The sequence below is a fragment of the Devosia nitrariae genome (assembly GCF_030160115.1).
GTDB lineage: Bacteria > Pseudomonadota > Alphaproteobacteria > Rhizobiales > Devosiaceae > Devosia > Devosia nitrariae.
This window is the reverse complement of the sequence record NZ_BSNS01000002.1, coordinates 56784-112052: the sequence shown is the minus strand read 5'-3', so window position 1 is coordinate 112052 and position 55269 is coordinate 56784. Positions and strand designations below refer to the sequence as shown.

Below are 55269 nucleotides of genomic sequence, written 5' to 3'. Positions count from 1 at the left end.
CTGGGAAAGGGCCGGCCTTACGGAAAATCCGGCAAACGGGGTCACCAGCGCGGCGGCGCCCGCCGCTTTCAGGAGTGTGCGACGATCGATCATTCTGGCCTCCTCGGTTGGAGCGCTTTCAGCAAAAGTGGATGCCACGTTTGCGGTTCGAAAACGCGATAATTCAACAGCCCAGAGCTCGCGTTCCGATTCATTCGGACGGAAGAGCTCCGGAGGCGGTCAAGCTAATCCGGCACTGTCACGCTGGGGTGACATCGACGTGACAGAGGGATTACTTCAGCGGCCCCTTGAAGACGAAGAACGCGCCGAGCGCGATGAACCCAAAGCCGATGCCGTGGTTGAGGGTGAACTTCTCGCCGAGATAAAAGACGGCAAAGAGAACGAAGACCGAGAGGGAGACGACCTCCTGGATGGTCTTGAGCTCCGCTCCGCTATAGGTGCCGTAACCGATGCGGTTGGCCGGCACCGCCAGCCAGTATTCGACAAAGGCGATCCCCCAGCTGACCAGCACCACGGCCCAAAGTGCCGCATGCGGGAACTTCAGGTGCCCGTACCAGGCGAAGGTCATGAAGACGTTGGAGGCGACGAGCAGGCCGATCGGCGCGAAGGTCGGGACGTTTAAGCCCAATTTTGCACTGGCGAATCACAGGATGGGAGCTGACGCGGAGCTGACCGTCTCTTTGCATTTCTGGCAAGGGAGGACGCGAGGTCTGGAGCGTTTTCAGCAAAAGTGGGCACCGCTTTTGCGGTTCGAAAACGCGACCATCCAGCAACTACCGCACGAAATCCGTCTTCTGCTCGAGCGCGTAGATGGTATCGGTCAGCTCGTCCATCCGCTCCATCAGGATCGCCTGCGAGTCGTAAAGCCCGCGATTGTAGAAATAGGGGCCGATCCGTTCGGCAAAGAAGCGCATCAGCATCTCGGCCGGAATGTCGCCGATCGTCTGGTCCAGCTCCTCGCGGAAATAGTCCTGGATCTCGCCGACCATCGCCTTGGTCTCCTCTCGCGAGAATTCAATCTTCTTCATCGGCTTGATCCTCCACTTGGCGAATTGCCCACAGCATTGACCGGCTCGCTTGCGCGTGCAACATCTGCGGTGTGATGGTTCCTCGGACCCGGCGGGCGAGAGGATCAAAAGGGAACACGGTGAGGCGTACCCATCAGGGACCGATTCCGTGGCTGCCCCCGCAACTGTAAGCGATGCGTCCGCCTCTATTGCCACTGGCCGTGTGCTGGGAAGGTGAGGCAGACATTGCGGACACCGCGTCCGCAGACGTCGCCAGCCAGGAGACCTGCCAGCACGTCGAGCCGGGCCTTGTCGGTCCAATTTGTTCGCGCACGGAGGGTGTCGCCACAATGAATACCACTACCACCACCGCCCAGTCGGGCTTTCAGTCCCTTTCCCTGTCCCAGCGCATCGTCGCAGGGTGCCTGGCCTTGATGCTCGGTCTCGTGCTGCTCGCAGGCACCGGCTTTGCCGGCGACTATCGCCTGCATAACGGCGCCCACGACACCCGCCACGCCATGGGCTTTCCCTGCCACTAGGGCAGGCGGCGCGTGATCGGCAAGGCGAGCATCGCTTTTGGCGTTCGGTCTCGCATCCGGAAACCGGGAAACTGAAACTATGTTCCGCAATCTGTTTCTTGCCGCGGTCCTCGCGGCTCTTTGCGCTGGCCTCGTCATGTCGGCGATCCAGCACTTTCGTGTTACGCCCCTGATCCTCTATGCGGAGACGTTCGAGGGCGAAGGTCACACGCACGGGCAAGGTCACGTCCACGAGGACGGCACCGAGCATACCCATGAAATCACCGAAGGCGATGGTGGCGCCGTCGTCGAGGAGTGGACCCCGCAGGACGGCTTTGAGCGCACCGCCTATACTGTCCTCGCCAACCTTCTCGCCGCCGCCGGCTTCGCCCTGGTGCTGGGCGCCGTCTCGATGTTGGCCAGCATTCCGATCACCTTCGCCAACGGTGTTCTCTGGGGCATTGCCGGCTTCTTCGTCTTCTCGCTGGCGCCGGCCTTCGGGCTTGCGCCCGAGTTGCCGGGCATGCCCGCCGGCGATCTCTTTGCCCGCCAGGTCTGGTGGGTCGGCACCGCCCTTGCCACCGGCGCCGCCGCGCTCCTCCTCGTCAAGACCCGCGCGCCTTGGGCGATCCTAGCCGCGGTCATCCTCGTCGTGCTGCCGCACGTCCTCGGCGCGCCGGCCGTGCCCGACGAGCCTTCAACCGTTCCCGCGCACCTTGCCACCCAGTTCGCCGCCGCGACCCTCGGCACAACGGCAGTGTTCTGGATCATCCTCGGCGCCGTCTTCGGCGGCCTCAACGATCAGTTCTCGCGGAGCCTCTCATGAGCACCAAGATCCCCACGACCGTCATTACCGGCTTCCTCGGCGCCGGCAAGACGACGCTCGTGCGCCATATGCTCTCCCACGCCAAGGGCAAGCGCATCGCCTTGATCATCAATGAGTTCGGCGACATCGGCGTCGACAAGTCGATCCTCGCCGGCTGCGGCGACGAGACCTGCCGCGAGGAGGATATGATCGAGCTCGCCAACGGCTGCATCTGCTGTACCGTTGCCGACGACTTCATCCCCACCATGCAGGCGCTGCTCGAGCGCGAGGATCGGCCCGACCACATCGTCATCGAAACCTCGGGTCTCGCCTTGCCGCAGCCCTTGATCCGCGCCTTCAACTGGCCGCAGATCAAGGCGCAGGTGACCGTCGACGGCGTGGTGACCGTCGTCGATGCCGCCGCTCTTGCCGAAGGGCGTTTCGCCTCCGATGAGGCGGCCGTCGATGCCCAGCGACAGGCGGACGACATGCTCGACCACGAGACCCCCCTGGGCGAGCTGTTCGAGGACCAACTCGTCGCCGCCGATCTCGTCGTCCTCAACAAGACCGATCTCGTCGGCGTCGAAGCACTCGGCCAGGTCGAGAACCGCGTGCGCGCCGAGATGCGTCCGGGCACGGGTATCGTGCGCGCCGCCAACGGCCATGTCGACGTCGCCGCACTTCTCGGGCTCGGCGTCGGCTCCGAGGACGATCTCGAAGGCCGCGAGAGCCACCACGAGCTCGAGCATGACGGGGAAGGCCATGAACACGACGATTTCGACTCGTTCTCGCTGCGCATGCCCAGGATAGCCGGCAAGGATGCCCTGCTGAAAACCATCGAGGAGACGATCCGTACCCACGACGTGCTGCGCCTCAAGGGCTTCGCTGCCATCGACGGGGCTCCGGCGCGCCTCGCCATCCAGGCCGTCGGCCCGCGCCTCACCGCCTATTTCGACCGCCCCTGGGCGGACGGCGAGACTCGTGAGACGGCCCTCGTCGTCATCGGCGAAAGCCCCCTCGACCGGGCGGCGATCACCGCGAGTCTCGAACGGGCGGCGATCGCCGCGGCTGCATAGGGGGAGGGGAGCCAACAGAAGCGGGCGTCGCCGAACCGCAACCCGCCCTTGCTAGGCTTGTATCCGGCGCCGGCTGGCGGCGCCGGTCCTTAACGAGGGGAACACGCAATGGCGCGCACGACCGTCAGTTTCACCACCTGCAACCTCTACAATCTCAACGAGCCCGGCCTGCCCATGTATGGGGCCGCCGGCTGGACGCAGGACCAGTACGAGGCCAAGATCGCCTGGCTCGGCACGGCGCTGAGGCGCATGCATGCCGACGTCTACGGTTTTCAGGAGCTCTGGCACGCAGATTCGCTACAGGCTGCCATCGCGCGGGCGGGCTTGGAGGATACCCACACCGTCCTTGCCCCGGCGGGTCATTCCGGCCAAAGCATCGTCTGTGCCGGCGCGGTACGCAGTGACATGCTCGCCGGCGAGCCGGAATGGATCACCGCCTTTCCCGCCGATTTCGTGCTGCAGAGCCGGGGCGACGATCCGCAGACACCCCAGATCTCCGTCGGCATCACCAGCTTCTCACGCCCTGTGCTGCATTTTGAAATCGAAACCCGCCCGCAGCATCCGCATATCCACGTCTATGTGTGTCACCTGAAATCGAAGCGCCCGACGGACATCTTCCGGGAAGGCTGGTACGTCAGGAACATCCATCAGCGTCATGCCGAGGGGCTGGGCGCGGCGATCTCGACCATCCGTCGCACGGCAGAGGCCGCGGCCCTGCGCATGATCCTCGTCGAGCGCTTGCGCGGGACCGATCAGCCGGCGGTCATACTCGGCGACGTCAACGACGGCACGCTCTCCAATACCGTCAACATCCTCACAGGCCAACCCAACTACCTACTGGGCCTCTCGACCGGCGGCACCGATGCCGGCCTCTATTCCGGCCAGACGCTGCAGCAATACCGCAGCACCCGCGACGTCTATTACACGCACATCTATCAGAACGAGCGTGAATCGCTCGACCATATCCTCGTCAGCCAGGAATTCTACGACAACAGCAGGAAGCGGATCTGGGCCTTCGACGGGCTGGAGATTCTCACCGACCATCTCAACTTCGAGGACCACAAGTCCGCGGGCACCACGGATCACGGCATCGTCCGGGCCAATTTCGAATATCGGCCCGCGCGCACGCCGCAGGACAACTAGAGCGGGATGCGAAAAAAGCCTGTCCCGGACTTGATCCGGGATGGGAAACGGTTTTCGCGAAAAATCCCGCGACAACAAAAAGGTGGAGCGCGCGATTTCGCGCTCTAGGATCTTATGCACTTACTTTCCGCCCAGGCGGGCGCACTGCAGCAGGAGGGCGAGGCCATCGATCTCGCCCAGACCCCGGGCGAGATCGTCTACGCCTCCTCGGCCGACAGCGAGCTGATGATGCTGGCCGCTGCCGCCGACCGTTCGGGCGAAGGGGGCCTGCGCCTCGCCAACCTCATGCGGCTCTCGCATAACCTGTCGGTCGACCTCTGGATCGAGAACACCGTGCGCTACGCCCGCACCGTTGTCCTGCGCCTGACCGGCGGCATCTCCTATTTCCAGTACGGCGTCGACGAACTCATCGCCCGTTGCGGGCAGGCCGACACAGCCCTCGCGCTGATCTCGGGCGATGCCGATCCCGACCCCATCCTCATCGAGCGTTCGACCGTTTCGGCCGAGACTTGGTCGCGCCTCCATGGCCTCATCGTCGCCGGCGGCCCCGACAACGCCGATCGGCTGCTTGCCGCCATGAAACACCTCGCCGCCGGCGAGGACGTCGCAGGGATCGGCATTGAGCCCTTCCCCCGCTTCGGCCTCTGGTACCCGGGCCTCGGCATGACCAATGCGGATGCTCTGGACGTTCGCCACAATGCGCCTCCCTCCCTGTTGAGGGGAGGGGAGCCGAACTACGCCCCCATCCTCTTTTATCGGGCCGCTCTCGAAGGCGCGGGCACCGCCACTGTCGAAGCCCTCATCGCCGCCCTTGAAGCGCGCGGTCTCCGCCCCGTCCCACTCGTCGTCTCTTCCCTCAAGGAGGGTGCGTGTGTGCGCATGGTGCAAGCCGCCTTCGAGCGCTTCCCGCCCGCCGTCATCCTCAACCTCACCGGCTTTGCCGTCGGCATCGAGGCCATCGAGCCCAAGGCCAATCCGTTCGCCGGCGCCGACGCGCCCGTTCTCCAACTCCTGCAAAACGGCCGTCCTCGCCAGGCCTGGCTCGACGACAAGGCGGGTCTCACGCTCAGGGATCTCGCCATGCAGGTGGTCCTGCCCGAGGTCGACGGGCGCTCCGGCATGATACTCGTCGGCCACAAGCATGACGGCGTCTGGCATGACCGCACCCAATGCCCTCTTTCCGCCTACGCCCCGGACGCAGAGGGCATCACCTGCGCCGCCACCCTCGCCGCCAACTGGGCGCGCCTGCGCGCCGCGACCCGCACCGAGCGCCGCATCGGCATCGTGCTTGCAAACTATCCCCTGCGCGACGGCCGCCTCGCCAACGGCGTCGGCTACGACGCACCGCAGTCGACCATCGAGATTTTGAAGGCGCTGCAGCGCGCAGGGTATGACCTCGAACCCTCCCACTCCCCGGATGTCATCCCGACGAAGGCCGGGACCCATCCTGAGATGTCGCAACACGCCGCAAGGTCTACCGACGCGCCACCGATCACCTCTCCCTCAGCGGGAGAGGTCGGCGCGCAGCGCCGGGTGAGGGGGCCTTCGCTAATCCCAGAAGACGGCAACGCGCTGATCAAGCAGCTCCAAGCCGGACCCACTAACGCCGATCCGCAACGCGGTGAGGGTATCCGCTTCCCGCTCGCCCGCTACCGCGAACTCTTCGCCACCTTGCCGGACAAGATCCAATCCGACGTCACCGCCCGCTGGGGCGCTCCGGACGGCGATCCTTTCGTGCGCGATGATGCTTTCCACCTGCCGGCGCTGACCTTCGGCAACGTCGCCATCCTCCTGCAGCCCGCCCGCGGCTATGAGCGCGACGACGCGGCCAACTACCACGATCCGGACCTCGTGCCGCCCCACGCCTATATCGCCGCCTACCTCTGGCTTCGCCACGCCTTCGGTGCCCACGCCCTCATCCACAACGGCAAGCACGGCAACCTTGAATGGTTGCCGGGCAAGTCGGTCGCACTCGATGAAGAGAGCTATCCCGACGCCCTCTGGGGCCAGCTTCCGCACCTCTATCCCTTCATCGTCAACGATCCGGGCGAGGGCATGCAGGCCAAGCGCCGCACCGGTGCCGTCGTCGTCGACCATCTCGTGCCGCCACTGACCCGCGCCGAAACCTACGGTCCCCTAAAGGACCTCGAGGCCTTGCTCGACGAATACTATGCCGCCGCGGGCATGGACCGGCGCCGCCTCGCCGACCTCAAGCGCCGCATCCTCGATTTCACCCGCGACGCGCGGCTCGACGAGGACATCGGCCTTTCTTCCGATCCCGATGCCGCCCTTGTCGAGATCGACGACTTCCTCTGTGACCTCAAGGAAGCGCAGATCCGCGACGGCCTGCACATCCTTGGCCGATCGCCGCAGGGTCATATGGAGCGCGACCTGATCGTCGCTCTCGCCCGCACGCCACGCGGCAGCGACAGCGCCGGCGAAGCCAGCCTCATCCGCGCCCTCGCCGACGACGTCAAGCTCGGTTTCGACCCGTTGACCGCAAAGCTCGGCGACCAGTGGAGGGGGCCGCCACTACCGTTCATCGGCGAACAACCAGCAAGCCTTCGCACTGTCGGGCAGGTCGTCGAAGCCTTGGAAACCCTTGCCGCCGAGCTCGTGGAGGGGCGTGCGCCCGATCCGGACTGGAGCGCAACCGCGGCCGTGCTCGACACCATAGAAACGGTCATCCGACCTCGCCTTGCTGTCTCCGGGTCCAACGAGATCGAAGCCTTGCTCCGAGGTCTCGACGGCAAGTTCGTCAACCCCGGCCCCTCCGGTGCCCCCTCGCGCGGGCGCCTCGACGTGCTGCCGACGGGCCGCAACTTCTACTCCGTCGACAACCGTGCCGTACCCACCCACGCAGCCTGGGAACTCGGCCGCAAATCGGCCGAGAACCTTATTCTGCGCCACTTCCAGGACCACGGCGTCTATCTCACATCCCTCGCGCTTTCCGTCTGGGGCACGGCCAACATGCGCACCGGCGGCGACGATATCGCCCAAGCCCTGGCCCTCATCGGCGCCAAGCCGAAATGGGATCCGACGTCGCTGCGCCTCTCCGGTTATGAAATCATCCCGTTGGCAAGGCTCGGCCGCCCCCGTGTCGACGTCACTCTGCGGATCTCCGGCTTCTTCCGCGACGCCTTCCCGGCCCAGATCGCCCTTTTCGACAAGGCCGCCCGCGCCGTCGGCGCCCTCGACGAACCCGAGGACCAGAACCCGATCGCCGCCCGCATGCGCGCCGAAGCGCTGGGTCTGATGAAGGAGGGCAAGACCGAGGCGGAGGCTGCGCTCCTCGCCGGTCACAGGATTTTCGGCTCGAAGCCGGGGGCCTATGGCGCCGGTCTCCAGGGCCTCATCGACTCCGGCAAGTGGCGCACGAAAGCCGATCTCTCCGAGGCCTTCCTCAACTGGGGTCAATACGCCTACGGCGCCCACGCCGATGGCACACCAGAGCGCGAGCTGTTCAAGGCGCGCCTTTCGCGGATCGAGGCGGTCGTCCACAACCAGGACAATCGCGAGCACGATATCCTGGATTCCGACGACTATTACCAGTTCGAGGGCGGGCTTGTGGCGGCGGCCGAAACCCTGACCGGCCGCTTACCGGCCGCCTACCACAGCGACCATTCCCGTCCTGAGCGCCCGCTCACCCGCACGCTCGAGGAAGAGGTCGCCCGCGTCATGCGCGCCCGCGTCGTCAATCCCAAATGGATCGCTGGCATGATGCGCCACGGCTACAAGGGCGCCTTCGAGATCATCGCCACCGTCGACTACATGTTCGCCTTCGCTGCCACCACCGGCGCGGTCAAGCCCCACCACTTTGACCTCGCCTTCGAGGCGTTCGTCGAAAACGAAACGGTGCGCGGTTTCCTCGAGGCGAACAACCGTTTCGGCTACGACGAACTGATCGCCAGGTTCAATGAGGCCCGCGAGCGCGGCCTCTGGACGCCGCGCTCCAATTCGGCCTATGCCCTTCTGGCGGGGGAAGCGGCAGATCCTGAACGTCGACCACCCCAACCGGCTCGACCTCGACGCCACTGACCTGCCGCCTGAAGCGGCGGCGCGTATCATCATCGACCATGCGGAGCGTCTCAGATGACCGACCGTACGCCCAAGAAGACCGACCTCATGAGCGAGGCCGAGCGCGATGTCTATCACGCTGAGAAGATGAAGAAGAAGAAGGCGGCGCGCGACAAGATCCTTGCCACCAAGACCGAGGAGCGAGGCTTGCTCATCGTCCACACCGGCAAGGGCAAGGGCAAGTCGACGGCAGCGTTCGGCATGGTCTTCCGCGCCATCGGCCATGGCTTCAACGTCGGCGTCGTGCAGTTCGTCAAGGGCAAATGGGGCACGGGCGAGCGCGATGTGCTTGAGAAATTCCCCGATCAGGTGACCATCATGGCCATGGGGGAGGGTTTTACCTGGGACGTCGCCGATCGCCAGCGCGACCTCGCTGCTGCCCGCGCCGCCTGGGAAACAGCCAAGGCGATGATCGCCGACCCGCGCTACCGGATGGTCCTGCTCGACGAACTGAACATCTGCCTGCGCTACGACTACCTGCCGATCGAAGAGGTGGTCGAAACCCTGAGGAACAAGCCGCGCGACACCCATGTGATCGTCACCGGCCGCAACGCCAAGGACGAGCTGATTGAGATCGCCGATCTCGTCACCGAAATGACCGAAATCAAGCACCCTTTCCGCGCCGGCGTGAGGGCACAGGCAGGGATCGAGTTCTAGGATGAAGGTTGCGCTGGTTGCGCTCGAGGATATCGGCGAGGCGCTGCTGCTGCGCGCCCTGCTCGAAAATCTTGGCGCCGACGTGCATCTGCGGCCTGTCGGCAAGCCGTCCGATTTTCCCAATGCCTTCGATGCCTTCGGGAGTAGTGCCGACTTCGCTCTTGTCAGCGGTCATGGCGACCAGGGCGGTCTCGTCTTTCCCGAAATGGCGCCCGGCGTCGATTCCCTGGTCCTGCCCAACGACCGGCTCGATGCCGCGCTGATGGCGGAGCACGTCCGCTCGGTGCCACCGATCGTCGTCTCAACCGCCTGCAACACCGGCACCGATGCTTTTGCGCAGGCTTTCCGCTCCGCCGGCGCACACACCTTTATCGCGCCCGCCGACTATCCGGAAGGCGCGGCAGTGCCGATCCTGTTGGGATTGGCTTTCCACCGCGTATTCGGCGGCCAAGATTGGTCGTCGGCCGTTGAAGCGGCCAATACAATGTTCGAGGAAGGCGACCGCTTCAGGATTTGGTCCTAGCACCCCGTCGCCCGGAACATGTCCTCGAGCTGGGGGAGCCTGTCCTTTATCTCGCCGGCATGGACCACGGAATACTGCACGGTCATCACCGCGTAGCTCGTCCCGTCGCAGAGCAGGATCATGCGGGCATCCAGCATTCGCTGGCCGAGGACGCCCGAAAAATTGGCCCAGCGCGGTGTCACCGTCTGCGCCGCGATGGTCCAGCCGTCCTCTTCGGCATATCCAATGCGCGCGGCGACCTCTGCCTCGAAATCCGCTTCCAGGAAATGGCTGCCCCAGACGGTAAGCACCTGCCCCTTTGCGCTCTGGTCGAACACCTGCCCGTCGCCGTTGTCGCTTTCGCCCTGGCCGGTAAAGCCCGGCGGAATGCCGGCGACGTAGCCGAAGCGCACGTTCTCGTAGCGTCCCCGGCCGAGCTCGCGCGCAAAAACGGGCGGGATCAGGCTGAAAACGGCGACGGTGAGCACAAGAAGAATCCGCATGTCGGCAAGTGTGCGTTGAGCGGCCGGATTCGGCAAGGTCTCAGCCCTGTTTGCCTTGATAGGGCCCGCCGACCTCGCCCCATCCCCATCTTGGCATGGGCTCGTCGAGCGCAGGCGTCGCGCCGGGCCGGGAATTGAGCACGGCCATCCGCGTGCCCCATTCGAGATAGCCGACCAGTACCGAGGCGAATTCGGGATCGTCCGGCAGGCCGAGCTCGGTATAAGTATCGAGCAGCAGGTTGATCCAGCGTCGCCGCTGCGCCTCGCTCAAATTGCGGCTGAGGTGGTGGCGGATCATTTCGGGATGGCCGCCATGGCGCTCCGAGTAGAGCTTGGGCCCGCCCATGACTTCGGCGAGAAAAGCCGCCACATGCGCCGGATGATCGGGGCTCATGCGCGCAAAGACCGGCCCCAGCACGTCGTCGGCTCGCACCTTGTCGTAGAACGCTGCGGTCAAGCGTTCGAGCGCCGCGATTCCGCCCACCCAGTCGTAAAGGCTTGGTACAGTCATGCTGCTGATCCTCCGGTCCACTGGAGATGACGCGATGCAGGCGCGATTTCAAGGAGTTACGAAGTGGTAAGCGGTCCCGAACCAGACGCGAAGATGCTGCACTGCCCGGCGCTGGTGACGATCCGGCTGATCGCCGGCAAATGGAAAACGCGCATCCTCTGGGCCCTGCGGCCGGGTCCGGTGGCCTTCAACGCACTGCAGCGGCAACTGCCCGGAATCTCGGCCAAGATGCTCATCGAACATCTGCGCCAGCTCGAGACCGATGGTCTTGTCATCCGCACCGGCGCGCGCCGAGGCAAGGTCGAGACGGTGACCTACGCCTATTCGGACTACGGCCGCACGCTGATTCCTGTGCTCGATAGGCTCGGCGACTGGGGCCTCGCGCACGAAGAACGGAACTAGACCACCACAATCCCCGAGTGCTTGGCCTTCTCCTCGGGTTCAACATGGATGGTGATCTGTGCCGGCTCCACCGCTTCGCGCAGCTTGGCTTCGATACCGTCGCAGATGGTATGCGCGTCCGAGACGCTCATGGTGCCGGGCACCACGAGATGGAAGTCGATGAACGTCATCCTGCCCGCCTGCCGGGTGCGGATGTCGTGCGCTTCGATGGCGCCTTCGGCATTGCTGGAGATCACCTCGCGGATCACCTGCTGCGTGTCGGTCGGTACGGCGACATCCATCAGCCCGCCCACGCTGTCCCGGATGACCGTCCAGCCCGACCAGAGGATGTTGAGGGCCACCAGCCCCGCCAGCACCGCATCGAATACCGCCCAGCCGGTGAGATAGACGAGCACCAACCCGGCAACGACGCCGAGCGTGGAGAGCACGTCGGTAAAGAGGTGTTTGCCGTCCGCTTCGAGCGCCGGGGACATGGCCTGGCGTCCATGCCGGATGAGCACGTATGCCCAGACCGCGTTGATCGCCGTCGCCACCATGCTGACCGTTAGCCCTTCGACCGGCGCTTGCGGCAGGGCGGGCTCGAGGTAGCCAAGCCAAGCCTCCCGGAAGATCAGCAGCGCCGCGATGATGATCATCACGCCAAGGATGACCGCCGAGAAGTACTCGGCCTTGTGATAGCCATAGGGTAGGGCCGCATCGGCCGGCTTGGCCGCCAACACCACAGCCGCCAACGCTATCAGCGCCGTCACCACGTTGACGATCGATTCGAGGGCGTCCGAATAGAGCGCGATCGAACCGGTTATTTGCCAGGCGAGACCCTTGAGGCCAAGCACGATCAGCGCGACGACAAGGCTTGTCGCCGAAATGGCGATCGTGCGCCGGGTCGAGATGTCTGCCATGCTGCGGCCGCTCCTTGAGGCATCCAAGCCCAGCGGCATAGACCGGGGGTCGACGTTCGGCAAGTTCTTGTTCTGACATTGATTTTCAGAAGCATTCTTGTTAGCCGGTCATGCCCGTCCAAGCCCTTGATTGGCCATGCTGTTCCTCCGCACGCCCGGCTTTCCGGCCAAAGGCGGTCGCTGTTTTTGCAATGCGAAAACGAGGCCTGAGCTCCTGTTCTGGTTCCATCAGGAGGGGAAGTGCTCTAGAAGATCGCCAGCGCAGCGTTCCATATGAGGAACTGAAACAGAGTTCGGTGCGGCCGACCCAAGCCGGGGGCCAAGTCCGGAGCTGCTACGGTTTTCGCGGACCTGCCTCTTGTCGTTCGTCACGAAGAGGCGCCTGTCATGCAGGTTCTTGTCCCCCTTGAGGGAGTGTACGCCGGGCTCGTCGCCGGCATTGCCTGCCGGCGTGGCGCGCCCGCTGCGGAGCTCATCGCCCTCATCGAAGCCGCCCTCGCCGAGGCCGGCCATCCTTCATCCGATCTGACCCTGCTGGCAACACTCGAGGCCAAGGCTGGGGAAGCGGCTATCCTCGCGGCGGCGCGACATTTTCGCGTGCCGGTACGCGCGTTTCCGGCCAATGACCTCACGCGTTTCGCCGCGCAGGTTCCGACCCCGTCGGCAGCGGTGGCGCGTCACACGGGTCTTGAAAGTGTCGCCGAAGCGGCGGTGCTGGCCTGCGGCGAACTGGTGCTCGCCAAGCGCAAATCCGCGCAAGCCACCTGTGCGCTGGGGCGCCATACCGGAGAGCGGCGATGACGGCGCGCCTATCCGATCTCGAGCGTTGCGAGCGCCTCTTTGACGTTCGCGACTTCGACGGCCGGCCCATAGACGGGCCGCTCGATCATGATCACCACGATGTTCAGTTGCCGGGCAGCCTCGAGCTTGGCCGCCGTCTGCTCGCCGCCCGAATTCTTGCTGACGAGGTGGGTGATGCGCTCCTGCCGCAACAGCGCCAATTCGTCCTCGAGCGCGTGGGGCGGGCGAGCCAACAGCAGTCGGGCATGCGGGGGCAGGGGATGCTGCGGCGGCTCGATCAGCCGGACGAGAAACGTGCAGTCGTCGCGTTCGAGGAAGAGCTCGAGCCCGGCATGGCCGGTTGTGAGCAATACCCTGGCCTGGTGCGGCAGGCTCGACGCGGCCTCGGCGAGCGTTGCAACGATCGTCCATCGCGCGCCTGCCGGCGGCTTCCATGCCGGACGCAGCAAGCGCACCAGCGGCACGCCGGAGCTGCGCGCTGCCAGAGAGGCATGGGCCGAGATCGTGCCGGCGTAAGGATGAGTGGCATCGACGATCGCCTCGACATGCGCCGCTCGAAGGTAGGCTTCGAGCCCGGCAATCCCGCCAAACCCGCCGATCCTCACATTGCCCTGCGGGAGTTTGGGGTCCTGCGTGCGTCCGGCGAGGGACGTAACCACCTCATGGCCCATCCCCACCAGCCGATCGGCCAGCTCCCGCGCCTCGCCGGTTCCGCCAAGAATGAGGATACGCATCGGGTTGGCCCTGTTTTCGTTCTGGCAGCCCCTGGTCCGTTTAACCCCCTCCTGACCTACCCCACAAGGGGAGCGGCTGGAAACGAGTTGGCGCGACACCTGGAGGGCGGCACCTCCCGTCTTCAAGGGGAGGTGAATGGCAATGCTTGACCGCCTCAAGTCCCTCTTCCGTCGCCGCGCCGGTTTCGCGGCGCTCGATGCCGCGCAGTTCCCCCGCTTCGAGGCCGGAGCCGTCTGGCTGGTCGGCGCGGGCCCCGGCGCGCCGGGATTGCTCTCGCTCCTCGGCTACCATGCGTTGCAGCAAGCCGACGTCGTCGTCCACGACGCGCTCGTCTCGCCGCGGCTTTTGGCCATGGCCGGTCCACGCGCCGAGATCGTCTTTGCCGGCAAGCGTGGCGGCAGGCCAAGTCCACAGCAGGCCGATATCAGCTTGAAGCTCGTCGATCTCGCCCGGCGCGGCCACCGCGTCCTGCGCCTCAAGGGCGGGGACCCGTTCATGTTCGGCCGCGGCGGAGAGGAGGCGTTGGCGCTTGCCGAGGCCGGCATCTCGTTCCGCATCGTGCCGGGTATTTCTTCCGGCCTCGGCGGCCTTGCCTATGCCGGGATCCCGGTGACGCACCGCGACGCCAACCAGACTGTGATTTTCCTCACCGGCCACGACGAGACGGGCGGTTTGCCGCAGGTCGTCGACTGGACTGCAATCGCCAAGGCCGCTCCTGTCATCGTCATGTTCATGGCCGTCAGGCACCTGCCGAACATCGCCGGCAAACTTCTTGCCGCCGGCCGCGATCCCGCCGACCGGCTGGCAGTCGTCTCCAATGGCACGCTGCCGGATCAATCCGTGGTCGAAACGACACTTGGCGCGGCTGGCAGCCTCGCCGATCTGGAAACGCCCGCCATCGTCGTCGTCGGCCCCGTCTCGGCCTATCGCCCCTTGCTCGACTGGTACGCGCCGGACCTGCGGGAGAATGGCATTGGCTGAACCGGGCGGCCTTCTCGTCGCAGCCCCGCGCTCGGGCTCGGGCAAGACCGTGGTGACCCTCGGTCTTCTCGCGGCCCTCAAGGCGCGCGGTCTCGCCGTGGCGCCGGCCAAGTCCGGACCGGACTATATCGATACGGCAATCCTGGAACGCGCGGCCGGCCGTGCGGCCGTCAATCTCGACCCCTGGGCCATGGCGCCGAGCCGCCTCAAGAGCCTCGCCGCCAGCCATACGGCCGACGCCGACCTGCTGCTGGTCGAGGGTGTCATGGGGCTTTTCGACGGCGCCGCCGATGGCACCGGCTCGACCGGCGACCTGGCAGCCGCCCTCGGCCTGCCCCTCGTCCTTGTCGTCGATGCCGAACGGCAGGGCCAGTCTATTGCCGCGCTCGTTTCCGGCTTTGCCAACTGGCGCGCCGACATACGTGTTGCCGGCGTCATCCTCAACCGCGTGGCGAGCACGCGCCACGAGCGCATGCTTGTCGCCGCCCTCTCGGAGACAGGGATCACCTGCCTCGGCGTCATTCCGCGCGATTCCGGCCTCGCCCTTCCCGAACGGCACCTCGGCTTGGTGTTGCCGGACGAAGCCACTAGCTTTGAAACGGTCGTGGGCCGTGCGGGCGAGGTGGTCGCCGACTATGTCGACCTGGGAAGGGTGCTTGAGCTGGCCGCGCCGCTCGCTTCGGCCGAACCGCGCCCACTCCGGCTCGCCCCGCTCGGCCAGCGCATCGCCATCGCCCGCGACCGGGCCTTCGCCTTCCTCTACCGGCACATGCTCGATGACTGGCGGGCCGCAGGCGCCGAGCTCAGCTTCTTCTCTCCGCTCGCCGACGAGGCGCCGGCACCCGACGCCGACGCTGTGTTCCTGCCCGGCGGCTATCCCGAGCTGCATGGCTCAGCGCTTTCAGCCGCGAGCAACTTCCGGGCGGGGCTCCTTGCCGCGCGCGATCGCGGCGCGCTGGTCTATGGCGAGTGCGGCGGCTTCATGGTCCTGGGCGAGGTGCTCTTCGACAAGGCCGGCGTGCCGCACGAGATGGTCGGCCTCCTGCCGGTGATCACCCGCATCGACCGGCCCAAGCGCACGCTCGGCTACCGCCGCCTCGCCCACCAGAGCCCCTTGCCCTGGCCCGGCCGCTTGATGGGCCATGAGTTCCATTATTCCTCGGTCAAACAGACGCGTCTGACCCCGCTCTTTGCCGCGACCGATACGCTGGGCGAACCATTGCCGCCCATGGGGGCTGTGGAAGGCCGCGTCATGGGCTCCTACGCCCATGTCATCGACGCGCCTGCCATGGCATAAGGTGCCATGGCCAAGGCATTGATGTTCATGGGAACGGGGTCCGACGTCGGCAAGTCGCTGATCGTCGCCGGACTCTGCCGAACCCTCGCCAATCGTGGTCTCAGCGTGGCACCGTTCAAGCCGCAGAACATGTCCAACAACGCCGCCGTTACCGCCGATGACGGCGAAATCGGCCGCGCCCAAGCCTTGCAGGCCCGCGCCGCCCGCCGCCCGCCGGTTACGGCCATGAACCCGGTGCTGTTGAAACCCGAGCAGGAGACCGGCGCCCAGGTGGTGCTGCGCGGCAAGCGCCTTGCCTCGATGTCCGCCCGCGGCTACTTCAAGCACCGCATCGAGTTCCTCCCGCAGGTTCTCGAGGCGTTCCACGCACTCGCCGCCGATGCGGACTATGTGCTCGTCGAAGGCGCCGGCAGCGCATCCGAGGTCAACCTGCGTCAGGGCGATATCGCCAATTTCGGCTTCGCCGAGGCGGCTGACCTGCCGGTGGTCCTCATCGGCGACATCGAGCGCGGCGGGGTGATCGCGGCGCTGGTCGGCACCTTCGCCGTCATTGCCCCCGCAGACGCCGCACGCATCGCCGCGACCCTCGTCAACAAGTTCCAGGGCGATCCGACCCTCTTCGATGCCGGCAAGGCATTCATCGCCGAGCGCACCCGCCGGTCGGTCTTCGGGCCCGTGCCGATGTTCGCTGACGCGGCGCGGCTGCCAGCCGAGGACGTGCTCGGCCTTGCCGGCAGCGCGCGAAAGCCTGGTGACCGATACCTCGTCGCCGTACCGCGCCTGCCGCGCATCGCCAATTTCGACGATCTCGATCCGCTGCGTGCCGAGCCGGGAGTCGACGTCGTCATCATCGAGCCGGGCATGCCGGTTGCGAGCATGGCCGATCTCGTCATCCTCCCCGGCTCCAAGGCCACACGTTCTGACCTGGCGGCGCTCCGCCGCGAGGGCTGGGATGTCGACATCAGGGCGCTCCACCGCGCAGGCAAGCGCATCCTCGGCATCTGCGGTGGCTATCAGATGCTGGGGCAAAGTGTGGCCGATCCCGAGGGCATCGAGGGCGCGCCCGGGGCGAGCGAAGGACTGGGCCTGCTCGACGTCGAAACCGTGCTGACGCCGGTCAAGACCCTCAAGCTCGAAGCGGCCGAAGACGCGGCGAGCGGCCTGCCTCTCACCGGCTATCACATGCATATGGGAGAGACTGTCGGCCCCGATCGCGCCAACCCCTTCTCGCGGGTCGCGGGCGAACCCGAGGGTGCGCGCAGCCGCGACGGCCTTGTTATGGGCACCTACCTCCACGGCCTCTTTGCCGCCGACGGCTTCCGCCGAGCCTTCCTCGGCGCGACTGCCGACCCCTCGCTTGCCTATGAGGCCGGGGTGGATGCCGTACTCGATGGGCTTGCGGCCCACCTCGAATCGCATCTCGATGTCGATGCCCTGCTGTCGCTATCCAGGGAGGTCCGGTTCTGATGTCCGTGTTCGTTGCCCCTCTCGCGCTCGTCATCGAGCGCTGGCTCGGCTATCCCGAGCAGCTCACCAAAACCATCGGCCATCCGGTCGTGTGGTTCGGCAGCCTCATCGACGGGCTGGAGCGCCGTCTCAACCGCCCGGAGCGCGACAGCCGCCACCGGCGCGATGCTGGCATCATCGGGCTCGCCATCCTCCTCGTCGTCGCCTTCGTTCTCTCCTTCATCGTCCAGCAGTTCGTGCGCGGCCTGCCGCTGGGCTGGGTGGTCGAGGTGTTGCTGGCCACCCCCTTCCTCGCCCAGAAGGAGCTCGGCCGCGCCGTTGGAAAGGTAGCCGATGCGCTGAGCGGATCACTCGCGGCCGGCCGCGAAGCCGTCAGCCATATCGTCGGGCGCGATCCGGACGAGCTCGACGAAGCGGGCGTCGCTCGCGCGGCCATCGAGACCCTGGCCGAGAGCACCTCCGACGGGGTGGTCGCGCCTTGGTTCTGGCTGGTCCTTCTCGGCCTGCCCGGCATCGTGCTTTACAAGGCCATCAACACCGCCGATTCCATGGTCGGTCACCTCGACGCGCGCTATCGCGACTATGGCTGGGCCTCAGCCAGGCTCGACGACCTCGTCAATTGGGTGCCGGCGCGCCTGACGGCGGTGCTGATCACCATTGCCTGCTTCATCGTGCCCCACGCCAGCCCTTCCCATGCCTGGACCGCCGCCCGCCGGGACGCGCCCAAGCACGCTTCGCCCAATGCCGGCTGGCCCGAGGCGGCCATGGCCGGTGCTCTGGGCTTCAGGGTCGGCGGTCCGCGCAGCTATAGCGGCGAGGTCGTCCACTTGCCGGTCATGGGCGAGGGCAAGTCCGCGCTAGTGGCCAGCGACATCCTGCGTGCCCTCCAGCTCTACCGTGCCACACTTAACGTACTGCTGGTCATGAGCATCGCGCTGGCACTGATGCTGACGACGCTCTGACCGTAGCGCTTTCAGCAAAAGTGGAAACCACCTTTGCGGTTCGAAAGCGCGACAATCTGATAACTTGGAGCTCCCGGTCTGGTCCCATCAGAACGGGCAAAGCTCTAATCGGGCGTTTGGCCTTTCAGCGTCAGCGGCAGGCCGGCAGCAATGAAATAGACGTCGCTGCAGATCTCGGCGAGGCGCTGATGCGCCGCTCCGGCGATGTCGCGGAAATTCCGCGCCATGGCGTTTTCGGGGACGATACCGAGCCCGACCTCGTTGGAAACGAGGATCACCATGCTGCTCTCCATCTGCCGCAAGGTCGTCGCCAGTTCCTCCACCGCCTCGGCAACGTTCTCACCGGCCTCAAGCATGTTGCTGATCCACAGCGTCAGGCAGTCGACGAGAATCACGTCATGATGCGAGGCGGCCGCCTGCAGCGTTTCGGTAAGAGCCAGTGGCTGCTCGATGGTCTCGAAACGTCCCTCGCGCTGGCGACGGTGCGTCTCGACCCGCTCGACCATCTCCGTGTCAAGCGCTTCGGCGGTGGCGAGATAAGCGGGGAGGCTCCCGTACTTTATCGCCAGCCGTTCGGCAAAACTCGTCTTGCCCGAGCGCGCTCCGCCCAGCACCAGTACATGTCGCGCCATCTGCCTGCCCTCTTTGCCGCCGTTTTCAATCCAGTCACCCTACAAGATTTTCGCGCGGTTCTGGTTGCCCGCTTGAACTGTCGCATGGAGGTCGGCCACGTGTGCAAACGAGCCATGCGGCCGGCCTTATGGCACCGCGAAATTTGCCGCGTATCCTACTTTCGTCTTATGGCCTTTCGCATTATGGTCCGCGCCGAACGAACCGTGTTGAGTATCGCGCGCACAACCGGCGCCCCTATCGGCGGGTCCGGCCCATCCAACCATCGCCCCAAGAAGGAGGCGCCCTCTTGCCCAGGTACTATCTAGGCGTCGACGGCGGCGGGACCAATTGCCGCGTGCGCCTGGCCGACGAGACTCTTGCAACGCTCGCCGAGGTCAAGGCAGGCCGCTCCAATCTTCAGATCGATGACGGCGAACCCGCCTGGAAGGCCATCAGCGACGGCACGCGCGACGTATTCGCTTCGGCCGGCATCGATTTCTCCGAAACCGCCAATACCTATGCCTGCTTTGGCATGGCCGGCGGGCGCATGCATTCGGCCCGCGAGGAGTTCGCTGCCCGTCCCTGGCCCTTCGCCGGCGTCAAGGTGTTCGACGATATCGACATCGCCCATGCCGGTGCGCTCGGCGGCGAGGACGGCGCGGTCATCATCGTCGGCACCGGCTCGGCAGCGCTCGCCATGGTCGCCGGCCAGCGCTACCAGGCCGGTGGCTGGGGCTTCCAGATCGGCGACCAGATGTCGGGCGCCATTCTTGGGCGCGAACTGGTGCGTTATTCCGTCGAGGCCGAGGATGGCCTCGTCGAGCCCTCGCCGCTGACGAGGGCGGTGATCGATGCGCTCGGTGGCGACAACCAGGCGGTGATGAGTTGGTCCTTTGCCACCGATATGGACCTGAAGATCATCAGCCGTGATGGCACGGAAGGGTGTGACGACGCGCTGATCGGCCGCGCTCCGGCTGAATTCGGCAAGCTCATGCCGCTCTTCACCGAGCACTTCGACAAGGGCGACCCTGTCGCGCGCAAGCTCATGGACCTGGAGCTTTCCTACATCGACACCTATGTCGACTGGTTTAAGGCGCGCGGCGTCGACAAGATGGCTGTGGTCGGCGGCTTCGGCCAGCGTCTCTTTCCCATCCTCAAGGACCGCTACGGCGATTTCGTGCGCATGCCGCTCTACGAACCCCTGCACGGCGCCGTCCTTCTCGCCCGGCAGTATTTTGCAACGACCTGACTTCTTGAAAGGGACAAGCTTCGTGTCCAGCCGCATTATTCCCGTTCAGCCGTTCGACTATGTCGTCTTCGGCGCCACCGGCGATCTGACCAAACGCAAGCTGATCCCGGCGCTCTACCATCGCTTCAAGGACGGCCAGTTCGACGAGCAGAGCCGCATCATTGGCGTCTCCCGCTCGCCGCTCTCTGATGCCGATTTCCAGAAACTCGCCCGCGACGCCGTCGCCGAGTTCGTCGAGAAGGAATATCGGGACAAGGAGACGATCGAGCGGTTCGTGTCGATCTTTTCCTACATCGTCAATGACGTGACCAACCAGGATGGCTGGGGTGATCTCGGCAAGGCGCTGCGCGACGACTCTCAGGTCGTGCGCGCCTTCTACCTCGCCGTCGCCCCTAACCTTTTCGAGCCGATCTGCGAGTATCTGGGCAAGCGCAAATATTACCGGCGCGACGCTCGTGTGGTCCTGGAAAAGCCCCTAGGCCACGATTTGATCTCCTCTCAGGAAATCAATGACGGCGTCGCCCGCATCTTTGCGGAAGATCAGGTCTATCGCATCGATCACTATCTCGGCAAAGAGACGGTGCAGAACCTCCTGGCGCTGCGCTTTGCCAACACGCTTTTCGAGCCGGTGTGGAACTCGACCCATATCGACCATGTGCAGCTGACAGTTGCCGAATCGGTGGGTGCCGGCACGCGCGGCTACTACGACGAGTCCGGCGCCCTGCGCGACATGATCCAGAACCACATGCTGCAGCTCCTCTGCCTGGTGGCCATGGAACCGCCGGCCTCCGACGACGCCAATGCGCTGCGCGACGAGAAGCTCAAGGTCCTGCGGGCGCTAAGGCCGATCGCCAACGGCGATGTCGGCAAGGTCACCGTGCGTGGCCAGTATCGTGGTGTCACCTCCGAAACCACCTCGGTCAAGGGCTACCAGGACGAACTGCCGGAGGGGAAGAAAGGCTCGCGCACCGAGACCTTCGTTGCCCTTAAGGCCGAGATCCAGAATTGGCGCTGGGCGGGCGTGCCGTTCTACTTCAGGACCGGCAAGCGCATGGCCAGGCGCGTCTCGGAAATCTGCATCCAGTTCCGCGACATCCCGCATTCGATCTTCGATCACGCCGAAGGCGCGCCGCGCCCCAACAAACTCATCATCCGCCTGCAGCCTGACGAGGGCGTCAAGCTCTTGATGATGATCAAGGATCCTGGGCCAGGCGGCATGCGCCTGCGCGAGGTGCCGCTGAACCTCTCCTTTGCCCAGACGTTCTCGGAGCGTACGCCCGAAGCCTACGAGCGGTTGCTGCTCGACGTGGTGCGCGGCAATCAGACCCTGTTCATGCGCCGCGACGAGCTCGAGGCGGCGTGGGCGTGGGTCGATCCGATCCGCGAGGCCTGGGACCGGGCCTCCGAGCCGCCCCAGCCTTATACCGCCGGCACCTGGGGCCCGACCGGCTCCATCGCCCTCATCGAACGCGATGGCCGCACGTGGCACGAGGACGATAACTAGATGCTCGATCGCCGCAGCTTTGCCGATAGGACGACCCTCGCCACGCAATTGGCCGATGCCGTCGCCGGCCACATCAATGCGGCAATTGCGACGCGCGGCGAGGCGGCGATTGCGGTTTCCGGCGGATCGACCCCGGCCAAGTTCTTTTCGGCTCTTGGCAAGCGCAAGGATGTGGATTGGTCGAAGGTGGTAGTCACGCTTGTTGACGAGCGCTGGGTCGATGAACTGAACGAGCGCTCCAACGCCGGCCTCGTCAACCAAAAGATGCTGCAGGGACCAGCGGCGTCCGCCCGCTTCCTGCCTCTCTATTCGGGCGGGGCCGAGCCCGACGCCACGCAGATCGGGAGGACCGCCGCCGGCCTCGAGATTCTGCCGCGCCCCTTTGCCGCCGTCGTTCTCGGTATGGGCAGTGACGGCCACACCGCCTCCTTCTTTCCCGGCGGCGACACGCTTGCCGAGGCGCTTTCGGCGTCCGGCCCGGTGATCGCCATCCACGCGCCCGGCGCCGGCGAGCCGCGGGTGACCTTCACTCTGCCGCGCCTGCTCGAAACCGACGCGCTCTTCCTCCACATAGAAGGGGAGGAGAAGGCCGCGGTGCTGGAGAAGGCCCTGGGCGACGGTCCGGTCGAGGAAATGCCGGTTCGCGCAGTGCTGCGCGCCGACCGGCCGATGACAGTTTACTGGTGTCCCTGAGCTCCTGGGGCGGTCCCCAATCGACCGCCCTGGCCGCTCGAGCATCGCGCCAGAAGTGGATGCCGTTTTCGGCAAAAGCAAAGCGATGCTCGAATTCGGGATGCTGGCAAAGGCATGATCCGCGGGTGAGGGTGCTTCACCCGCATGAGGACCATGCCCCATGACGAAGGAGCCGTGGGCGGCCGTTGGCCCGCGTTGAGCACGGCTAAGGAGAAGACATGTCTGTCCGCAAGGCCATCCAGGATGTGACCGATCGCATAGCGGCGCGCAGCCGCGAAACTCGCCGTGACTATCTCGATCGGCTCGAGCGCGCGCGCGAAAGCGGCGTTTATCGCGCGAGTCTCTCCTGCGGCAACCTTGCCCATGGCTTTGCGGCCTGCTCACCGTCGGAGAAGGCCGCGCTCGCCGGCACCAGGACGCTGAACCTCGGCATTGTCACCAGCTACAACGACATGCTCTCTGCCCATCAGCCCTACGCGACATATCCCGATATCATCAAAGAGGCCGCGCGCGAGATCGGCGCCACCGCCCAGGTCGCCGGCGGCGTGCCCGCCATGTGCGACGGCGTGACCCAGGGTCAGCCGGGCATGGATCTCTCGTTGTTCAGCCGCGACGTCATCGCCATGTCCACGGCGATCGCGCTGTCCCACAACATGTTCGACGCGGCCGTCTATCTCGGCATCTGCGACAAGATCGTGCCGGGCCTGCTCATCGGCGCGTTGACCTTCGGCCATCTGCCAGCGGTCTTCATCCCCGCCGGTCCGATGCCCTCAGGGCTGCCCAACGACGAGAAGAGCCGCGTCCGCCAGCTCTATATGGAAGGAAAGGTCGGTCGTGCCGAACTGCTCGAGGCCGAGGCCAAGTCCTACCATTCGCCCGGCACCTGCACCTTCTACGGCACCGCCAACTCCAACCAGATGCTGATGGAGATCATGGGCCTGCACCTGCCCGGCTCGAGCTTCGTCAACCCCGGCACGCCGCTGCGCGATGCGCTGACCCGTGAGGGAACGCGGCGCGCCCTTTCGCTTACCGCCCAAGGCAATGCCTATACGCCCGTCGGTCACGTTGTCGACGAGAAGGCAATCGTCAACGGCCTCGTCGGCCTTCACGCCACCGGCGGCTCGACCAACCACACCATGCATCTCATCGCCATTGCGGCGGCAGCGGGCATGCAGGTGACCTGGGATGACATGTCCGACCTCTCCGACGTCACCCCGCTCCTCGCCCGCGTCTACCCAAACGGTGTCGCCGACGTGAACCACTTCCACGCCGCCGGCGGCATGGGTTTCCTGATCCGCGAGCTTCTCGACGACGGATACCTGCACGAGGACGTCAAGACTGTCTGGGGCGCGGGCCTTTCCGGCTACACGGTTGAAGCCAAGCTCATCGAGGACAAGCTCTCCTTCGAGCCGGCGGCCAGCGAATCGGCGGCGCCCAAGGTCCTGGCCTCGGCAAGGGACCCGTTCCAGAAGTCCGGGGGCCTGAAGCTCCTCACCGGCAATCTTGGCCGCTCGGTGATCAAGGTCTCGGCCGTCAAGCCCGAGCACCGCGTGGTCGAGGCGCCCGCCCGCGTCTTCCACAGCCAGGACGGCCTGCAGGCCGCCTTCAAGGCCGGGGAGCTGACCGGCGACATCATCGCCGTCGTCCGCTTCTCGGGTCCGCGCGCCATCGGCATGCCGGAGCTGCACAAGCTCACCCCCGCCCTCGGTGTTCTGCAGGACCGCGGCTTCAAGGTTGCGCTCCTCACCGACGGGCGAATGTCCGGCGCGTCGGGCAAGGTGCCCGCCGCCATCCACATGACGCCCGAAGCCGTCGACGGCGGCGCCATCGCTAAGATCCGCGACGGCGACATCATCCGGCTCGACGCCGAGGCCGGCACCCTCGACTTCGTTGGCGACGAACGCGAATTCTTCGCCCGTACTCCTGCCACCGAAGACCTGCGCCGCGAGCACTACGGCATGGGCCGAGAGCTCTTTGCCGGCATGCGCGCACTGGTTGGCGTGGCGGATCGCGGAGCGAGCGTGTTCGGGTAGCATTATCGGGCGGAGTTAACGGCTTCGCCCGAACAACCTCTCGATATCCCGCTTCTTGAGTTCCACATAGGTCGGACGTCCGTGGATGCATTGGCCCGAATGGGGCGTCGCTTCCATCTCCCGCAAAAGCGCGTTCATCTCCTCGACCTTCAGGCGCCGGCCCGAGCGCACCGAGCCGTGGCAGGCCATGCGGGCGACGATCGCTTCCAGCCGATCCGAGAGCGCGGCGGTGGTGTCCCATTCGGCGAGCCCGTCCGCGAGGTCCTTCACCAGTCCCTCGATGTCGGGCTGGCCGAGGAGCGCTGGCGTCTCGCGCACCGCCACCGCCCGCGGCCCGAACCGTTCGAGATAGAGCCCAAGCTTTTCGAGCATCGGCGCGGCCTCCTCGATTCGCGCGCAATCCTCCTCGGGCAACTCGACGACCATGGGAATAAGCTGGGCCTGGCTCGGCACCGGTCCTGCCGTCATCTGCGCCTTGAACCGCTCGTAAACCAGCCGCTCATGCGCGGCGTGCTGGTCGACAAGCAGCAGCCCGTCGGCGTTCTGGGCGATGATGAAGTTCTCGAACATCTGCGCGCGGGCGGTGCCGAGCGGGAAGTCGATATTGGCCGGCTCCTCCTCGGCCAGCGCCTCCACCCGGCCGCTCGGTTCGGCCATGCCGGCGAAGCCCGGGTCCCAGGCGGGAGCCGATCTTTGCCAGGACGACGCAGCGGAGGGCGCGGTATGGGCTGGGCCCGTTGACGCATAGGCCGACGGCCGCGGACTATCATCGCCCGCCCGAGAGCCGGGCCCGGCGGCCGCGGCCGGATAGACCGGCGCCTGGAATGCCCCGAGGATGTCCTCGCCCACCGTCGAGCTTGCCCGGAACCCGGCGGCCGCCAGCGCATCGGAAATGGCGCGGATCACGGCGCCGCGAACCGCCCCGGCATCGCGAAAGCGCAGCTCAGCCTTTGCCGGATGCACGTTGACGTCGACCTCGGCCGGATCGATCGAGAGATAAAGCGCAATGACCGGGAAACGGTCGCGGAAGGTGTAGTCGGCGTAGGCGGCTCTCACCGCACCGACCAGCACCTTGTCGCGCACCGAGCGGCCGTTGACGAAATAGAACTGGGAGAGCGAATTGGCCCGCGTATAGGTTGGCAAGCCCGCAAGTCCGGCCACCACGATGCCGTGCCGCACGGTCGCGAGTTGTGCGGCATTCTCGGCGAAATCGGCATCGACCAACTGCGCCAGCCGCGCGGCGAGCGCACCTTCCCCTGTCACCGCCGGCCAGTTGCTCTCAGCCCGGTCGGCACCCGTCAAGACGAAATGCACCTGCGGATTGGCCATCGCCAGCCGCCTGACGACGTCGGTTACCGCCGCCGCCTCCGCCCGATCGGTCTTGAGGAATTTGAGACGTGCCGGCACGTTGGCGAAGAGATTCTTGACCTCGACCACCGTGCCCCGGTTCAAGGCCGTTGGCACCGGCCCGGACTTGATCCCGTTGCGCACTGCGAGGCGCAGCCCGCTCTCGGTTTCGGCGGTGCGTGTCGCGATGGTGAGGTCGGCGACCGAGCCAATCGAGGCCAGCGCTTCGCCACGGAAACCCAGCGTGCGGATGTCGTCGAGGTCGTCGGCCGAGAGCTTCGACGTCGCGTGCCGCTCGACCGAAAGCAGGAGGTCGTCGGCATCCATACCCGCGCCGTCGTCCTCAATGCGGATGAGACCCTTGCCACCGCCGGCCGTCGTCACCACGATCCGGCCGGCGCCCGCATCGATCGCGTTCTCGACGAGTTCCTTGACGACGCTCGCCGGGCGTTCGACCACCTCGCCGGCGGCGATGCGGTTGATCAGCGTTTCGGGCAGTTGCCTGATGGGCATGGGCGAATTGATTCTCCTTGGCTCAAATATAAGGCAAGGCGCTTCGCGATCCGACCCGGAATTCGCCCATGTCCTTGCTGCATGCCTGCCATGCATCTCGGCCACGACACATCCTGGCTTGGCCTCACCAAGTGGACAGGTTAAGAACGCGGTCCCTTTTTACCCAATGCTCGCGACTGCGCCGATATTTTGGGCGCCGTGTCGAAATCAGTTCAAGCCGTTCGTCGCTGGAGTGGGCCTGCATCGGCTCGCCGTCTTCCAATCCGACAAAGAGAGTAGCCGCCATGAGTGCCGAACCCACCATGAATACATCCAACGCGCCGGCCGGCGGCGGAGACCTTGCCGCCCGCAATCGGCTGGTCATCCTGATCCTTCTGGTTTCTGCCTTCGTCGTCATCCTCAATGAGACCATCATGGTCGTCGCTCTGCCGCGGCTGATGGACGATCTCGGCGTTACCGCCAATGCGGTGCAGTGGCTGACGACGGCGTTCATGCTGACCATGGCCGTGGTCATTCCCGTCACCGGGTTCCTTTTGCAGCGCCTCAACACGCGCCCGGTGTTCATTTTGGCCATGTCGACCTTCGCGGCCGGTACGACGATCTGTGCCGTCTCACCCGGTCTCGAGCTTCTCATCGTCGGCCGGGTGGTACAGGCGTGCGGCACGGCCATCATGATGCCCTTGCTGATGACCACGGTCATGAACCTTGTTCCGCCCGAGAACCGCGGCAAGACCATGGGCGACATCTCGCTGGTCATCTCCGTTGCGCCGGCACTCGGTCCCACCGTCTCAGGTCTCATCCTCAACGTCCTCGACTGGCGCTGGATCTTCATCGTCGTTGTTCCCATCGCGCTTGCCGCGCTCTATTTCGGCTGGCGCAGGATGGTCAACGTCACCACGCCCCGCTACGCACCGGTCGATGTCGTGTCGGTCATCCTCTCGGTCTTCGCTTTCGGCGGCATCGTCTACGGCCTCAGCCTCATGGGCGAGGGTGGCGAGGCGGCGACACCCGTGCCGGCGTGGGTGCCGGTTGTGGTCGGCGGCGTCGCGCTCGTCGTTTTCATCCTGCGTCAGCTCTTGCTGCAGAAGCGCGACCAGGCTTTGCTCGACCTGCGCACGTTCCTGTCCAAGACGTTCAGCCTCTCGATCTTCATGATGGCCGTCTTCATGATGGCCATGTTCGGCGTGTTCGTGCTCCTGCCGATCTACCTGCAGAACGTGCTGGGGCTCGAGACCCTGCAGATCGGGCTCTTGCTCCTGCCGGGAGGGCTCACCATGGGCATTCTCGCCCGCTATGTTGGCCGGCTCTACGACCGCTTTGGCCCGACGGTCCTCGTCGTGCCCGGCTCTGCGGTCGTGTGCATGGTCCTCTGGTCGCTCACCTTCATGGACCAGAACACCTCTCCGCTCTTCGTCCTGGCGGCGCATGTGGTGCTGAGCGTGGGCCTCGCCTTCCTCTTCACGCCGCTCTTTACGGCCAGCCTCGGCTCGCTGCCCCCGCACCTTTATTCGCACGGCAGCGCTGTGCTCGGCACCATCCAGCAGGTGGCCGGAGCGGCGGGCGTGGCCCTGTTCGTGGCGCTGATGTCGCTGCGCTCCAGCGCTGAGCTGGCGGCCGGCGCGCCCGAGCCGGTGGCTCTCTCGGCCGGTATCCAGTTGGCCTTCCAGGCCGGCGCGATCATTTCGGTGCTGACGGTTCTCGCCGCCTTCCTTATCCGGCGGCCGGAACCTGCCGGCGTGCCGGCCGAGGCTGCGGGCCACTAAGGACACGGTCGGCCCGCCCATACCCAGGCTTCCGTTCTGACGCCGTCAGAACGGAAGCCTGGTTCATTCAGCCCGGTAGCTTGCCGCGGCAACGGGGCAGGGGTAGGAACGGCGCATGAGTCAATCCCCGATGGACGTCGCCTTGATGCTCGCTGCCGATGCCGCCGCCGACGGCGAGGCGCCGGTCGGAGCGGTGATCGTCTGCGACGGCGAGATCATCGCCGCCGAGCGCAACCGCATGCAGGCGCTGGCCGATCCGACCGCCCACGCCGAAATGCTCGCCATCCGCGCCGCACTTGCCGAGCGCGGTACCGGCCGGCTCGACGGTTGCGACCTCTACGTCACCCTCGAGCCTTGCGCCATGTGCGCCGGCGCCATCGCCCACACGCGTCTGCGGCGGGTCTATTTTGGTGCCGAGGACCCAAAGGCCGGCGCCGTCGAGAACGGCATCCGTCTCTTCGACCAGCCCACCTGCCACCACCGTCCCGAGATCGTCGGCGGGCTGGGCGAAGTGCGCGCTTCCGCGCTGCTCAGGAAGTTTTTTTCCCGCCTACGCCGATAGATGCTGTCGGTCGCTGAGCGACTTACGCGCTGCGAATACCGGCGCCCCGACCTCACTCGCTGCCGATCACCGGCACCTTGTTCTGGATGTAGGCCTCGATCTTGTCGGCCACCATGCGCTTGAAGCGGTCCTTTTCCTGGTCTGCGTGGCCGATAATCTCGCGCACGCGCCAGAACTCCATGGGCCCGAACGTCGTCACATGCGGGCGCACATAAACGTCGGGCGGGTAGGCGGCCATCATATGCGCAGTCAGCGAATGCATCATGATCTGCGCCGAGCCGAACCAGAGGTCGAGCGCACTGTGGTTGATCTTGGTCAGCCCTTGTGACGGGTCACCGTTGACGTCGATGCCGATAAGGAAATCCGTGTCGATATCGGCCTGGTCGAGCGGCAGCGGGTTGACGACACCGCCGTCAACGAGGAGGTGGTTCTCGTAGTAGACCGGCTTGAAGAGGCTCGGAATGGCGATCGAGCCGGCGATCGCCGGCCGCACCAGGCCGGAGTTGAACACGGTCTGGTGCCAGGACTGGAAGTCGGTCGCGACCACGTAGAGCGGGATGCCGAGATCGCTGAAATGGTCGGGAAAACCATCCGGCAGGAAAGCGTCGACCACCGCATTGGCGTCGAGCTGCATCGAAAGGCCCTGCTGCAGAAGGCTGCCGAGCCCCCGCACGTGCCGGCTCCACAGCCGCCCCGCGATCACCCGCGTCGTCGCCAGCACATCATAGGCGTGTTCGCGGATTTCTGCCCCTTTCATGCCGTTGGCCCAGCCGGCCCCGATCAGCGCGCCGATCGAAGTCCCCGCGATGACCGTGGGCTTGAGGCCGAGCTCGTCCATGGCCTCGATATAAGGAATATGGGTCAGGCCGCGCGCCGAACCGCCGCCAAGCGCCACCCCGATTCGCGGCCCCGATTCCGTGATTTCCGCGATTTTGCGTGCCTTGCCGCGCATGCGGTCGATGACGCCGCGGCCACGCCGCTGCAAGGGCGTAGGCTGTTTTTCGCGCGAGTCGCCGTCGAACACCGCATCGTAGAGACCGTCCGCCGCCGCATCGCCCGCATCGACGATGCCCCGCGGGTCACTCTCCCCGCGCAACTGCCCGCCAGCCGATGTCCCGCCGGCAGAAGCCCTCAGGCCAAACAATCTGATCAACGAGTTCGTAAGCACGCTTCTGTGCCTCCGCCACCGTGGCGCCTAGCGCGGTGACATTGAGCACACGCCCGCCGCTTGCGAGTAAACGTCCGCCTTCGCGCTTCGTCCCAGCATGGAACACCTGAACGTCGCTCGTGTCGAGCCCTTCCGCGCCCTTGATCTCGGTGCCCTTGTCGTAGTTTCCCGGGTACCCCTTCGTCGCCAGGATCACCGTCAGTGCCACTTCCTCGCGCCACACGGCGAACTTGCCGGAAAGGTTCCCCGTGGCTGTCGCGTGGAGGAGGTCGAGCAGGTCCGAGCGCAGCCGCATCATCATCACCTGGCATTCGGGGTCCCCGAACCGTGCATTGTACTCGACGAGCTTGGGACCCTCGGCGGTCAGCATCAATCCGGCAAAAAGGACGCCCTGGTAGGGCGCGCCGCGCCTTGCGAGGCCTTTGACCGTCGGGGTGATGATCGTATCCATCACGCGAGCGGTCAGCGCTTCGGTCAGGACCGGTGCCGGCGAATAGGCTCCCATGCCTCCGGTATTGGGCCCGGTGTCGCCGTCGAACGCGCGCTTGTGGTCCTGCGCCGAGGCCAGCAGCAGCGTGTTCTGCCCATCGCAGAGTGCGAAGAGACTCACCTCCTCGCCTTCCATGAACTCCTCGACGACCACCTGCGCCCCCGACCTGCCGAAGGCGCCGGCGAAACAGTCGACGATCGCCGCCTCGGCCTCCTCGAGCGTCATGGCGACTGTCACGCCCTTGCCGGCGGCAAGCCCGTCCGCCTTGATGACGATCGGGGCGCCTTGCTCACGCACATAGACGCGCGCCTCGGCCTCGTTGTCGAAGTGCCCGTAGCGGGCGGTGGGAATGCCCACTTCGTCGCAAAGCGCCTTGGTGAAGCTCTTCGAACCCTCGATCTGTCCCGCCGCCTTCGAGGGACAAAAACAGGTGAAGCCAGCAGCGCGCAGGTCGTCGCCAAGCCCGGCGACCACCTGCGCGTCAGGCCCCACCACCACGAAATCGATGGCGAGGCGTCGACAGGTATCGATCACGGCCTGATGATCGGTGGCGTCGACGGCGACGTTCTCGCCGACCACTTCGGTGCCAGCGTTGCCCGGCGCGATGTAAAGCTTCGTCAGCCGTGGCGACTGCGCGATCTTCCATGCCAATGCATGTTCCCGCCCGCCCGCACCGATAACCAGAACCCGCATGCTTCAAGCCCCCGTCAGCCTGCTCGCGTTGCCGTTTCGTGCGCCCTCTCCCATAAGCGGCGCAGGCGGGCAAGGGGAGAACGGTCCCTCATGTCAAAAAACCATCATATTGACCCCCCACTTGGCTTGTTCCGCGCCGCCTTGACGCGCACCGCGCTTCTGGCGCACGAGTTGACCATGACCGACATCCTCACCAACGCCACCGAGTTCACCGTCTCCGAGATCGCCCAGGCGGTCAGGCGCACCGTCGAAGAGAACTTCGGCTATGTGCGCGTGCGCGGCGAGATCTCCGGCTTTCGCGGTCAGCACGCCTCCGGCCACTGCTATTTCACTCTCAAAGACGAGAACGCTTCGATAGACGCGGTCGTCTGGAAAACCAGCTTTGCCCGATTATCCTTCAAGCCACAGGAGGGGCTGGAGGTCATTGCCACTGGGCGGCTGACGACTTTCCCGCGCTCGTCGAAATATCAGATCGTCGTCGACAACATCGAGCCGGCCGGTGCCGGCGCCCTGATGGCGCTGCTCGAGGAGCGTCGCAAGAAGCTTGCCGCCGAGGGCTTGTTCGCGCGTGAGCGCAAGAGGCCGCTGCCTTATCTGCCACGCGTCATCGGCGTCGTCACCTCCCCGACCGGCGCCGTCATCCGCGATATCCTCCACCGCCTCGCCGACCGCTTTCCCAGCCATGTCGTCGTTTGGCCGGTGCGGGTCCAGGGCGAGACCAGCGCCGCCGAGGTGGTGGCCGCCATTGAGGGTTTCAACGCCCTCCCGCCGGAAGGAGCGATCCCGCGCCCGGACCTGCTCATCGTTGCGCGAGGCGGGGGTTCGATCGAGGACCTCTGGGGGTTCAACGAGGAGACAGTGGTGCGCGCGGTCGCCGCGAGCCGCATCCCGCTGATCTCGGCCGTCGGCCACGAGACCGACACCACCCTCATCGACTATGTCGCCGATATGCGGGCGCCCACCCCTACCGCTGCGGCCGAGGCGGCCGTTCCGGTGAGGAGCGAACTCATCGGCTATGTAGAAGACCTCGGACTGCGCCAGCGCAACGGCGCGCGTCGTATCGCCTCCAATCTGCGCGACCGGTTGCGCGCCGCCGGCGCCGGCCTGCCGCGCCCGGCCGACCTCGTCTCGACCCACCGCCAACGGCTCGACCATGCCGGTTCCAATCTCCTCGCAGCCTTGCGGCACGCGAGCCAGGCCAAGGCCATCGCGCTGGCGCGCGCGGCGCCGCTCCTGCGGCCCGACATGCTGCGCCAGCGCGTACGCGAGCTCGACACGCGCCTGCATCAGTTGGTCGGCCGGGCCCCGCGGGCGCTGGCCAATGGAGCCGGCAGGGCACGCCTGCGGTTCGATCCGGTGGCGGGCCGCCTGACCCCTGCATTCGCCCGGATCCTCGCGACCCATTCGCAGCGCTTGCAGGCGCTCGACAAACTTCTGGCCTCTTTGAGCTATGAGAATGTGCTGGCGCGCGGATATGCTCTCGTACGTCGGCCCGATGGCGCGGTCGTCGCGGCCCAGGCGGGCCTCAATCCGGGCGATATCGTTGCGCTGCAGTTCGCCGACGGCGAGGTCGGCGCCACCATTTCCGGTGCGCCCGCCATGCCGCGGCGCAGGTCGAGGTCACAAACTGACAACGATAGTCAGGAAAGTCTCTTTTGAGACCGCACAGGGAGCGCTATATCGGTCGGAGCAGAAGCGTACCGCGTACTAGGAAAGTCATGGCCATGAACATATTCGACAAGGGTTTCACCCCCGCCGAGGCGCAACTGCGCTATCTCGATGCCGATTATGTCGTGCTGCGACCGGGCAGTTTCGTGCGCTGCGCCATCACCGGCCGGCCGATCCCGCTCGATGAGCTCTTCTATTGGAGCGTCGAACGGCAGGAGGCTTATGCCGACATCGAAACGGCCGGAGAGGCCTATCGGCGCCACAAGCTCGGGAAGTAGGTCCGTGGCCACAGCGTCAGGCCGCCGCCGCTTCCTTTTCGTTTCCAACGGACACGGCGAGGATTGGATTTCCGCCGCCTTGATCCGTTCCCTGCCCGGATATGTGGCTGCAGAAGCCTATCCGATGATCGGCGCGGGCAACGCCTACGCAGATGTCTGCCCCATTGTCGGTCCGCGCGCCACGCTCGCTTCGGAAGGCTGGCGCAACGTGCGCGGATCCCTGCGCCGAGACATCGCGACCGGCGGCTTCACAACCGTGCGACCGGCGCTCTCTTTCCTCGCGCGCATCCGCGCACAGTACGACGAGATTGTCGTCGTCGGCGATATGGTGGGGGTGCTGGCCGGCCTCATGACCGGCCACCGCAACCTCTTTTACATCGACGTCTACAAGACCGGCGCGGCCCGTCTCTATTCGCGCCTCGAGCGTCTGGCCATCAGGCGCGCCTGCAAGACCGTTTTCTGCCGCGCCGAAAATCTCGCCGCAACGCTCGCGCAAACCGGCATCGATGCGCGTTGCGCCGGCAATGTGATGATGGACACCATTCCCTTTGCCGAATACGACGCCCGCGCCCGCCGCACCCGGCCGCTGGCCGTCACCCTCCTGCCGGGCAGCCGTGCACTGACCGCCGAAAGCTTCGCCCTGCAGATCGCGGGACTGCGCACCTTGCCCGAGGGGGTGTTGCCCGATGTGTTCCTGGCGGTTGCCGGCGGCATCAACGTCGACGATCTCGCCCGCAAGGCGCAACTGCGGCGCACCGCCATGCTCACCGCCGAGAATGCCGACCTCGGTGAGTTGACCGATGGCCGGTTGACCGTGCACATGGCCCGCGGCGGCGCCATGGGCAACATGCTTGCCGCTTCCGATATCGTGCTGTCCCAGGCCGGCACCGCCACGGTCCAGGCCTTGGGTTCGGGCCGGCCCGCCATCACCTTCATCAACTCACGCGATCGCCGTTCGCGCTTCCGCGATGAACAGAAATTGTTCGATGCTGCCCGGACCGTCGTGCCGCCGGACGCCGATGCCATCGGCGCTGCGCTGCGCCGTCTCCTTTCCGACGAAGCTGAGCGTCACCGCCTCGCCGACATCGGTCGCGCGCGCATCGGCGAGCCCGGCGCCCTGCGCGCTATTGTGGAAGCGCTGGTAAGTTAGAGGCTCGCCCTCGGCGGTTTGCCTAGTTCTCTTCCGGATCGAGAAGCCGGTGCAGGTGCACGATGAAGTAGCGCGTCTGCGCGTTGTCGACCGTCTGCTGAGCCTTCTGCCTCCAGACGTCGTAGGCCTCGGCGTAGTTCGGATAGACCCCGACGATGTCGACCTGGTCGAGATTGGCAAAGGTCACTCCCGAGATATCGGAGAGCTCTCCGCCGATGACGAGGTGCAGCAATTGCTTTTGCGGTTCTGGGGTGGTCATGGCGTCGGTTCCGGTCATCAGGACATGGAAAGGTGCGGCAGATCGGCCTCGGCCGGGCAGCCATAGACCTTGATCAGCGCCGCATGGACGAGGGGTTTTAGGCTCATGTCGGCAAGCGCAGCAAGCGCCCCGTGGCGCAATTCAGCTTTGTTGAATTGCGGGGCTCCCACGCAGACGTCGTTGAACGCTATGCCGGCTTCCGAAAGGATTATCGCGGCCGCCGCGATGTCCCAATCCTGCGCGCCGCGCCGTACCACGGCCGCGTCGAGCCTGCCAGTCGCGACCTGCACGAGCCGGTAGGCGAGGGATGGGTAGGCGGGTCCGCGCCTGTAGTCGAGGCCGGCCGCCTGCATCTCCTGATGCACCGCGCCTGGCGCCGGGATCAGCGGTGGCGCGCCGGCGCGCCGGCTGCGAGCGATTGGCCGGCCGTTGAGCCGCGCCCCACCCCCGCTAAAGGCATCATACATCTCGTCGCGCGCGGGTGCATAGACGACGCCGGCGATGGGCACCCCGTCCTCGACCACCGCCAGCGACACCGTCCAGCTATCTTCCCCGCGGATGAAGCCACGTGTGCCATCGATCGGATCGACGGCGAAGATGCGGGGCCTGTCGAGCCGCTCAGGGCTGTCGGCGGTCTCCTCGCTCAGCCATCCATAGCTGGGGCGGGCGGCGGTCAGCGTCGTCATTAAGAACTTGTCGACCACGATATCCGCCTCGCTCACCGGCGAGGCGTTCTCCTTTTCCCACGTCTTGACCGCGCGGCGGAAATAGCCGCTGGCGATGATCCCGGCGGCGACGGCGCTGGTGCGCAGCAGTTCCAGGTCCTGTTCGGGGCTCGGTTGGGAAAGGGTCATGTTCGAGGTGCTTGTAGGCTTTGCAGTCAGGCGCGGCAAGGCCCGCCGGGCGTGGCCGGCAGCCGCTTTCCACACCCGCCTGTGGAAGGCGGGATTTTAAGGATCTCATAAATGATCGGGTTACTCCGCGGGTCTCTGCTGGGATCGGAGGTGGCCCCATGAGTCGCTACAGGATCTGGATCATCATAGGGCTGGCGCTGTTGTCCTGGTTGTTGATTTTTGTCGCCGCTGCAGTGATTTGGAACGGCATTTCGGGGTCCAGAGCACCTGCGTCTGGCTCGACAGGCAAAGTCCCGGCGTACGCGCGCGATGCGCTGGAGCGCTCTGGTTAACGTCTTACGATTTCAATGAGTTAACTTGCCCTTACAGCCGGTCAGAACCCGCTAACCCTCCCGCAAAACAACGTAAACTTAACCGAACTTCTTAAGCCGGGCGGTAAGGCGGCGCGCTAGGATGGAGCCATAAAAGAGAGCACGGCAAACCGAAGCTCTCGGAAGTTGACAGGAAGGTTATCCACTATGGTCCGTGGCGTTGAGATCGAAGGCGCAGCCGTCGTCCTGGCTTTTGCTAAACCCGAGGTCGCGAACCGCCGGTTCATTGCGGCCAACGACAATGGCCCTCGCGAGCCGGTCAAGACGGTCACCGTGCGCAAGACGCTCGAAAAGAGCGGAGTTGCCATTAAGGTCAAGGTGCCGGTCGACGAATTCATCGGCGTGGCCGTGGCCACCGCCATCTCCGAGGAAGGGGTACTGCGCTCCACCATCGAGCTTGTGCATTCGGATGCCGAGCTCAGCTATCAGGTGTTCGAGGAAATCGGTAACCTCAATGTCGTTGCCGAGTGGCAGAACTGGGGCAAGAAACTGCGCCTGCCGCTCCTTATCAAGGCCGGCGACGGCAATTATCTGCCCTATTCCCAGCAGGTCGATGGCGTGATGGTCGGCGCCCGCTCGGCGCGCCGCAGGTTCGCCGCCGATGCCAACCGCCGCCCCCGCTTCCTCAACCGCCGCAAGCCCGGCGGCAAGACCGGCGCCAACTAAGCGCCGGGCCCCTTTCCTCCAGAGAGCCCTAAAGCCGGTCGGTGGTGCGGCCGGCTTTTTGGTTTATAGCCCATAAGCCGTCAGCAGCCGGCCGATCGCCGAGGTCGATGCCGGCTGTTCATCGCGCACGCTCTTCAGTTCGTTGTTCCACAAATGAACGCAGAGAGTTCTCTCCGTCATGAACTGCGCAATGTCGGTCTCTGGTAGCAGGACCTCGAAGGCGCGGTGGTGGTTGTAGGGATAGAAGACGTCGATGGGCGCGGCGAGATCGAACACTCGGTATGTCTTTGCCAGTTCTGTCAGCGCTTGCGGCCCGAATGTTGTCCAGAAGTGGTCTGTGGGGGCGATGTTCTGCCCTATGAGCCGCTTGGTCCAGAGCTGCCGCTTACGGTTGAAATTGAGCCATTTGGGGATCGCGTTGGGCGCGAACCCGGCGATGATATCGGCGGCGATGGGCGAATCCGGCGGTAGGTAGACTATGGCGTTGTTGATGGTCTGCGGGCTGTGCAACCCGAATAGTGGCTCGTGCGGGACGATGGTGAGCGGTTTTACGCAGAGCATGTCGGCGTCCGCCCATATGCCCGCACCCTTCAACTGAAGTGCCATGCGGAAATAATCGGCCAGTATTGCAGGCGCCCCCCGGCGCCCGCCCAGCAGCGAAAGCCCATAGTCCCTTTCCACCGTCAAGTCGGCGTCAACCAGCGTCACGCCCTCCGGCAACCCGGCGACCTCGTCATAGGCGTGCAGCTGGACGCTGTGCCCGGCCGCCAGGAATGACACCATCGAGAGCCGTTCGATGAGGCCGATCTGCGGTCCGATCCAAAACATGTTGATCACGGGCAGGGAGCTGGGCGCTTGGTGGAGCTGTGCATCCATGGCGGTCATCGAATCTAGAACATCCATTCCAACAGGATCGCCCCGGTCAGCACCAGTCCCACATAGTGGTTCGAGTAGAATCGATTGTATGCGTTCGCCGGCGCCCTCGCATCCAGGGTCATGACCTGCCAGGCGAGCATCGCCGCGACAGGTACGAGCCCGAGCGCCAGAACCCAGCCCGCCCCGGAAACGAACCCAGCCGCCAGCCAGCAGGCGACGGTCGCCGCATAGAAGAGGCCGACGATGGGCTTGACGTTCTCTCCGAAGAGCCGTGCGGTGGACTTGACCCCGATCAGGGCGTCATCCTCGATGTCCTGCAGCGCATAGATGGTGTCATAGCCGATCGTCCAGAGGATGCAGCCGAGATAGAGCAAGAGCGGGGCCGGTCCGATGCTGCTGGTCTGCGAGCTCCAGCCGACGAGCGCCCCCCAGGAGAAGGCGAGCCCGAGAAAGAGCTGCGGCCACCAGGTCACTCGCTTCATGAACGGATAGACGGCAACGAGTACCAGCGAGGCGATGCCGATGGCGACGGTGAACGTATTGAATTGGATGAGGATGAGGAACGCCAGAAGTGCCTGCGCCACGAGGAAAATTACCGCATTGCGCGTCGTCAGCTGTCCGGACGGAATCGGGCGCAGCCGCGTGCGCGCGACCTTCATGTCGATGTCGCGGTCGACGATATCGTTGAAGGTGCAGCCGGCCCCGCGCATCAGCACGGCGCCCACGAAGCAATAGATGAGCGCGACGGCATCGAACCCGTTTGCCGGCTGGCGCACCGCCGCCAGCGCCAGCGACCACGCGCATGGCCAGAACAGCAAGTAGACCCCGATCGGCCGATCCCACCGCGCCAGCCGCGCATAAGGCTTCAGCCAACCGGGAGCATAGCTGTCCACCCAGTTGCCGCGCTGGGCGTCTGCGACAGAGCCGGGATCGGTGGGAGTGGCCATGGGCGGTTTGCCTCCGAAAGTCTTTGCCGGAAAGCGATACTGCTCCACCCGTGACTGTCAGCCGGAGGTCCTAACCCAGCCCGACGCGCTCTGGCCCTCGCCGGGGTGACACCAGGGATGGACTATCGCATCCTATGCACTCGAACCACTAACCGCCCGCCGCCGGAAGTCAATGCCTCGCACCCATGCCTCCCTTCCACGCCTCTATGTCGAGGCCGATCTTGCCGCCGGAGCGGCGCTGACCCTCGGCAAGGACCAGTCGCTCTATCTGGCGGCGGTGCTGAGGAAGACGGTCGGCGATGAGGTCGTGCTGTTCAACGGCCGCGACGGCGCCTGGCTTGCCCGTCTTACCGGTGATGCCAAGAAGGCCGTTGACCTCGAGCTCGTCGAGTTCATCGCTCCGCAGACACCGCCTTCCGACCTTTGGTACGGCTTTGCGCCCTTGAAGACCGAACGGCTCGACTATGTGGTGCAGAAGGCCACCGAAATGGGAGCGGGAATCATCCAGCCGGTCCTCACCCGCTTTACCCAGGTTTCGCGCTTGAAGCACGAGCGGCTAGTGGCCAACGCCATAGAGGCCGCCGAGCAGTGCGAGGTGCTCTCGGTTCCGCAGGTGAGGCCCGAGACGACGCTTGAACGCCTGATCGCCGGCTGGACTGGCGAGCATGGCGGCCGTCGCCTCATTCTTGCCGATGAGGCCGAGGCCTCCGCAAGTCCGGTTCACGCGATCAAGGCTCTCGCCGGCCAGCCTGTCGGCCTGTTGATCGGCCCGGAAGGTGGCTTTTCTCCCGAGGAGCGAACGCTCCTCCACGCGCAACCCTATGTGGTGCCTGTGAGTTTGGGTCCGAGAATCCTGCGCGCCGACACGGCCTCCGTCGCCGCCCTCGCCATTGTCCAGGCAATCATCGGCGATTGGCGATAAAAGGCGATTGACGCCGGCCGGACAGCCGATATGTTCCGGGCCAGTTCTTCTTGCCCACCCTAGAGGTCTCCATGGCCGGTGCCGATGCCGACATCAATTCTCCTCCCATAGAATCGCGCGCCGATCTCATCGAGGCCATGTCCAGCGGCTGTAAGCCGCGGGAAGAGTGGCGCATCGGCACCGAGCACGAGAAACACCTGTTCCACACCAACCCGTTGCGCCCGGTCGCTTATGGCGGTCCCGACGGCGTCGCGTCGCTCCTCGAGGGCGTGCGCCAGGAGACGGGCTGGCATTACTTCTATGACCGCGAACATCCTATCGGCATGCGCAACGACGAGATCGCCGGCGGCATCTCGCTTGAGCCCGGCGGCCAGTTCGAGCTCTCAGGCTCACCCCAGCGGGACATCCATGGCACGGCGGCCGAGATGGCAGAGCATATGCGTGTTTCCAAGAAAGTGGGGTCGGCCCTCGACATCCACTTCCTCGGGCTCGGCGTCACTCCGCTTTGGCAGGTCGCCGAAATGCCGGCCATGCCCAAATCCCGTTACGCCATCATGGCGCCCTATATGGGCAAGACGGGCACGCTCGGCACATCGATGATGTTCCGCTCGGCAACCGTCCAGACCAATGTCGATTTTTCTTCGGAAGCCGACATGGTCCGCAAGCTCCGAGTCTCCCTCGCCCTGCAGCCGGTCGTCACCGCGCTCTTTGCCAATTCGCCGTTCATCGACGGCGGCGAGAGCGGCTACCTCTCCTACCGGTCGCACATCTGGCTCAACACCGACCCCGATCGTACCGGCATGTTGCCCTTCGTCTTCGAGGAGGGGTTCGGGTTCGAACGCTATGCAGACTACGCGCTCGACGTGCCTATGTACTTCATCATCCGCGATGGCCAGTACGTCAACGTGGCCGGCGAGGACTTCCGCCGCTTCCTCGATGGAAAATTGCCGCAGTTGCCGGGCGCGAAGCCGACGATCAAGGATTGGGAAAACCATCTCTCGACGCTCTTTCCCGAGGTGCGCCTGAAGCAGTTCCTCGAGATGCGCGGCGCCGACATGGGCGACGCCGCTTCGGTTGCGGCGCTTTCGGCCCTGTGGACAGGACTGCTTTATGACGATGTGGCGCTCGAGGCCGCCTGGGAACTGGTGTCCGAGTGGACCGCCGAGGAGCGCCAGACCCTGCGCGAGCAGGTGCCGGTGACCGCTTTGCGCACGCCTTGGCCCGGCGACATTCTGCGTTTTGGCGACGTTAAGGACGCCGCCCGCGAAATTGTCGGCATCGCCAGCGCCGGCCTCATTCGCCGCAACGTTCTGAACGACAAAGGCGAGGACGAAAGCATCTACCTCGCGCCGCTCGAGGAGATTATCCAGCGCGACGAAACCCGCGCCGAATATTGGCTCAAGAAGTACCGCGGCGAATGGGGCGGTGACCTCAGCCGGATCTTCACCGAAGCCGAGATGTAGATCGCACCCTCATCCGCCCCTCGGCAGCGCGCAGACGTTGGCCGAGGAGGCATGGAAGGGGATGCCTATTTCGTCTGCCCCTCGAACACCCGATTGCCGAACCAGGCTCCGAGCACCACCAGCACCGCCGCGAGGGCGACGCCGAGCGCCACCTCCGGCGTGCCGATCTCGCCGCGAAAGATCGCCCGCAGCGCGTCGACGACGTGCTTGAACGGATTGATGCTGGCCAGCGCCTGCAGCCAGGCCGGCGCCAGGCTCATCGGCAACAGGATGCCCGAGAGCAGCAGCACCGGGAGCGCCAGCGAGTTGACCAGCGGTGCGAAGGCATCCTCGCTCTTGGTGATCAGTCCGAAGGCATAGGAGAGGAACGAGAAGGCGGCCCCCAACAGACCAATCAGCACCAGGCCGGCAGCGATTGCCCAGAGCGGCACCCGGAGCCCAAAGAGGAAAGCGCAGGAGATGAGGATGATCGCCTGCGCCACCAGCACGACGACGTCGCGCAGCACGCGCCCGGCGATCAGTGCCGTCCGGCTGGCGGGCGTCACCATCATCCGGTCGATCACCCCCGCGCGCCACTCTGCGATGATGCCGAAGCCGACGAAAAGCCCGCCGAAAATGCCGAGCTGCACCAAGAGGCCTGGCACGAACACCACCCACGCGTCCCCCGGCGGAAATCCCGGCGTGCTCGCCACCCGCTCCAGCAGCGGCCCGGGTCAGGTAGAGGATGGGCTGGGTAATGCCGATGATCACCCACAGCGGCTCGCGCAGCGACAGTCTCATGGCACGCGAAAACACGGTCCAGGTGTCGGAAAAGAAGGTCATGGCGTCGTCCTTTATCAATCTCTCAGCGAGCGGCCGGTCAGCGTCAGGAACACGTCGTCGAGCGTCGGCCGGTTGACTTCGACGCCGATGGCCTCGATCCCTGCCCGAGCCAGTTCCGCGAGCAATACAGGTAGGGTCGAGGCACCCTCGGACACGTGGAAGCGCACGATATGCCCGTCGGTCGCTGGCGCGTCGGCGCCGGCGAGCAGTCCTGCCACGCCCGCGGCTTCGGTCGCGTCCTTCTCTTCGCGCATGGTCAGGGTGATGGTGTCGCCGCGCACCTTCTTCTTGAGCTCGGCGGGCGTACCCTCTGCGACGATCTCGCCCTTGTCGATGATCAGCAGCCGGTCCGAAAGCGAGTCGGCCTCGTCCATGTAATGCGTGGTGATGAAGACGGTCGTGCCCAGCTCGTCGCGCAGCTTACGGATGTGCGTCCACAGGTTCGCCCGGCTCTGCGGGTCGAGACCGGTCGAGGGCTCATCCAGAAAGACGAGCCTGGGGTTGTGGATGAGGCCCATGACGATATCGAGCCGCCGCCGCTGCCCGCCCGACAGCGAACCGCACTTGCGATCCCAGACATCTGCGAGGTCGAGCGCGGCAAGGAGGTTGCGTGCCCGATCGTTGGCCGTCGCCGCATCGATACCGTAGAGCCGGGCATGGCTGACGATCTCCTCGCCGGCCCTGGCGCTGCCGATCGTAGAGCCCGCCTGACCGACATAGCCGATATTGCGCCTGACACCCTGCGGATCGCGTCGCAGATCGAACCCCGCCACCGTCGCACTGCCGTCCGTGGGCCTCAACAGCGTCGTCAGCATCTTGAGCGTCGTGGTCTTGCCGGCCCCGTTGGGCCCCAGGAACCCGACGATCTCGCCGGCCGCCACGTCGATGTCGACCCCGCGCACGGCCTCTATCGTGCGCCCACGTGCCTTGAAGTCGCGTTTGAGCTGCCTGGCCTCGATCATCGCCTGGCCGGCCTGAATTTCTGCACCCATATCTGGACCCTGAAGAGATTTCGTGTTATAAATATCTTATGAATCAAGATATCAAATCGTCGAAAGATATGTCAAGCGCCGACCCCTGGGGTGGTGCATCGCGACTGAAGGAAGCGGTGCGAGCCAACCAGACCGCCAATGACGTTTGGGACGATTGTGTCACCCGCTTCCTTGGCATCAACCGCACCGACGGGCGCTGCCTCGACATCATCGACCGGCACGGCAAAGTCACCGCCGGTCAGCTCGCTGGCGAAAGTGGACTGACGACCGGAGCGGTAACGGTGGTCGTCGACCGGCTGGAGGCCGTGGGCTATGTCGCGCGCACGCGCGACCCCGTCGACCGGCGCAAGATCTGGATATCGGTAACGCCCGTCATGGCCGAGATGACCGAGCGGCTCTTTGCCCATTTCCAGATCATCGGTCCAGCCGTGCTCGAACGTTTCACGCCCGATCAGCTCGCCGCCATCGTCGAATTCCTCGAGGCCGGTTCGGCCATCAACGTCGGGCAGGCCGCGCTCCTTGAGCAATACATCGACCGCAAGGGCGCCACCCCGCAGTCCCGGCTTGTCGCCGCCCGCCTCTTCGCCCGCGCCGGGCAGAAGGCAATGAAGGGACATGTCGCGGCCCTGAAAGCAGGGCGCACATTCAACGACTAGCGTGCGACATCCGCCTCTGAATCGGTCAAGCGGGAGCGATACTTCTACTCCGCCGCCTCGGCCATCGTCGGCCGGCTGTCGAGATTGCCCATGCTCGAGACGATGTGGTTGGCAAGCGCGTCGTAGATGCCCCCATAGGCGTGGCTGCCGCGCATCAGCGCGATCTGCGCGTCGTTGAGCTTGGGCAGGCCATACTCGGTGCCCACCACGCGCATCCCCGGCTGCAGCGCGCTCTCCGGCAGGAACCCTACGGCAAGGTCCGAGAGCACCGCGCTCGAGATGGCTGTCGCGTTCGAGGAGGTATAGGCAATGCGATAGTCCTTGCCCGTGCGGTTGAGCACGTCCGTCGCTTCCTGCCGCCAGATGCAGCAGGTCGGCCCGCAGGCCAGCGGCATCGGATCGGTCGCGAGCGCCTGCCCGCCATGGGAGGCGACCCAGTGCATCTTTTCGGTGCGGAAGAGCTCGCCGAAATTGTGGTTGGTCCCCTGCGTGAAGACGATAAGGTCGAACCGGCCGGCCCGCATGCCCTCCAGTAACTGCTCGGAGGCCATGCACGCGACGTCCACGGCAATCTTGGCGTGCGTGCGCTGGAAGCTCGACAGGATCACCGGCAGCAGCCGCACGGCGTAGTCGTCCGGAACGCCGAAACGAATCGAGCCGGAAAGATCGGTGTTGGAGAAGTGGTCGATGATCTCCGCGTTGACCCGCAGCATCTTGCGGGCCCGCGAATAGAGGACCTCGCCCTGCTGGGTCAGCGACACGCTGCGCCCATCGCGCGTCAAAAGCGGGTAGCCAAGACGCTCTTCCAGGCGTTTGATCTGCATCGACACTGCCGATTGCGTCTTGTTCACCCGGCGCGCTGCCTCGGTGAAGCTGCCGCAGTCGGCGATGGCACAGAAGCTCTGCAATTGGTCGAGATCGAGGGGTGCGGTCATGGCGACTTCCCATCACTCAATTTGATGATGTAGATGAAATCTATTTGTTGGACGAATGGATGTCCAGCACGTATCGTTTTGAACATCGGCGCAGCAACGGCGCTCGCCGCACCCGCCGGTCTCCCTCCGGCGCCCATCGACCCTCGGAGAATCATCATGGCCTACTTGCTTTCGAGCGAGCGGCCCGCTGCGGCCGCCATGCCCCTTCGTCAAACGAACCTGCTTGCCCGCTGGTTCGCCGCGTTCCGCGCCGCACGCACCCGAAAACTGGCACTTGCCAGCTTACTGGAGATGGATGAATCCCGGTTGCGTGATCTCGGTATTCAGCGTCAGGATGTGCTCGAGGCAGTGGCCAATTCCCGTCTCAGCCTCGGCCAGGTGCTGAGCACGGCCCGCGCCCGCAACGCTCGCTGCTGAGGTCTAAAACGAAGCAACCCGCGGTGGCACCTACTTCTTGCGCTGGGCCTCGAGCGCGCTTTCATCAGGCGGCAACCTCCACCGCCTTCCAAAAGCGCACAAGGCTGGATAGCCCGGCGCCACGTCGTTGGCATGAGCTCTCGATCCCTGTGTGATGAGCGTTCGTGCCATCTCCCGGGCCGGTTTTGCCGCCGGCCCCGTTTCCTGACCACTGAGCCGGACCATGACCCCGCAAACCAGCGGCCTCATGTGTCCGGCGATTTTTTGACTAAGTTCGGATGCCGCGCAGAGCGAGCAAGTTACGCCTGCGCCAACCTCGGTCATGGTTGAATGTGCCGTGGCATCTAGCCAGCGTAAGCCACCCACCCCTTGAAGCTGAAGCCTGCGTAGAACAGGCTGACGCCCGAGAACCCTGCATCGCGCAGCATCTCTTCCTCTTCCTCCGGCGCCAGTATCGACAGCTTGCCACCGATAGCCTGTCGGGAACTCTCGAGTTGGGCGGCATCGGTTCCCTCGGGTGCTCCGAAGGCCACATGCCGGGCGATCCAGGTGGACCGCTCGGGTTCGGTCTGCGCAAAGCTGATATGGGCCACTACAAAAGGAGCGCCGGCTTTGAGCCGACGGCGGACCTGTCTCAGCGTCTCGAGGCGCTGATCGCGTGGGATGAAGTGAAACGTCAGCAGCGACGTGGCGGCATCGAAGGGTCCTTCGGGCGCATTCGCAATATACCCTTGGTGAAGCCGCATCCGCTCGGCAAAAGGCCCCACCGTCTGTTCGGCCAGCCGCAGCATATCTCCGGATGGATCGACGCCATCAAATGACCATTCCGGATGCGCTTCGGCGAAGGCCTTCAGCTCCAGGCCGCCGCCTGCTCCAAGAACCAGCACGCGGCCGGTCGCCGGCACGCGCTCCGCGAGCAGCATGGTCGTCATGCGCTGCAGGCCGTAAAAACCGGGGACATGGCGAGGCGGACCTTCGACGTATGAGGTGACGGACTGTCCTGAAAACGCCGATGGCTTCATGCGTTGACCTGTGAATGTCTTTGGCTCGGAAATGCAGGGAAGATGGTCGCGGGTCAAGGCCAAGCGCGGTCAACCGCGCCTGGACCATACTTGCTCATCTGGAGCAGGACGCGAATGCGGGAACCGGATTCTCTCCGAGAGTTCCACGACATTGAAGATTGGAGCTCGATTTGATCCAAATCAAGTCGCATCGCGCACCAGCCACGGCATCAGCCTAGCCGGCCTTCGCCTGTGCGTTCACCACCGCTTCGGCATCCCGGCCATAGAGTTCCTCGTAGCGTTCGAAACTCGAGGAGAAATACCCAACCCCTTGCGTCGCCGAGCGGACGCCGTGGGCGAGCTCTTCGAGCGCGCTTGCCGGCATCAAGGCCCGGAACGTATCCCAGCCCCGCACCGCCTCGTCCCGGTCAAAGCCCAGAACCTGCCCCTTGAGCGCGGAGACGATTGGCACCAGGCTGCCCGAGAACTGCGAAGGAACGTGGATATCGACCCGGAAGATCGGTTGCATCAGGACAGGCGAGGCTTGAGAGAGCGCCTGGCGGACGCCCATTCTTGCCGCGGTCCTGAAGGCGAATTCGGAACTGTCGACGGAGTGGAACCGGCCATCGGTCAGCACGACGCCGACGTCGATGACCGGGAACCCGAGGGGGCCTTTCTCCAAGGCTTCGCGCGCGCCTTCCTCGACGGCCGGTATGAACTTGCGCGGCACGGCGCCGCCCTTGACCTCCTCGGCAAAGATGAACCCCTCCCCACGGCCCGTCGGACGGACAGTCAACTGCACGTCGGCGAATTGCCCGGCACCGCCGGTCTGCTTGCGATGCCGGTACTGCACCTCGACCACTTTCGAAATGGCCTCGCGAAAGGCAGGAGTGATGGGCTGGTCGCTTACGTCGATCCGGAAAGTCTCGGAGAGGGCTCCCAGAACCTCGCGCAGGTGGACCGGGCCCTGGGCTGCGACCACATGCGCGCCGCTCGCTGGATCCTGAGTGACGGTCAGGCCACCGTCGGTGTCGGCAAGCCGCGCCAGAGCCGTCCCGAGCTTGACCTCGTCGCGCTCGCTCGCTGGCACGACGATCCGTTCCAGCGCCGGGTTTGGCGCAGACACCCAAGCGGGAGCAGGGACTGTGACTGCGCCGGTGAGCAGGGCGGGCGCGCGCAGATGATCGGATTTGATGGCAGCAAAGACGGCTCCCTCGGCGGGACCACTGCCCGCAAAGGGCCGTCCGGACGTCGGATCCTGCAATGCTCCGAGATTGCCGCCGCCCAGCATCGTGCCTTGCTTTATCCCGTCGGTCAGCGCGCGCACCAGAACCGCCTTGCCGATGTTCTGGCTGTAATGGGCGTGAAAGCTGACGCCCACCAGCGTCTTCTCATCAATGCCGCTCTCGAATGCCAGCCGCATGCGGGTGGCTTCCATCGTCGGCGCCTCATGGCGAAGGGATTTCATCAGCCGCATGACCCCGTTGCCGTGACCGGCGGCCCCGACCAGGACCGGGATGACGCGGTTTTCCCGCAAGACTCGAGAGGATATGGCAAAAAGCGCGTCGCCTGTCGGTTTCCGGTCCTCAACCAGTTCCTCGAGAAGCCAGTCGTCGAATTCGGACAGGTGCTCGAGCAGTTCCGCGCGCGCCTCGTGCTCGCGGTCGATCAGGTCCTCGGGAAGCTCGACGAGCGAGGATCTCTCACCCTCCCGGTACCGCCAGGCCCGCTCGGAGATGAGATCGCAACTGCCCACCACCTTGTCCCCCTCGCGGATCGGGATCTGGCGCAGGACCAGGGGGTGGCTGGTATAGTCCTGAAGCGCGGCAATCAGGTCGCGCACGCGCCCGCGTGGGTCGTCCATCTTGTTGACGAACACGATGCACGGCGTCCCCGACGCCTCGATCACCCGCAGATAGGGCGCGGCAAGCAGAGCGTCATCGGGAGACGGCGAGACACAGAGGATGCAAGCATCGCTTGCCAGAAGCACCGCATGGACATGCGCCAGGGCTTCATTGGAGCCCGGGGTATCGAGCGCGCACCAGGCTTCGTCCAGGAACTCGAAGGTCAAAAGCTCCAGTCCATGAGGCACGACCGAACTCTTTCGAGGGACCTCGAGCGAGGCCAACTGCCCGGCGAGCGTGGATTTGCCCGATTGAGATGGTCCAAGCACGGTAAAGCAACGCATCGGCTATCCCTCCTTTCAGCCAGTCGGAACTAAAGGATAGGTTGCGCCGGATACGCCTCCAAGACCAGAGGGTGCATGCATGAATGGCTCGTTGCAGGACACTCACGATGCGGTGAAATCGCCCAAACTCGTATTTCGGCCGCGGGCGACTCCCGCTGCGGGGGGCCAGTCTTCGCGGAGGCTCTCGGAAGTTGCCATGCCGGTTCTTCCACCACTGTCATCGGCCTGTCACGATATATCGATAGTTCCAGATACATGGATATCGACGATGCAACCGCCGCCCTTTCGGCGCTCGCGCAGCCGACGCGCCTCTCCGCGTTTCGTTTGCTCGTACGTGCCGAGCCCGAGGGTGTTGCCGCGGGCGATCTGGCGCGCCGGCTTGACGTGCCGCAGAACACGCTGTCCTCGCACCTCGCGGTCCTGGCACAGGCCGGACTCGTTGCCGGTGAGCGCCAGAGCCGCTCAATCATCTACCGGGCCGACTTCCCACGCTTCCGCGAGGTGATGCTCTTTCTCCTGTCTGACTGCTGCAACGGCCACCCTGAAGTGTGCGCACCAGTACTCGACACTCTTTCCCACATCTGTCAGCCCGGCGAGGAGGTGTGCTGAAAATGACCCCAACCACCGACAGAGTCTATAATGTCCTGTTCCTGTGTACGGGCAACTCGGCCCGCTCCATTATGGCCGAAGCCCTCCTCAACCGTCTCGGCATGGGACGGTTCAGAGCCTATAGCGCGGGCTCGCAGCCGGCCGGCAGGGTCAATCCTCATGCCCTCGAACTGCTCGCAAGGCAGAATTTCGATACGTCCTTCGCCCGCTCCAAAAGCTGGGACGAGTTCGCCGACGCCGATGCACCAGTCATGGACTTCGTCTTCACCGTCTGCGACGATGCAGCCAACGAGGTCTGCCCCATCTGGCCCGGCCAGCCGATGAGCGCCCATTGGGGTGTTCCAGATCCCGCCAAGGCGACCGGCACCCATGCTGAAATCGGCCTGGCCTTCTCCGAGGCCTTCCGCATGCTGTCGACGCGTATCGCTATTTTCGCCAGCTTGCCGATCTCCGGCCTCGACCGACTGAGTCTCCAGACGCGCCTCGACGAGATCGGTAAGAGCCGCGCCCTACCTGTCTGAAAGTTGCAATGACTCATATAGATACTGCGCTCCCCGCGGCACCCGCGGGAATCGGTCCTTTCGAAAAGTGGCTTTCGCTTTGGGTGGCCCTTGCCATGGCCGTGGGACTGGTGCTCGGCAACATGCTGCCGGAGCTGTTCCAGACGCTGGCTGCCTTGGAATACGCGTCGGTAAACTTCCCTGTCGCCGTCCTGATCTGGGCAATGGTTTATCCCATGATGGTGGCCGTCGATTTCTCCAGCCTCTCACACATCGCCGAAAGGCCGAAGGGGCTGGTATTGACCGTCGTGGTCAACTGGCTGGTCAAGCCTTTCACCATGGCAGCGCTCGGGGTGCTCTTCTTCAACGTCGTTTTTGCACCTTTCATCACTCCTGCCGATGCCCAGCAATACATAGCCGGTCTGATCCTGCTGGGTGCCGCCCCTTGCACGGCGATGGTATTCGTCTGGTCGCAACTCACCCGAGGCGATGCCACCTATACTCTGGTGCAGGTTTCGTTGAATGACGTCATCATGATCTTCGCATTCGCGCCCATCGTCGCACTACTGCTTGGTGTTACGGATATTGTCGTGCCTTGGGGGACGCTTTTGCTCTCGGTGGGGCTTTACGTCGTAATTCCCCTAGCAGCGGGCATGTTGACCCGCGTTTGGCTGACCCACGGTGTGCGCGCCCAAGATCAGGATCGGGTGGTTTCCCACTTCACCGGTGCGGTCAAACCATTCTCGATCGTAGGGCTTCTGGCAACGGTAGGTTTGCTGTTCGGCTTCCAGGGACAGGTCATTCTCGACCAACCTCTGGTGATCGGCATGATCGCCGTTCCGTTGCTGATCCAGTCCTATGGTATCTTTGCGCTCGCCTATGGCGCCGCCTGGGCCTGGAAGGTGCCGTTCGCCATCGCCGCGCCCTGTGCGCTTATCGGCACCTCGAACTTTTTCGAGCTGGCTGTCGCCGTTGCCATTAGCATTTTTGGGCTCAATTCTGGAGCCGCGCTCGCGACCGTCGTGGGCGTCCTTGTCGAGGTGCCCGTGATGCTGTCGCTCGTCGCATTCGCCAACCGCACCCGTGATCGTTTCCCTGCCTGAAGGCTCGAGAATGACCGTCACCATCTACCACAATCCCGATTGCGGCACCTCGCGCAACACCCTCGCCATGATCCGGGCGAGTGGTGAAGAGCCCGAGATCATCGAATATCTGAAGACCCCGCCGACACGCGAAAAGCTTATCGAGCTCATCGCTGCCGCCGGCCTTACGCCACGCAAGCTGTTGCGCCAGAAGGATACGCCCTATGACACGCTCGGGCTTGGCGAGGACAAATGGAGCGACGATGAACTCGTCGACTTCATGCTCGGCCATCCCATTCTCATCAACCGGCCCCTGGTGGTGACCGACAAAGGCGTGCGCCTCTGCCGTCCCTCGGAAGTGGTGCTCGAGATCCTGCCCAATCCGCGTTTCGGAGTGTTCGTCAAGGAAGATGGCGAGCGCGTCGATACCGACGCTGCCTGAATCGGAGAGGCGCTCACACGAACTCGACGCCGAGATCCTCTTCCTGTCGCCAGGCAACCTTGCAGGAGAACCTGCGTCCATCGTCGAACACCAGCTCGAAACTGTCGGGAATGCCGATGATGCTGGCGACCTTGAGCTTAGCGCCGGCCGGCGAGAAGTTGCGCACCGTACAGTCGAAGGTCGAGAAGCCATCGTTGAGCACGATGCGCGCACCCTTGAGCGTGCGTTGGCGGAATGTGCGACGACGTTCTTCCAACCCCTGGCCCTCCAACGCCTGAGCGAACGATCATCTTCTAGCGCAGGAATCGTGCCTCGTGATGAAGATGAGCACACGCGGTTGATTCAGTTTGTTTCGCTACCTGTCCCGTTTCCAGGTTGAGGCAGGTTCTCGAACCCTTCCGCAAAGCCGGCGAGCGAAACCGGTATGCCGATGCCCTCTTCGGGTGTGCGGAACACGACGAAAATGGCGTCGGTGCCTTCCGAAAGGGTTGTGACCAGATCGTCGTTGAGCAGAACCTCGGCGATGCAGCCATTGGGCAGGCACCGCACGAACGCAACGCGCCCCATGTCCTCGCCGTCGACGTTGAGCCCAAGTCCATTGGGCAGCAGCACGCCGAGCGGGGCGAGCACCCGCAGCAGCCGCGCCTCGCCGTCGGCGGTCTTCAACACAATGACCGATAGTCCGACATTGGGTTGATCCTCAGCGGTCACGTTCTGGATAATGGCGCATTGCTCAAAGCTCGCCCCCGGCGGGGTATCGCAGCTCATCTGCCAGTCACCGTATTCGGCCCTGACCACGCCCTGGCCCATGCCGGCGGTGGCCGTCAGCATTGCCGTAAGGGCGGCCAGACCTGCAAGCTTCGCACCACGCGGCAAGTTCAGCTTCACTTTCTGCATCCGCTTCCGCTCGAATCGTGCGCGCAAGGCGCATTACCCCTGTTTCCGACAGGCCGGCGCCCGATGTCAACGTCGCGGTCGGACCCCGGCGGGGATATGGGACGCGAAGTTGGGCGAGGGTGAGGCACCCGCCACGCGTGACGCGCAATTTGACGCATGTCGGCACGGCACTCTCGCAATGGACTTGGCCGCTGCGATGTGGTTAAGCAGAGCCCAGTCGAGTAAGACGCTCCGGGGTTGAGTCGGAGCGGCGTTTGCTATGCCGCAAATAGACCCCATCCGCGTTCAGCGCACCAAACGCAGTGGCAAGGGGGTTAGTAGGTGACCGCAAGCAATTTCAGGCGCATGGGAGCTTTCCTGGCCGCGGCCGTCGGATTGGCGCCGACCATGGCAGCAGCTCAACAAAGCGCCCCCGGCCATCCTCAATACGGTCAGATCGGCCTGCAGCCGTCGGTGACGCCGATCATGGATTCGATCACCGTCTTCCACGACGGTGTCCTGATGTGGACGATCAGCGCTATCGTGCTCCTGGTCCTGGCGCTACTCGTCGTCGTCATCGTGCGGTTCAACGCGCGCGCCAATCCGGTGCCCGCGCGCTTTACCCACAACACACTGATCGAGGTGATCTGGACCGTGGTGCCGATTGTCATCCTGGTCATCATCGCCATCCCCTCCTTCGGCGTCCTCGCCGACCAGATGACGACGCCCGACGGCGAACGCCGGTACCTGGGGGCCAACATCTTCTCGTTCGGCGACGTCGAGGTGCCCGCGCCTGCGCTCACGGTCAAGGCGACCGGCGAGCAGTGGTTCTGGAACTACGAATACGTCGATCAGGGGCTGCGCTTCGACCAGTATATCCTCTCCGATGAGGACCGACAGACGCAAAAGCCGGGCCAGCCGCGGCTCCTTGCCGTCGACAATGAACTGGTCGTGCCGGTCAATACCACCGTACGGCTCCTCGTCACGGCCGCGCCCACCGGCGTCATCCATGCCTTCGCCCTGCCGTCCTTCGGCATCAAGGTCGACGCGGTGCCCGGGCGCCTCAACGAGACGTGGTTCAACGCCCGCGAGACCGGCATCTACTACGGCCAGTGCTCGGAACTCTGCGGCAAGGACCATGCCTTCATGCCCATCGCTGTACGCGTGGTCGAACAGGAGGAGTTCGACGCCTGGCTTACAGCGTTCGAGGGCGGCGACTACACCGCCGCCAACGCCACCCTGGCGGCGGTCGAATAATACCCGGAGAGCCTCGCCGGCCGTCCTTTCGGACCGGCGGCGACGCGAGTTTAGAATAGGGACGATCTGACTATGGCAAACGCAGAGGCCGCTCATCTCGAGGCCGAGGCCACGGGGCACGACTACATCGCGCACGATCCCGATACCCCGCGCGGCTGGCGCCGCTGGGTCTATTCGACCAATCACAAAGACATCGGGATCATGTACCTGGTGTTCTCGATCTTTGCGGGCGTCATCGGAGCGATCCTTTCCGGCTTCATGCGCATGGAGCTGCAGGAGCCCGGCATCCAGATCTTCCACGGCCTTGCCGCCATGGCTTATGGGCTCGATGGCGACAGCGCGGTCGACGCGGGCAAGCACATGTTCAATGTGTTCACCACCGCCCACGCTCTCATCATGGTGTTCTTTGCCGTCATGCCCGCCACCTTCGGCGGTTTCGGCAACTATTTTGCACCGCTTCAGATCGGCGCGCCCGACACTGCCTTCCCGCGCATCAACAACATCGCCTTTTGGCTGCTGCCGCCGGCGTTCCTGCTCGCCTTGATGTCGATGTTCTTCGAGGGGCCTGCGGGCATGTACGGCTCGGGCGGCGGCTGGACCATCTATCCGCCCTTCAATACGTCCGGCCAGCCCGGCCCGGCGATGGACTTCGTCATCCTTTCGCTCCACATCGCCGGCGCCTCCTCGATCCTGGGCGCCATCAACCTCATCACCACCATCCTCAACATGCGCGCCCCGGGCATGACGCTGCACAAGATGCCCCTCTTCGTCTGGTCCGTGCTGGTCACCGCTTTCCTGCTGCTCCTGGCGCTGCCGGTCCTTGCCGGCGGCATCACAATGCTGCTGACCGACCGCAATTTCGGCACCACCTTCTTCAATCCCCAGGGCGGCGGCGACCCGGTCCTCTTCCAGCACCTCTTCTGGTTCTTCGGCCATCCGGAGGTGTACATCATGATCCTGCCGGGCTTCGGCATCGTCTCGCATATCGTTTCGACCTTCTCGAGAAAGCCCATCTTCGGCTACCTCGCCATGGTCTACGCCATGGTCGCCATCGGCTTCATCGGCTTTGTCGTGTGGGCGCACCACATGTATACGACCGGCCTCAGCCTCGATGTGCAGCGCTATTTCGTGGCCGCCACCATGGTCATCGCCGTGCCGACGGGGGTCAAGATCTTCTCCTGGATCGCCACCATGTGGGGTGGCTCGATCACCTTCCGCACCCCGATGCTCTGGGCGATCGGTTTCATTTTCCTCTTCACCGTCGGCGGCGTCACCGGCGTAGTGCTGGCCAATGCCGGCGCCGACCGCGCCCTCCACGATACCTACTATGTCGTCGCGCACTTCCACTATGTGCTCTCGCTCGGCGCGGTCTTCACCATGTTTGCCGGCTGGTACTACTGGTACCCCAAGATGTTCGGGCTGTTGTACAACGAGACCCTGGCCAACGTGCACTTCTGGGTCATGTTCATTGGCGTCAACCTCATCTTCTTCCCGCAGCACTTCCTCGGGCTTGCCGGCATGCCGCGCCGTTACGTGGATTATCCCGATGCCTTCAGCCTCTGGAACCGCGTGTCCTCGATCGGCTACTATGTCACCTTCGTGTCTCTCCTGATTTTCGCCTGGGTGATGATCGAGGCGGTGCTGAAGAAGCGCCGGGCTGGCGACAATCCCTGGGGCGACGGTGCAACGACGCTCGAGTGGACCCTGTCCTCCCCGCCGCCGTTCCACCAGTTCTCGACTCTGCCGCGGATCACCACCGACGCGCACTGATCGGGTAAAACGAAACGGGCATCGCGTGTGTGAAGCGCGGTGCCCCCAAAGTTAAGAGAACGGGCGCCTGGAGCGTCCCAACGACGGGTAGGCCAGTGGCTCTGCTGCACGACAGCCGCGATATTCCCGCCCTTGCCGGCGAGGCACGGGTCGAGGACTACCTCGCCCTGCTGAAGCCGCGCGTCATGTCGCTCGTCGTCTTTACCGCCTTTGTTGGCATGCTCATTGCGCCCGGGGCGATCAACCCGGTCGTTGCCGCCATCGCCATCGTCTGCATCGCCGTCGGGGCAGGGGCGTCTGGCGCCCTCAACATGTGGTACGATGCCGACATCGACGCGGTGATGAGCCGCACGATGAACCGGCCGATCCCCGCCGGCCGCGTCAGCCGTGAGGAGGCACTGGTCTTCGGCCTCGTCCTTGCCGTCTTCTCCGTCACGCTGCTCGGGCTCGCGGCCAACTGGGTCGCGGCGGCCTGGCTTGCCTTCACCATCTTCTTCTACGTCGTCATCTACACGATGTGGCTGAAGCGCCTGACCCCGCAGAACATCGTCATCGGCGGTGCGGCCGGTGCCTTTCCGCCCATGATCGGCTGGGCCGCCGTCACCGGTACGGTGACGCTTGAAAGCGTCGTGCTCTTTCTCATCATCTTTCTCTGGACGCCGCCGCATTTCTGGGCCCTGGCGCTCTATAAGCAGGGCGACTATGGCGCCGCGGGCATTCCGATGATGCCCAACGTTGCCGGCGAAACCTCGACCAAACGGCAGATCCTCGTCTATTCCATCGTGCTCGCCGCCTCGGCGCTGGCGCCATCGGTGCTCGGTTTTGCCAGCGTGCTCTATACCACCGTCGCGCTCGTTACCGGTGCGTCCTTCATCCTGCTTGCCTGGCGGCTCCTGATCGCCGCCGATGGCGCTCCCATGCGCCGCACGGCCCGGCAACTCTTTCAGTATTCGCTGAGCTACCTCTTCATCGTGTTCTTCGCGCTTTTGACCGATACCGTCTGGATGCGCATGGGAGGCACGTTCTGATGGCTCCTCCCCGTCCGCAGGCGCCGGAACCGGCTGACGAGGCTGAACTGCGCCGGAAGAAGGCGCAGCGCCGACGCTCGATCGCGCTCGCGCTGGCCCTCGCGGGCTTCGCTCTGATCTTTTATATCCTCACCATCGCCAAGATGGGGCCGGCGCTTTTCGAGAGGGCGCTCTGATGGCAGCGACCGTCGATCGCCGCAACGAGAAGGTCGCCTTCACCCTCATGGGGCTCGTGGTGGGCATGACCGGGCTCGCCTTCGCCTCGGTGCC

Annotated in this window: 58 protein-coding genes and 1 riboswitch (2 of these 59 running past the window's edge); of the genes, 36 read left to right on the top strand and 22 right to left on the bottom strand. The window is 64.9% G+C overall.

Features of this window, described 5'->3' with window-relative positions:
• The 3 genes from QQK18_RS01185 to QQK18_RS01175 all read right to left on the bottom strand — a co-directional run.
• On the bottom strand, positions 1-93 hold the start of the coding sequence (locus tag QQK18_RS01185; RefSeq protein ID WP_284338445.1) for a metallophosphoesterase. 837 nt of this gene lie to the left of the window's left edge; 93 of the gene's 930 nt are visible here — the first part of the coding sequence; its start codon is at positions 91-93; its stop codon lies off the left edge, out of view.
• A gap of 178 nt (positions 94-271) precedes the next feature.
• Complete coding sequence (locus QQK18_RS01180) at positions 272-628, bottom strand: DMT family protein (RefSeq protein ID WP_284338444.1); 357 nt, start codon at positions 626-628, stop codon at positions 272-274.
• Positions 629-773: 145 nt separating this feature from the next.
• Positions 774-1028 carry a DUF2164 domain-containing protein gene (locus tag QQK18_RS01175; protein WP_284338443.1) on the bottom strand — a complete coding sequence of 85 codons (255 nt, stop codon included), beginning with the start codon at positions 1026-1028 and terminating at the stop codon, positions 774-776.
• Positions 1029-1086: 58 nt separating this feature from the next.
• Positions 1087-1315: riboswitch (cobalamin riboswitch) on the top strand.
• A gap of 42 nt (positions 1316-1357) precedes the next feature.
• On the opposite strand from QQK18_RS01175, the gene QQK18_RS01170 reads away from it, so the two are divergent.
• From QQK18_RS01170 to QQK18_RS01140, 7 genes are all read left to right on the top strand, one after another.
• A complete protein-coding gene (locus QQK18_RS01170; protein ID WP_284338442.1) occupies positions 1358-1546 on the top strand; it encodes a CbtB domain-containing protein in 189 nt (62 codons plus the stop codon).
• A 79-nt stretch (positions 1547-1625) separates the two neighbouring features.
• Positions 1626-2351, top strand: coding sequence for a CbtA family protein (locus tag QQK18_RS01165; protein WP_284338441.1), 726 nt, complete (start codon positions 1626-1628; stop codon positions 2349-2351).
• Positions 2348-3406, top strand: a complete 1059-nt coding sequence (gene cobW / locus QQK18_RS01160; RefSeq protein ID WP_284338440.1) for a cobalamin biosynthesis protein CobW — start codon at positions 2348-2350, stop codon at positions 3404-3406. The genes QQK18_RS01165 and cobW overlap by 4 nt, the downstream gene beginning before the upstream one ends.
• A gap of 108 nt (positions 3407-3514) precedes the next feature.
• Positions 3515-4549 carry an endonuclease/exonuclease/phosphatase family protein gene (locus QQK18_RS01155; RefSeq protein ID WP_284338439.1) on the top strand — a complete coding sequence of 345 codons (1035 nt, stop codon included), beginning with the start codon at positions 3515-3517 and terminating at the stop codon, positions 4547-4549.
• 114 nt (positions 4550-4663) lie between these two features.
• Entirely contained in the window at positions 4664-8587 is a 3924-nt protein-coding gene (gene cobN, locus QQK18_RS01150) for a cobaltochelatase subunit CobN (RefSeq protein WP_284338438.1), read from the top strand.
• A gap of 87 nt (positions 8588-8674) precedes the next feature.
• Complete coding sequence (gene cobO, locus QQK18_RS01145) at positions 8675-9283, top strand: cob(I)yrinic acid a,c-diamide adenosyltransferase (protein WP_379994708.1); 609 nt, start codon at positions 8675-8677, stop codon at positions 9281-9283.
• Position 9284: 1 nt separating this feature from the next.
• On the top strand, positions 9285-9806 hold the full coding sequence (locus tag QQK18_RS01140; protein WP_284338436.1) for a hypothetical protein: 522 nt from the start codon (positions 9285-9287) through the stop codon (positions 9804-9806).
• On the opposite strand, the gene QQK18_RS01135 is transcribed toward QQK18_RS01140, so the two are convergent.
• Both QQK18_RS01135 and QQK18_RS01130 read right to left on the bottom strand, forming a co-directional pair.
• Positions 9803-10288, bottom strand: a complete 486-nt coding sequence (locus tag QQK18_RS01135) for a hypothetical protein (RefSeq protein ID WP_284338435.1) — start codon at positions 10286-10288, stop codon at positions 9803-9805. The genes QQK18_RS01140 and QQK18_RS01135 overlap by 4 nt on opposite strands.
• A 40-nt stretch (positions 10289-10328) precedes the next feature.
• Positions 10329-10799: a group II truncated hemoglobin gene (locus QQK18_RS01130; RefSeq protein WP_284338434.1), complete on the bottom strand. Its 471-nt coding sequence runs from the start codon at positions 10797-10799 to the stop codon at positions 10329-10331.
• A 63-nt stretch (positions 10800-10862) separates the two neighbouring features.
• Here QQK18_RS01130 and QQK18_RS01125 point away from each other — a divergent pair, with 63 nt between their 5' ends.
• Positions 10863-11201 carry a winged helix-turn-helix transcriptional regulator gene (locus QQK18_RS01125; RefSeq protein ID WP_284338433.1) on the top strand — a complete coding sequence of 113 codons (339 nt, stop codon included), beginning with the start codon at positions 10863-10865 and terminating at the stop codon, positions 11199-11201.
• Here QQK18_RS01125 and QQK18_RS01120 read toward each other — a convergent pair.
• Positions 11198-12100: a cation diffusion facilitator family transporter gene (locus QQK18_RS01120; RefSeq protein WP_284338432.1), complete on the bottom strand. Its 903-nt coding sequence runs from the start codon at positions 12098-12100 to the stop codon at positions 11198-11200. The genes QQK18_RS01125 and QQK18_RS01120 overlap by 4 nt on opposite strands.
• Before the next feature lie 387 nt (positions 12101-12487).
• On the opposite strand from QQK18_RS01120, the gene QQK18_RS01115 reads away from it, so the two are divergent.
• Entirely contained in the window at positions 12488-12901 is a 414-nt protein-coding gene (locus tag QQK18_RS01115; RefSeq protein WP_284338431.1) for a cobalamin biosynthesis protein, read from the top strand.
• Positions 12902-12909: 8 nt separating this feature from the next.
• On the opposite strand, the gene QQK18_RS01110 is transcribed toward QQK18_RS01115, so the two are convergent.
• Positions 12910-13635 carry a cobalt-precorrin-6A reductase gene (locus tag QQK18_RS01110; RefSeq protein ID WP_284338430.1) on the bottom strand — a complete coding sequence of 242 codons (726 nt, stop codon included), beginning with the start codon at positions 13633-13635 and terminating at the stop codon, positions 12910-12912.
• Positions 13636-13777: 142 nt separating this feature from the next.
• Between QQK18_RS01110 and cobA the strand changes: the two genes are divergently transcribed.
• Genes cobA through cbiB form a run of 4 tightly spaced genes read left to right on the top strand, consistent with a single transcriptional unit; the run spans position 13778 to position 18343 of the window.
• A complete protein-coding gene (gene cobA / locus QQK18_RS01105; RefSeq protein WP_379994711.1) occupies positions 13778-14617 on the top strand; it encodes a uroporphyrinogen-III C-methyltransferase in 840 nt (279 codons plus the stop codon).
• Complete coding sequence (locus QQK18_RS01100; RefSeq protein WP_284338428.1) at positions 14604-15914, top strand: cobyrinic acid a,c-diamide synthase CobB; 1311 nt, start codon at positions 14604-14606, stop codon at positions 15912-15914. Before cobA ends, QQK18_RS01100 begins: the two co-directional genes overlap by 14 nt.
• Positions 15915-15920: 6 nt before the next feature.
• Entirely contained in the window at positions 15921-17381 is a 1461-nt protein-coding gene (locus QQK18_RS01095; RefSeq protein ID WP_284338427.1) for a cobyric acid synthase, read from the top strand.
• Positions 17381-18343, top strand: coding sequence for an adenosylcobinamide-phosphate synthase CbiB (gene cbiB / locus QQK18_RS01090; RefSeq protein ID WP_284338426.1), 963 nt, complete (start codon positions 17381-17383; stop codon positions 18341-18343). Before QQK18_RS01095 ends, cbiB begins: the two co-directional genes overlap by 1 nt.
• 104 nt (positions 18344-18447) lie before the next feature.
• Here the strand turns inward: cbiB and cobU are convergent, their stop codons facing one another.
• Complete coding sequence (cobU, locus tag QQK18_RS01085) at positions 18448-18975, bottom strand: bifunctional adenosylcobinamide kinase/adenosylcobinamide-phosphate guanylyltransferase (protein ID WP_284338425.1); 528 nt, start codon at positions 18973-18975, stop codon at positions 18448-18450.
• A gap of 287 nt (positions 18976-19262) precedes the next feature.
• On the opposite strand from cobU, the gene QQK18_RS01080 reads away from it, so the two are divergent.
• The 4 genes from QQK18_RS01080 to edd all read left to right on the top strand — a co-directional run bounded on the left by QQK18_RS01080 (position 19263) and on the right by edd (position 24434).
• Positions 19263-20204 (top strand): glucosamine kinase nucleotide-binding domain-containing protein, encoded by a 942-nt coding sequence (locus tag QQK18_RS01080; RefSeq protein ID WP_284338424.1) that lies wholly within the window; start codon positions 19263-19265, stop codon positions 20202-20204.
• A 22-nt stretch (positions 20205-20226) separates the two neighbouring features.
• The gene (gene zwf / locus QQK18_RS01075) at positions 20227-21708 is read left to right on the top strand and encodes a glucose-6-phosphate dehydrogenase (protein WP_284338423.1); all 1482 of its coding nucleotides are present in this window, start codon (positions 20227-20229) and stop codon (positions 21706-21708) included.
• Entirely contained in the window at positions 21709-22401 is a 693-nt protein-coding gene (gene pgl, locus QQK18_RS01070) for a 6-phosphogluconolactonase (protein WP_284338422.1), read from the top strand.
• Between the two features lie 218 nt (positions 22402-22619).
• A complete protein-coding gene (edd, locus tag QQK18_RS01065) occupies positions 22620-24434 on the top strand; it encodes a phosphogluconate dehydratase (RefSeq protein ID WP_284338421.1) in 1815 nt (604 codons plus the stop codon).
• Between the two features lie 15 nt (positions 24435-24449).
• On the opposite strand, the gene mutL is transcribed toward edd, so the two are convergent.
• Positions 24450-26294 (bottom strand): DNA mismatch repair endonuclease MutL, encoded by a 1845-nt coding sequence (mutL, locus tag QQK18_RS01060; protein ID WP_284338420.1) that lies wholly within the window; start codon positions 26292-26294, stop codon positions 24450-24452.
• 284 nt (positions 26295-26578) lie between these two features.
• Here mutL and QQK18_RS01055 point away from each other — a divergent pair, with 284 nt between their 5' ends.
• Together QQK18_RS01055 and QQK18_RS01050 are read left to right on the top strand one after the other, a co-directional pair.
• Positions 26579-28057: an MDR family MFS transporter gene (locus QQK18_RS01055; protein ID WP_284338419.1), complete on the top strand. Its 1479-nt coding sequence runs from the start codon at positions 26579-26581 to the stop codon at positions 28055-28057.
• Positions 28058-28172: 115 nt separating this feature from the next.
• Positions 28173-28619, top strand: a complete 447-nt coding sequence (locus QQK18_RS01050) for a nucleoside deaminase (RefSeq protein WP_284338418.1) — start codon at positions 28173-28175, stop codon at positions 28617-28619.
• A gap of 52 nt (positions 28620-28671) precedes the next feature.
• Here the strand turns inward: QQK18_RS01050 and QQK18_RS01045 are convergent, their stop codons facing one another.
• On the bottom strand, positions 28672-29715 hold the full coding sequence (locus QQK18_RS01045) for a patatin-like phospholipase family protein (RefSeq protein ID WP_284338417.1): 1044 nt from the start codon (positions 29713-29715) through the stop codon (positions 28672-28674).
• Positions 29699-30970 (bottom strand): phosphoribosylamine--glycine ligase, encoded by a 1272-nt coding sequence (purD, locus tag QQK18_RS01040; RefSeq protein ID WP_284338416.1) that lies wholly within the window; start codon positions 30968-30970, stop codon positions 29699-29701. The genes QQK18_RS01045 and purD overlap by 17 nt, the downstream gene beginning before the upstream one ends.
• Before the next feature lie 177 nt (positions 30971-31147).
• Here purD and xseA point away from each other — a divergent pair, with 177 nt between their 5' ends.
• The 3 genes from xseA to QQK18_RS01025 all read left to right on the top strand — a co-directional run bounded on the left by xseA (position 31148) and on the right by QQK18_RS01025 (position 34066).
• Positions 31148-32629: an exodeoxyribonuclease VII large subunit gene (gene xseA, locus QQK18_RS01035; RefSeq protein WP_284338415.1), complete on the top strand. Its 1482-nt coding sequence runs from the start codon at positions 31148-31150 to the stop codon at positions 32627-32629.
• 65 nt (positions 32630-32694) lie between these two features.
• Complete coding sequence (locus QQK18_RS01030; RefSeq protein ID WP_284338414.1) at positions 32695-32916, top strand: DUF2093 domain-containing protein; 222 nt, start codon at positions 32695-32697, stop codon at positions 32914-32916.
• 4 nt (positions 32917-32920) lie between these two features.
• Positions 32921-34066 (top strand): glycosyltransferase family protein, encoded by a 1146-nt coding sequence (locus tag QQK18_RS01025; protein ID WP_284338413.1) that lies wholly within the window; start codon positions 32921-32923, stop codon positions 34064-34066.
• Positions 34067-34088: 22 nt separating this feature from the next.
• On the opposite strand, the gene QQK18_RS01020 is transcribed toward QQK18_RS01025, so the two are convergent.
• Both QQK18_RS01020 and QQK18_RS01015 read right to left on the bottom strand, forming a co-directional pair.
• Complete coding sequence (locus QQK18_RS01020) at positions 34089-34325, bottom strand: DUF4170 domain-containing protein (RefSeq protein WP_284338412.1); 237 nt, start codon at positions 34323-34325, stop codon at positions 34089-34091.
• Between the two features lie 17 nt (positions 34326-34342).
• Positions 34343-35179 carry a 3'(2'),5'-bisphosphate nucleotidase CysQ gene (locus QQK18_RS01015; RefSeq protein ID WP_284338411.1) on the bottom strand — a complete coding sequence of 279 codons (837 nt, stop codon included), beginning with the start codon at positions 35177-35179 and terminating at the stop codon, positions 34343-34345.
• A gap of 518 nt (positions 35180-35697) precedes the next feature.
• On the opposite strand from QQK18_RS01015, the gene QQK18_RS01010 reads away from it, so the two are divergent.
• On the top strand, positions 35698-36216 hold the full coding sequence (locus QQK18_RS01010) for a DUF6101 family protein (RefSeq protein WP_284338410.1): 519 nt from the start codon (positions 35698-35700) through the stop codon (positions 36214-36216).
• 63 nt (positions 36217-36279) lie between these two features.
• On the opposite strand, the gene QQK18_RS01005 is transcribed toward QQK18_RS01010, so the two are convergent.
• Together QQK18_RS01005 and ubiA are read right to left on the bottom strand one after the other, a co-directional pair.
• A complete protein-coding gene (locus QQK18_RS01005; RefSeq protein WP_284338409.1) occupies positions 36280-37119 on the bottom strand; it encodes a hypothetical protein in 840 nt (279 codons plus the stop codon).
• Positions 37107-38039 carry a 4-hydroxybenzoate octaprenyltransferase gene (gene ubiA / locus QQK18_RS01000; RefSeq protein WP_284338408.1) on the bottom strand — a complete coding sequence of 311 codons (933 nt, stop codon included), beginning with the start codon at positions 38037-38039 and terminating at the stop codon, positions 37107-37109. The genes QQK18_RS01005 and ubiA overlap by 13 nt, the downstream gene beginning before the upstream one ends.
• Before the next feature lie 172 nt (positions 38040-38211).
• On the opposite strand from ubiA, the gene QQK18_RS00995 reads away from it, so the two are divergent.
• Both QQK18_RS00995 and QQK18_RS00990 read left to right on the top strand, forming a co-directional pair.
• Positions 38212-38961 carry a 16S rRNA (uracil(1498)-N(3))-methyltransferase gene (locus tag QQK18_RS00995; RefSeq protein WP_284338407.1) on the top strand — a complete coding sequence of 250 codons (750 nt, stop codon included), beginning with the start codon at positions 38212-38214 and terminating at the stop codon, positions 38959-38961.
• A gap of 71 nt (positions 38962-39032) precedes the next feature.
• Positions 39033-40424, top strand: a complete 1392-nt coding sequence (locus tag QQK18_RS00990; protein WP_284338406.1) for a glutamate--cysteine ligase — start codon at positions 39033-39035, stop codon at positions 40422-40424.
• Positions 40425-40489: 65 nt separating this feature from the next.
• Here the strand turns inward: QQK18_RS00990 and QQK18_RS00985 are convergent, their stop codons facing one another.
• Positions 40490-41068 carry an ABC transporter permease gene (locus tag QQK18_RS00985; RefSeq protein ID WP_284338405.1) on the bottom strand — a complete coding sequence of 193 codons (579 nt, stop codon included), beginning with the start codon at positions 41066-41068 and terminating at the stop codon, positions 40490-40492.
• A gap of 192 nt (positions 41069-41260) precedes the next feature.
• Complete coding sequence (locus QQK18_RS00980) at positions 41261-42238, bottom strand: ATP-binding cassette domain-containing protein (protein ID WP_284338404.1); 978 nt, start codon at positions 42236-42238, stop codon at positions 41261-41263.
• Between the two features lie 68 nt (positions 42239-42306).
• Here QQK18_RS00980 and QQK18_RS00975 point away from each other — a divergent pair, with 68 nt between their 5' ends.
• Positions 42307-42894 carry a MarR family winged helix-turn-helix transcriptional regulator gene (locus QQK18_RS00975; RefSeq protein ID WP_284338403.1) on the top strand — a complete coding sequence of 196 codons (588 nt, stop codon included), beginning with the start codon at positions 42307-42309 and terminating at the stop codon, positions 42892-42894.
• 44 nt (positions 42895-42938) lie between these two features.
• Here QQK18_RS00975 and QQK18_RS00970 read toward each other — a convergent pair whose 3' ends face one another.
• Entirely contained in the window at positions 42939-43829 is an 891-nt protein-coding gene (locus QQK18_RS00970; RefSeq protein WP_284338402.1) for a LysR family transcriptional regulator, read from the bottom strand.
• 156 nt (positions 43830-43985) lie between these two features.
• On the opposite strand from QQK18_RS00970, the gene QQK18_RS00965 reads away from it, so the two are divergent.
• Positions 43986-44246, top strand: a complete 261-nt coding sequence (locus QQK18_RS00965) for a hypothetical protein (protein WP_284338401.1) — start codon at positions 43986-43988, stop codon at positions 44244-44246.
• Positions 44247-44590: 344 nt separating this feature from the next.
• On the opposite strand, the gene QQK18_RS00960 is transcribed toward QQK18_RS00965, so the two are convergent.
• Complete coding sequence (locus QQK18_RS00960; protein ID WP_284338737.1) at positions 44591-45268, bottom strand: class I SAM-dependent methyltransferase; 678 nt, start codon at positions 45266-45268, stop codon at positions 44591-44593.
• A gap of 214 nt (positions 45269-45482) precedes the next feature.
• Positions 45483-47435 carry an elongation factor G gene (locus QQK18_RS00955; RefSeq protein ID WP_284338400.1) on the bottom strand — a complete coding sequence of 651 codons (1953 nt, stop codon included), beginning with the start codon at positions 47433-47435 and terminating at the stop codon, positions 45483-45485.
• Positions 47436-47690: 255 nt separating this feature from the next.
• Here QQK18_RS00955 and QQK18_RS00950 point away from each other — a divergent pair, with 255 nt between their 5' ends.
• Genes QQK18_RS00950 through arsC form a run of 4 tightly spaced genes read left to right on the top strand, consistent with a single transcriptional unit; the run spans position 47691 to position 50068 of the window.
• Complete coding sequence (locus QQK18_RS00950) at positions 47691-48044, top strand: ArsR/SmtB family transcription factor (RefSeq protein WP_284338399.1); 354 nt, start codon at positions 47691-47693, stop codon at positions 48042-48044.
• A 2-nt stretch (positions 48045-48046) separates the two neighbouring features.
• A complete protein-coding gene (locus tag QQK18_RS00945) occupies positions 48047-48565 on the top strand; it encodes an arsenate reductase ArsC (RefSeq protein ID WP_284338398.1) in 519 nt (172 codons plus the stop codon).
• Between the two features lie 8 nt (positions 48566-48573).
• Positions 48574-49647, top strand: coding sequence for an ACR3 family arsenite efflux transporter (gene arsB / locus QQK18_RS00940; protein WP_284338397.1), 1074 nt, complete (start codon positions 48574-48576; stop codon positions 49645-49647).
• A gap of 10 nt (positions 49648-49657) precedes the next feature.
• Positions 49658-50068 (top strand): arsenate reductase (glutaredoxin), encoded by a 411-nt coding sequence (arsC, locus tag QQK18_RS00935; protein ID WP_284338396.1) that lies wholly within the window; start codon positions 49658-49660, stop codon positions 50066-50068.
• Between the two features lie 13 nt (positions 50069-50081).
• Here arsC and QQK18_RS00930 read toward each other — a convergent pair whose 3' ends face one another.
• The gene (locus QQK18_RS00930; protein ID WP_284338395.1) at positions 50082-50324 is read right to left on the bottom strand and encodes a PilZ domain-containing protein; all 243 of its coding nucleotides are present in this window, start codon (positions 50322-50324) and stop codon (positions 50082-50084) included.
• An 86-nt stretch (positions 50325-50410) separates the two neighbouring features.
• Positions 50411-50965 carry an invasion associated locus B family protein gene (locus QQK18_RS00925; protein ID WP_379994664.1) on the bottom strand — a complete coding sequence of 185 codons (555 nt, stop codon included), beginning with the start codon at positions 50963-50965 and terminating at the stop codon, positions 50411-50413.
• Positions 50966-51286: 321 nt separating this feature from the next.
• Between QQK18_RS00925 and coxB the strand changes: the two genes are divergently transcribed.
• The 5 genes from coxB to QQK18_RS00900 all read left to right on the top strand — a co-directional run.
• Positions 51287-52201, top strand: a complete 915-nt coding sequence (gene coxB, locus QQK18_RS00920) for a cytochrome c oxidase subunit II (RefSeq protein WP_379994666.1) — start codon at positions 51287-51289, stop codon at positions 52199-52201.
• 72 nt (positions 52202-52273) lie between these two features.
• The gene (gene ctaD, locus QQK18_RS00915) at positions 52274-53971 is read left to right on the top strand and encodes a cytochrome c oxidase subunit I (RefSeq protein WP_284338394.1); all 1698 of its coding nucleotides are present in this window, start codon (positions 52274-52276) and stop codon (positions 53969-53971) included.
• Between the two features lie 95 nt (positions 53972-54066).
• Positions 54067-54999 (top strand): heme o synthase, encoded by a 933-nt coding sequence (locus tag QQK18_RS00910; protein ID WP_379994668.1) that lies wholly within the window; start codon positions 54067-54069, stop codon positions 54997-54999.
• A complete protein-coding gene (locus QQK18_RS00905; protein ID WP_284338393.1) occupies positions 54999-55175 on the top strand; it encodes a hypothetical protein in 177 nt (58 codons plus the stop codon). Before QQK18_RS00910 ends, QQK18_RS00905 begins: the two co-directional genes overlap by 1 nt.
• Positions 55175-55269, top strand: partial view of a cytochrome c oxidase assembly protein gene (locus QQK18_RS00900; protein ID WP_284338392.1) — the 5' end (the start) only. 448 nt of this gene lie beyond the right edge of the window; only the first 95 of its 543 coding nucleotides appear in the window; its start codon is at positions 55175-55177; the stop codon falls past the right edge of the window. Before QQK18_RS00905 ends, QQK18_RS00900 begins: the two co-directional genes overlap by 1 nt.

Coding starts and splice junctions, on each gene's coding strand:
- QQK18_RS01130 (WP_284338434.1), bottom strand. CDS start 10,799: ATGACTGTACCAAGCCTTTACGACTGGGTGGGCGGAATCGCGGCGCTC.
- cobA (WP_379994711.1), top strand. CDS start 13,778: ATGCTTGACCGCCTCAAGTCCCTCTTCCGTCGCCGCGCCGGTTTCGCG.
- QQK18_RS01050 (WP_284338418.1), top strand. CDS start 28,173: ATGAGTCAATCCCCGATGGACGTCGCCTTGATGCTCGCTGCCGATGCC.
- QQK18_RS01135 (WP_284338435.1), bottom strand. CDS start 10,288: ATGCGGATTCTTCTTGTGCTCACCGTCGCCGTTTTCAGCCTGATCCCG.
- QQK18_RS01175 (WP_284338443.1), bottom strand. CDS start 1,028: ATGAAGAAGATTGAATTCTCGCGAGAGGAGACCAAGGCGATGGTCGGC.
- QQK18_RS01155 (WP_284338439.1), top strand. CDS start 3,515: ATGGCGCGCACGACCGTCAGTTTCACCACCTGCAACCTCTACAATCTC.
- QQK18_RS01120 (WP_284338432.1), bottom strand. CDS start 12,100: ATGGCAGACATCTCGACCCGGCGCACGATCGCCATTTCGGCGACAAGC.
- QQK18_RS01095 (WP_284338427.1), top strand. CDS start 15,921: ATGGCCAAGGCATTGATGTTCATGGGAACGGGGTCCGACGTCGGCAAG.
- cbiB (WP_284338426.1), top strand. CDS start 17,381: ATGTCCGTGTTCGTTGCCCCTCTCGCGCTCGTCATCGAGCGCTGGCTC.
- arsB (WP_284338397.1), top strand. CDS start 48,574: ATGACTCATATAGATACTGCGCTCCCCGCGGCACCCGCGGGAATCGGT.
- pgl (WP_284338422.1), top strand. CDS start 21,709: ATGCTCGATCGCCGCAGCTTTGCCGATAGGACGACCCTCGCCACGCAA.
- QQK18_RS01020 (WP_284338412.1), bottom strand. CDS start 34,325: ATGACCACCCCAGAACCGCAAAAGCAATTGCTGCACCTCGTCATCGGC.
- purD (WP_284338416.1), bottom strand. CDS start 30,970: ATGCGGGTTCTGGTTATCGGTGCGGGCGGGCGGGAACATGCATTGGCA.
- QQK18_RS00990 (WP_284338406.1), top strand. CDS start 39,033: ATGGCCGGTGCCGATGCCGACATCAATTCTCCTCCCATAGAATCGCGC.
- QQK18_RS01140 (WP_284338436.1), top strand. CDS start 9,285: ATGAAGGTTGCGCTGGTTGCGCTCGAGGATATCGGCGAGGCGCTGCTG.
- QQK18_RS01165 (WP_284338441.1), top strand. CDS start 1,626: ATGTTCCGCAATCTGTTTCTTGCCGCGGTCCTCGCGGCTCTTTGCGCT.
- QQK18_RS00965 (WP_284338401.1), top strand. CDS start 43,986: ATGGCCTACTTGCTTTCGAGCGAGCGGCCCGCTGCGGCCGCCATGCCC.
- mutL (WP_284338420.1), bottom strand. CDS start 26,294: ATGCCCATCAGGCAACTGCCCGAAACGCTGATCAACCGCATCGCCGCC.
- cobO (WP_379994708.1), top strand. CDS start 8,675: ATGAGCGAGGCCGAGCGCGATGTCTATCACGCTGAGAAGATGAAGAAG.
- edd (WP_284338421.1), top strand. CDS start 22,620: ATGTCTGTCCGCAAGGCCATCCAGGATGTGACCGATCGCATAGCGGCG.
- ubiA (WP_284338408.1), bottom strand. CDS start 38,039: ATGGCCACTCCCACCGATCCCGGCTCTGTCGCAGACGCCCAGCGCGGC.
- QQK18_RS00960 (WP_284338737.1), bottom strand. CDS start 45,268: ATGAAGCCATCGGCGTTTTCAGGACAGTCCGTCACCTCATACGTCGAA.
- QQK18_RS01110 (WP_284338430.1), bottom strand. CDS start 13,635: ATGCGTATCCTCATTCTTGGCGGAACCGGCGAGGCGCGGGAGCTGGCC.
- QQK18_RS01100 (WP_284338428.1), top strand. CDS start 14,604: ATGGCATTGGCTGAACCGGGCGGCCTTCTCGTCGCAGCCCCGCGCTCG.
- QQK18_RS00995 (WP_284338407.1), top strand. CDS start 38,212: ATGCCTCGCACCCATGCCTCCCTTCCACGCCTCTATGTCGAGGCCGAT.
- cobW (WP_284338440.1), top strand. CDS start 2,348: ATGAGCACCAAGATCCCCACGACCGTCATTACCGGCTTCCTCGGCGCC.
- ctaD (WP_284338394.1), top strand. CDS start 52,274: ATGGCAAACGCAGAGGCCGCTCATCTCGAGGCCGAGGCCACGGGGCAC.
- QQK18_RS00905 (WP_284338393.1), top strand. CDS start 54,999: ATGGCTCCTCCCCGTCCGCAGGCGCCGGAACCGGCTGACGAGGCTGAA.
- QQK18_RS01170 (WP_284338442.1), top strand. CDS start 1,358: ATGAATACCACTACCACCACCGCCCAGTCGGGCTTTCAGTCCCTTTCC.
- QQK18_RS01115 (WP_284338431.1), top strand. CDS start 12,488: ATGCAGGTTCTTGTCCCCCTTGAGGGAGTGTACGCCGGGCTCGTCGCC.
- xseA (WP_284338415.1), top strand. CDS start 31,148: ATGACCGACATCCTCACCAACGCCACCGAGTTCACCGTCTCCGAGATC.
- QQK18_RS00955 (WP_284338400.1), bottom strand. CDS start 47,435: ATGCGTTGCTTTACCGTGCTTGGACCATCTCAATCGGGCAAATCCACG.
- QQK18_RS00950 (WP_284338399.1), top strand. CDS start 47,691: ATGGATATCGACGATGCAACCGCCGCCCTTTCGGCGCTCGCGCAGCCG.
- arsC (WP_284338396.1), top strand. CDS start 49,658: ATGACCGTCACCATCTACCACAATCCCGATTGCGGCACCTCGCGCAAC.
- cobU (WP_284338425.1), bottom strand. CDS start 18,975: ATGGCGCGACATGTACTGGTGCTGGGCGGAGCGCGCTCGGGCAAGACG.
- QQK18_RS00980 (WP_284338404.1), bottom strand. CDS start 42,238: ATGGGTGCAGAAATTCAGGCCGGCCAGGCGATGATCGAGGCCAGGCAG.
- cobN (WP_284338438.1), top strand. CDS start 4,664: ATGCACTTACTTTCCGCCCAGGCGGGCGCACTGCAGCAGGAGGGCGAG.
- QQK18_RS01055 (WP_284338419.1), top strand. CDS start 26,579: ATGAGTGCCGAACCCACCATGAATACATCCAACGCGCCGGCCGGCGGC.
- QQK18_RS01030 (WP_284338414.1), top strand. CDS start 32,695: ATGAACATATTCGACAAGGGTTTCACCCCCGCCGAGGCGCAACTGCGC.
- QQK18_RS01010 (WP_284338410.1), top strand. CDS start 35,698: ATGGTCCGTGGCGTTGAGATCGAAGGCGCAGCCGTCGTCCTGGCTTTT.
- QQK18_RS00925 (WP_379994664.1), bottom strand. CDS start 50,965: ATGCAGAAAGTGAAGCTGAACTTGCCGCGTGGTGCGAAGCTTGCAGGT.
- QQK18_RS00975 (WP_284338403.1), top strand. CDS start 42,307: ATGTCAAGCGCCGACCCCTGGGGTGGTGCATCGCGACTGAAGGAAGCG.
- QQK18_RS01005 (WP_284338409.1), bottom strand. CDS start 37,119: ATGGATGTTCTAGATTCGATGACCGCCATGGATGCACAGCTCCACCAA.
- QQK18_RS01015 (WP_284338411.1), bottom strand. CDS start 35,179: ATGACCCTTTCCCAACCGAGCCCCGAACAGGACCTGGAACTGCTGCGC.
- QQK18_RS00970 (WP_284338402.1), bottom strand. CDS start 43,829: ATGACCGCACCCCTCGATCTCGACCAATTGCAGAGCTTCTGTGCCATC.
- QQK18_RS00945 (WP_284338398.1), top strand. CDS start 48,047: ATGACCCCAACCACCGACAGAGTCTATAATGTCCTGTTCCTGTGTACG.